General features: G+C 62.8%; 48 protein-coding genes and 2 pseudogenes. 14 read left to right on the top strand and 36 right to left on the bottom strand.

What is annotated here, in order from left to right; translation table 11 throughout:
* Nucleotides 1-275: 275 nt before the first annotated feature.
* From AB1462_RS29245 to gabT, 3 genes are read right to left on the bottom strand one after another with little or no spacing between them, the layout of a single operon-like run.
* Nucleotides 276-764, bottom strand: a complete 489-nt coding sequence (locus AB1462_RS29245; RefSeq protein ID WP_010449292.1) for an Lrp/AsnC family transcriptional regulator — start codon at nt 762-764, stop codon at nt 276-278.
* Between the two features lie 45 nt (nt 765-809).
* Nucleotides 810-1454, bottom strand: coding sequence for a 2-haloalkanoic acid dehalogenase (locus AB1462_RS29240; RefSeq protein ID WP_367248697.1), 645 nt, complete (start codon nt 1452-1454; stop codon nt 810-812).
* 48 nt (nt 1455-1502) lie between these two features.
* Nucleotides 1503-2795, bottom strand: coding sequence for a 4-aminobutyrate--2-oxoglutarate transaminase (gene gabT, locus AB1462_RS29235; RefSeq protein WP_090406208.1), 1293 nt, complete (start codon nt 2793-2795; stop codon nt 1503-1505).
* Nucleotides 2796-2988: 193 nt separating this feature from the next.
* Between gabT and AB1462_RS29230 the strand changes: the two genes are divergently transcribed.
* On the top strand, nt 2989-3915 hold the full coding sequence (locus tag AB1462_RS29230) for a glyoxylate/hydroxypyruvate reductase A (protein ID WP_090410066.1): 927 nt from the start codon (nt 2989-2991) through the stop codon (nt 3913-3915).
* A gap of 403 nt (nt 3916-4318) precedes the next feature.
* On the opposite strand, the gene AB1462_RS29225 is transcribed toward AB1462_RS29230, so the two are convergent.
* The 12 genes from AB1462_RS29225 to AB1462_RS29170 form a co-directional block, all read right to left on the bottom strand.
* Entirely contained in the window at nt 4319-5410 is a 1092-nt protein-coding gene (locus tag AB1462_RS29225; RefSeq protein ID WP_259194963.1) for a tartrate dehydrogenase, read from the bottom strand.
* A gap of 20 nt (nt 5411-5430) precedes the next feature.
* The gene (locus AB1462_RS29220) at nt 5431-6891 is read right to left on the bottom strand and encodes an NAD-dependent succinate-semialdehyde dehydrogenase (RefSeq protein WP_367248694.1); all 1461 of its coding nucleotides are present in this window, start codon (nt 6889-6891) and stop codon (nt 5431-5433) included.
* Between the two features lie 117 nt (nt 6892-7008).
* On the bottom strand, nt 7009-8166 hold the full coding sequence (gene argE / locus AB1462_RS29215; protein WP_090406216.1) for an acetylornithine deacetylase: 1158 nt from the start codon (nt 8164-8166) through the stop codon (nt 7009-7011).
* Nucleotides 8163-9317, bottom strand: a complete 1155-nt coding sequence (locus AB1462_RS29210; RefSeq protein WP_053138833.1) for an FAD-binding oxidoreductase — start codon at nt 9315-9317, stop codon at nt 8163-8165. Before AB1462_RS29210 ends, argE begins: the two co-directional genes overlap by 4 nt.
* Entirely contained in the window at nt 9314-10693 is a 1380-nt protein-coding gene (locus AB1462_RS29205; protein ID WP_367248692.1) for an FAD-dependent oxidoreductase, read from the bottom strand. Before AB1462_RS29205 ends, AB1462_RS29210 begins: the two co-directional genes overlap by 4 nt.
* Nucleotides 10675-10983: a (2Fe-2S)-binding protein gene (locus AB1462_RS29200; RefSeq protein ID WP_259194959.1), complete on the bottom strand. Its 309-nt coding sequence runs from the start codon at nt 10981-10983 to the stop codon at nt 10675-10677. Before AB1462_RS29200 ends, AB1462_RS29205 begins: the two co-directional genes overlap by 19 nt.
* Nucleotides 10980-12821, bottom strand: a complete 1842-nt coding sequence (locus AB1462_RS29195) for an ABC transporter ATP-binding protein (RefSeq protein WP_259194958.1) — start codon at nt 12819-12821, stop codon at nt 10980-10982. Before AB1462_RS29195 ends, AB1462_RS29200 begins: the two co-directional genes overlap by 4 nt.
* Before the next feature lies 1 nt (nt 12822).
* On the bottom strand, nt 12823-13698 hold the full coding sequence (locus tag AB1462_RS29190; protein ID WP_090406232.1) for an ABC transporter permease: 876 nt from the start codon (nt 13696-13698) through the stop codon (nt 12823-12825).
* Nucleotides 13695-14651, bottom strand: coding sequence for an ABC transporter permease (locus tag AB1462_RS29185; RefSeq protein ID WP_090406235.1), 957 nt, complete (start codon nt 14649-14651; stop codon nt 13695-13697). The genes AB1462_RS29190 and AB1462_RS29185 overlap by 4 nt, the downstream gene beginning before the upstream one ends.
* A 13-nt stretch (nt 14652-14664) precedes the next feature.
* Nucleotides 14665-16302, bottom strand: coding sequence for an ABC transporter substrate-binding protein (locus tag AB1462_RS29180; protein ID WP_259194957.1), 1638 nt, complete (start codon nt 16300-16302; stop codon nt 14665-14667).
* A gap of 95 nt (nt 16303-16397) precedes the next feature.
* Nucleotides 16398-17672, bottom strand: coding sequence for an FAD-binding oxidoreductase (locus AB1462_RS29175; protein ID WP_259194956.1), 1275 nt, complete (start codon nt 17670-17672; stop codon nt 16398-16400).
* Nucleotides 17673-17695: 23 nt separating this feature from the next.
* Entirely contained in the window at nt 17696-18364 is a 669-nt protein-coding gene (locus AB1462_RS29170; protein WP_090406246.1) for a haloacid dehalogenase type II, read from the bottom strand.
* A 1484-nt stretch (nt 18365-19848) separates the two neighbouring features.
* Here AB1462_RS29170 and AB1462_RS29165 point away from each other — a divergent pair.
* Complete coding sequence (locus AB1462_RS29165; protein WP_367248689.1) at nt 19849-20700, top strand: GNAT family N-acetyltransferase; 852 nt, start codon at nt 19849-19851, stop codon at nt 20698-20700.
* A gap of 22 nt (nt 20701-20722) precedes the next feature.
* A complete protein-coding gene (locus tag AB1462_RS29160; protein WP_367248688.1) occupies nt 20723-21436 on the top strand; it encodes a cupin domain-containing protein in 714 nt (237 codons plus the stop codon).
* 1 nt (nt 21437) lies between these two features.
* Here AB1462_RS29160 and AB1462_RS29155 read toward each other — a convergent pair whose 3' ends face one another.
* A complete protein-coding gene (locus AB1462_RS29155; protein WP_090406255.1) occupies nt 21438-22322 on the bottom strand; it encodes a LysR family transcriptional regulator in 885 nt (294 codons plus the stop codon).
* A 95-nt stretch (nt 22323-22417) separates the two neighbouring features.
* On the opposite strand from AB1462_RS29155, the gene AB1462_RS29150 reads away from it, so the two are divergent.
* The 4 genes from AB1462_RS29150 to AB1462_RS29135 all read left to right on the top strand — a co-directional run bounded on the left by AB1462_RS29150 (nt 22418) and on the right by AB1462_RS29135 (nt 26727).
* The gene (locus AB1462_RS29150; RefSeq protein ID WP_259191807.1) at nt 22418-23554 is read left to right on the top strand and encodes a DSD1 family PLP-dependent enzyme; all 1137 of its coding nucleotides are present in this window, start codon (nt 22418-22420) and stop codon (nt 23552-23554) included.
* Complete coding sequence (locus AB1462_RS29145; protein WP_259191808.1) at nt 23544-23951, top strand: RidA family protein; 408 nt, start codon at nt 23544-23546, stop codon at nt 23949-23951. Before AB1462_RS29150 ends, AB1462_RS29145 begins: the two co-directional genes overlap by 11 nt.
* On the top strand, nt 23948-25120 hold the full coding sequence (locus AB1462_RS29140; protein WP_367248687.1) for an NAD(P)/FAD-dependent oxidoreductase: 1173 nt from the start codon (nt 23948-23950) through the stop codon (nt 25118-25120). The genes AB1462_RS29145 and AB1462_RS29140 overlap by 4 nt, the downstream gene beginning before the upstream one ends.
* A 143-nt stretch (nt 25121-25263) precedes the next feature.
* Nucleotides 25264-26727, top strand: a complete 1464-nt coding sequence (locus AB1462_RS29135) for an aldehyde dehydrogenase family protein (RefSeq protein WP_259191812.1) — start codon at nt 25264-25266, stop codon at nt 26725-26727.
* Nucleotides 26728-26941: 214 nt separating this feature from the next.
* Here AB1462_RS29135 and AB1462_RS29130 read toward each other — a convergent pair whose 3' ends face one another.
* On the bottom strand, nt 26942-27430 hold the full coding sequence (locus AB1462_RS29130; protein ID WP_065948050.1) for a type VI secretion system tube protein Hcp: 489 nt from the start codon (nt 27428-27430) through the stop codon (nt 26942-26944).
* Between the two features lie 186 nt (nt 27431-27616).
* Here AB1462_RS29130 and AB1462_RS29125 point away from each other — a divergent pair, with 186 nt between their 5' ends.
* Together AB1462_RS29125 and AB1462_RS29120 are read left to right on the top strand one after the other, a co-directional pair.
* Nucleotides 27617-28531 carry an NAD synthetase gene (locus tag AB1462_RS29125; RefSeq protein WP_367248685.1) on the top strand — a complete coding sequence of 305 codons (915 nt, stop codon included), beginning with the start codon at nt 27617-27619 and terminating at the stop codon, nt 28529-28531.
* Nucleotides 28528-29088 (top strand): hypothetical protein, encoded by a 561-nt coding sequence (locus AB1462_RS29120; protein WP_146371542.1) that lies wholly within the window; start codon nt 28528-28530, stop codon nt 29086-29088. Before AB1462_RS29125 ends, AB1462_RS29120 begins: the two co-directional genes overlap by 4 nt.
* Nucleotides 29089-29099: 11 nt before the next feature.
* Here the strand turns inward: AB1462_RS29120 and AB1462_RS29115 are convergent, their stop codons facing one another.
* A complete protein-coding gene (locus AB1462_RS29115; protein WP_261384976.1) occupies nt 29100-29225 on the bottom strand; it encodes a hypothetical protein in 126 nt (41 codons plus the stop codon).
* Nucleotides 29226-29409: 184 nt separating this feature from the next.
* Here AB1462_RS29115 and AB1462_RS29110 point away from each other — a divergent pair, with 184 nt between their 5' ends.
* Entirely contained in the window at nt 29410-30324 is a 915-nt protein-coding gene (locus AB1462_RS29110; RefSeq protein WP_367248684.1) for an NAD synthetase, read from the top strand.
* On the top strand, nt 30321-30827 hold the full coding sequence (locus AB1462_RS29105) for a hypothetical protein (protein WP_259191817.1): 507 nt from the start codon (nt 30321-30323) through the stop codon (nt 30825-30827). Before AB1462_RS29110 ends, AB1462_RS29105 begins: the two co-directional genes overlap by 4 nt.
* A 3-nt stretch (nt 30828-30830) precedes the next feature.
* Here AB1462_RS29105 and AB1462_RS29100 read toward each other — a convergent pair.
* A pseudogene (locus AB1462_RS29100) lies at nt 30831-30968 on the bottom strand (LLM class flavin-dependent oxidoreductase); the annotation flags it as partial.
* Nucleotides 30969-31090: 122 nt separating this feature from the next.
* Here AB1462_RS29100 and AB1462_RS29095 point away from each other — a divergent pair.
* Nucleotides 31091-31819, top strand: a complete 729-nt coding sequence (locus AB1462_RS29095; protein WP_259191820.1) for a trans-aconitate 2-methyltransferase — start codon at nt 31091-31093, stop codon at nt 31817-31819.
* Nucleotides 31820-31854: 35 nt separating this feature from the next.
* Here the strand turns inward: AB1462_RS29095 and ribD are convergent, their stop codons facing one another.
* From ribD to AB1462_RS29060, 7 genes are all read right to left on the bottom strand, one after another.
* Nucleotides 31855-32958, bottom strand: coding sequence for a bifunctional diaminohydroxyphosphoribosylaminopyrimidine deaminase/5-amino-6-(5-phosphoribosylamino)uracil reductase RibD (ribD, locus tag AB1462_RS29090; protein ID WP_367248682.1), 1104 nt, complete (start codon nt 32956-32958; stop codon nt 31855-31857).
* Entirely contained in the window at nt 32955-33611 is a 657-nt protein-coding gene (locus AB1462_RS29085) for a class I SAM-dependent methyltransferase (RefSeq protein ID WP_315339078.1), read from the bottom strand. Before AB1462_RS29085 ends, ribD begins: the two co-directional genes overlap by 4 nt.
* 17 nt (nt 33612-33628) lie before the next feature.
* Nucleotides 33629-35317, bottom strand: a complete 1689-nt coding sequence (locus AB1462_RS29080; protein WP_367248680.1) for a WD40 repeat domain-containing protein — start codon at nt 35315-35317, stop codon at nt 33629-33631.
* 28 nt (nt 35318-35345) lie between these two features.
* A complete protein-coding gene (gene ribA / locus AB1462_RS29075) occupies nt 35346-35942 on the bottom strand; it encodes a GTP cyclohydrolase II RibA (RefSeq protein ID WP_259191828.1) in 597 nt (198 codons plus the stop codon).
* A 10-nt stretch (nt 35943-35952) separates the two neighbouring features.
* A complete protein-coding gene (locus AB1462_RS29070) occupies nt 35953-36984 on the bottom strand; it encodes a formylglycine-generating enzyme family protein (RefSeq protein WP_367248678.1) in 1032 nt (343 codons plus the stop codon).
* A gap of 76 nt (nt 36985-37060) precedes the next feature.
* A complete protein-coding gene (locus AB1462_RS29065) occupies nt 37061-37954 on the bottom strand; it encodes a VOC family protein (protein WP_259191831.1) in 894 nt (297 codons plus the stop codon).
* Nucleotides 37954-39009 carry a class I SAM-dependent methyltransferase gene (locus AB1462_RS29060; protein ID WP_315339073.1) on the bottom strand — a complete coding sequence of 352 codons (1056 nt, stop codon included), beginning with the start codon at nt 39007-39009 and terminating at the stop codon, nt 37954-37956. The genes AB1462_RS29065 and AB1462_RS29060 overlap by 1 nt, the downstream gene beginning before the upstream one ends.
* A gap of 342 nt (nt 39010-39351) precedes the next feature.
* Between AB1462_RS29060 and AB1462_RS29055 the strand changes: the two genes are divergently transcribed.
* Both AB1462_RS29055 and AB1462_RS29050 read left to right on the top strand, forming a co-directional pair.
* Nucleotides 39352-40005 (top strand): metalloregulator ArsR/SmtB family transcription factor, encoded by a 654-nt coding sequence (locus AB1462_RS29055; protein WP_259191836.1) that lies wholly within the window; start codon nt 39352-39354, stop codon nt 40003-40005.
* 40 nt (nt 40006-40045) lie between these two features.
* Nucleotides 40046-40783: a nitroreductase family protein gene (locus AB1462_RS29050; protein ID WP_367248676.1), complete on the top strand. Its 738-nt coding sequence runs from the start codon at nt 40046-40048 to the stop codon at nt 40781-40783.
* On the opposite strand, the gene AB1462_RS29045 is transcribed toward AB1462_RS29050, so the two are convergent.
* From AB1462_RS29045 to AB1462_RS29000, 10 genes and pseudogenes are all read right to left on the bottom strand, one after another.
* Complete coding sequence (locus AB1462_RS29045; RefSeq protein ID WP_367248674.1) at nt 40750-42192, bottom strand: efflux transporter outer membrane subunit; 1443 nt, start codon at nt 42190-42192, stop codon at nt 40750-40752. The two genes, AB1462_RS29050 and AB1462_RS29045, sit on opposite strands and share 34 nt — an antisense overlap.
* Complete coding sequence (locus AB1462_RS29040; RefSeq protein WP_259191839.1) at nt 42189-45272, bottom strand: MexW/MexI family multidrug efflux RND transporter permease subunit; 3084 nt, start codon at nt 45270-45272, stop codon at nt 42189-42191. The genes AB1462_RS29045 and AB1462_RS29040 overlap by 4 nt, the downstream gene beginning before the upstream one ends.
* A 21-nt stretch (nt 45273-45293) precedes the next feature.
* Nucleotides 45294-46400: an efflux RND transporter periplasmic adaptor subunit gene (locus AB1462_RS29035; RefSeq protein ID WP_259191840.1), complete on the bottom strand. Its 1107-nt coding sequence runs from the start codon at nt 46398-46400 to the stop codon at nt 45294-45296.
* 36 nt (nt 46401-46436) lie between these two features.
* Nucleotides 46437-46937 (bottom strand): DUF2165 domain-containing protein, encoded by a 501-nt coding sequence (locus AB1462_RS29030; protein WP_259191841.1) that lies wholly within the window; start codon nt 46935-46937, stop codon nt 46437-46439.
* Between the two features lie 233 nt (nt 46938-47170).
* On the bottom strand, nt 47171-47593 hold the full coding sequence (locus AB1462_RS29025; RefSeq protein ID WP_367248671.1) for a RidA family protein: 423 nt from the start codon (nt 47591-47593) through the stop codon (nt 47171-47173).
* 11 nt (nt 47594-47604) lie between these two features.
* A pseudogene (locus tag AB1462_RS29020) lies at nt 47605-49187 on the bottom strand (flavin monoamine oxidase family protein).
* Between the two features lie 12 nt (nt 49188-49199).
* Nucleotides 49200-50123, bottom strand: a complete 924-nt coding sequence (locus tag AB1462_RS29015; RefSeq protein WP_090406289.1) for an ABC transporter substrate-binding protein — start codon at nt 50121-50123, stop codon at nt 49200-49202.
* Nucleotides 50124-50141: 18 nt separating this feature from the next.
* The gene (locus AB1462_RS29010) at nt 50142-50915 is read right to left on the bottom strand and encodes an amino acid ABC transporter ATP-binding protein (RefSeq protein WP_090406292.1); all 774 of its coding nucleotides are present in this window, start codon (nt 50913-50915) and stop codon (nt 50142-50144) included.
* Entirely contained in the window at nt 50908-51873 is a 966-nt protein-coding gene (locus AB1462_RS29005; protein ID WP_315339062.1) for an amino acid ABC transporter permease, read from the bottom strand. The genes AB1462_RS29010 and AB1462_RS29005 overlap by 8 nt, the downstream gene beginning before the upstream one ends.
* Before the next feature lie 15 nt (nt 51874-51888).
* Nucleotides 51889-54282 carry a TonB-dependent receptor plug domain-containing protein gene (locus AB1462_RS29000; protein WP_367248668.1) on the bottom strand — a complete coding sequence of 798 codons (2394 nt, stop codon included), beginning with the start codon at nt 54280-54282 and terminating at the stop codon, nt 51889-51891.
* Between the last annotated feature and the right edge of the window lie 656 nt (nt 54283-54938).

The raw sequence follows: 54938 nt of genomic DNA, 5'->3' as shown, positions 1-54938 counted from the left end.
AACTCTTCTTTCAGGCTCATGGCATCTCTCGTGGTCCAGGGCATGATGGCTTTCCGGCGAAATTGGCTCGCTGGAAAGTGTCCACCATGTCCCCGCACACCCGTCAACCATGTGTCCGGTCCGTACACGCTGTTCAAAAGTGAGCCGCCGTAAGGGCGGAACCCATAGCGGCCGTTACCGCAGCAACGGATATGTACCCGGTCCAATCCAAAAAATAGTCGGCCCAGAGGCCGCCATCGGGAGCAAGCCCCCTCCCACAGGAAAGCGAGCGTGGGTCAGTGCCGCAGCAGTTTGCGCAACGGCACGCCATCCTTGAGCACCGGCGACTTGATCACGATGTAGCTGAAGTACTTGGAGATACCGATATTCTTGTCCAGCAGGCTCTCGACCACTTCCTGATAGTGCTGGATGCTGCGGGTCATGAAACGCACCAGGTAGTCGTAGCCACCACTGATCAGGTGACACTCAAGCACTTCGTCCACCAGGCGGATATTCGATTCGAATTTGGCGAAGTCTTCACGCTTGTGGTCGCTGAGGGTGATCTCGGTAAACACCGTGACCGAGTCGGTGATCTTGGCCAGGTTCAAGTGCGCCTTGTAGCTGGAAATATACCCGGCCGACTCCAGCCGCTTGACCCGTTGCAGGCACGGGCTGGCGGACAGGCCCACGGCGTCGGCGAGGCTGACATTGGTCATCCGGCCGTCTTTTTGCAATTCAACCAGAATACTGATGTCGATCCGGTCCAGCTTGACTTGCCCTTCCATTGCGTACCTCTTGACTGCCGTTTGTAAGACAATCTTCTAGCAAAATCAGCGCCGTAAAGACAGCTGATGCTGCGCCACCAGATCCGCCATGCTGTTGATGCAGTAGTCCGCCGCGCAAGGCGAAGGCTGCCGCGCCCGGTGGCGGCCGATCAAACAGCGGTCCAGCGCCGCGTGTGCACCGACCGACGGTCGCGTGACATGCAGCACCGGTTGCAGTTGCTCGCCCTGGTCCGTGAGCCATTGCGGGTCTTCGGCCAGGGAAATGAAATCTTCCGGTGCAATCCCCAATCGCTCGCACAACACCCCGCGATCCTCGGCATCGCGGTCGCCACGCACCAGCAGCCGGTAGAACTTGCGCAGGTACAGCATCGCCCCCGGTGCATCCTCGAACAACGACCAATTGCCCGCCGAACGGGCAAAGCTCATGCCCTCCTCCCAACTGGCGTGCAGCCCCCAGCTCTCGGCCAACTGGCGATGGGCAAAACACAACACGCCACTGAAGCCCAACTCGGCGAAGCGCGGGTAGAGCTGGGCGACCTGCGCGTTGAATTCGGCCAGCACCTGATCCTTGACCGGCTGCCCGCCACGGCTGTCGAGCAGCGGCTGCAACGCCGCCCACACCCCGGAATCGCGATCCACCAGCACTTCATCGCAATCGATCAGCAACGCTCGATAATCTGTCAGTCCCATGTGGGGTCAAGCCTCCAATGATGCAGTTCGCCCGTAGCGGGCACAGCCTCAGTTCAAGACCCGTGCCAAGGCACCGTCGAGGATTTTCAGCGCTTCGTCGACCTGGGCTTCGGTGGTCACCAACGGCGCGAGGAAACGCAGCACATTGCGATGTACCCCGCATTTGATCACCAGCAAACCACCGGCCCGGGCTTCATCGATCAGCCGTTGATTGAGGTCGGCATCCGGGGTGCGGGCCGGGTCATCCTTGATCAATTCCATCGCCAACATAAAGCCGGTGCCGCGCACATCACCGATGCGCGAGTAGCGCGCCTGCAGGCCGAGCAACCCCTGGCGCAGGCGCTCGCCCAGTACTTGGCTGCGCGCCAGCAACTGCTCCTGCTCGAACGCATCGATCACCGCCAGCGCCGCCGCACAGGCCAGCGCATTACCGCCGTAGGTGCCGCCGAGCCCGCCGGGCAGTGGTGCATCCATGATGTGCGCCTTGCCGACTACGCCGGACAACGGCAAGCCGCCGGCCAGGCTCTTGGCCACGGTGACCAGGTCGGGCTGGATACCCGCGTGCTGGAAACCGAACCAGGTGCCGGTGCGACCGAAGCCGGTCTGGATTTCGTCGAGGATCAGCACGATGCCATGCTTGTCGGCCAACGCCCGCAGCGCCTGGAGAAACTCAGCGGGTGCGGTGAGGAAACCGCCGTCGCCCTGCACCGGCTCGATGATGATCGCGGCCACCCGCTCCGGCGCTACCTGGGTCGCCAGCAACTCATCCAGGGCCTTGAGCGCGATGTCGCTGGTCACGCCGCGATAAGCATTTGGGTACGGGGTGTGGAACACCTCCGGCGCAAACGGCCCGAAGTTCTGCTTGTAGGGTTGGCTCATGCCGGTGAGCGTGGTGCCCAGCAACGTGCGCCCGTGGAAACCACCACGGAAGGCGATGACCGCCGAGCGATTGGTATGGGCACGGGCGATCTTCACCGCATTTTCCACCGCCTCGGCGCCGGAGGTGAAGAACGCCGCTTTATACGCGTCCTGGCCGCCGATCATTTCACACAGGCGCTGGGCCAGGTCGAGGTAAGGCTGGTAGGCCACCACCTGGAAGCAGGCATGGGAGACCTTCTGCAACTGGGCCTGCACGGCGGCGACCACCTTGGGGTGGTTATGGCCGATGTTGAGCACGCCGATACCGCCGACGAAGTCCAGGTAACGCTTGCCATCCACGTCCCACAATTCGGCGCCCTGGGCGCGGTCGATCACCAGCGGGTGCGCGGTCACCAGGCCACGGGGCACGAACTGCTCGCGCTGACGGAGCAAATGAGGGGTTTCGTCGACTTTGCTATTCATGGCATTTCCCATCGTGAGTCCGGCAACCGGAAGGTGGTTGCGATGCAGTCCAGAGTACGGCCTGCGGGCAACCAACTACGCCGAACTTGCCCCGTGAGAAATTCGGATCAACTGTTTTCGCCCCGCGTTTCAACAGATCCTGCGCCGGGCTTGGGGGATGATGATCGCTACCTTCATCCAGCAGGAAATGCCCATGGCCTTGCTCTACAAAGCTGACCCGGTGCGCGGCCGACACTGGCAGGCACTGTTCGCCAAACACGCACCGGATATCGAATGGCGCACCTGGCCCGACATCGGCAACCCCGCCGAGGTCGACTACCTGGCCGCCTGGCAGGCACCGGAAGATCTGGCCCGCGTGCTGCCCAACCTGAAGGTGTTGTTTGCGTTGTCGGCCGGTGTCGATCAACTGGACCTGGACCGTTTGCCTGCGGGCCTGCCGGTGGTGCGCCTGCTGGATCCGGGCATCACCCGCGGCATGTGCGAGTACGCCAGTTGGGCGGTGCTCAGCCTGCACCGCGACATGCTGCGCTACCGCCAGCAGCAGGTGGCGCGCTGTTGGCAGGCGCACCTGCTGCAGCCGGCCGCGAACCGGCGTGTCGGGGTGATGGGCTTGGGTGCCCAGGCGCAGCAGATTCTGGCGACCTTGGCGCCGCTGGGCTTTGCGTTGTCGGGGTGGGCGCGCAGTGCTCACCGCGTGCCGGGGGTGGAGTGTTATGCGGGGGAAGCGCAACTGCCGGCGTTTCTTAGCCAGTGCGATATTTTGCTGTGTGTGCTGCCGTTGACGGAGCAGACCCAGGGGATTCTGGATCGGCGCTTGTTTGCGCAACTGCCACCGGGGGCGGGGTTGGTGAATATGGGCCGTGGGGGGCACCTGGTTGAAGAGGATTTGCTCGAGGCGCTGGAGAGTGGGCAGTTGAGTGGTGCGGTGCTGGATGTGCTTCGGGAGGAGCCGGCGGCGCCGGAGCATCCGTTTTGGGAGCATCCGCAGGTGTTGTTGACGCCGCATATTGCGGCGATGACGCAGCCGGAGAGTGCGTTTGGGGTGTTGTTGGAGAATATTCGGCGGTTTGAGCGGGGGGATGAGATGGTGGGGGAAGTGGATCGGTTGCGGGGGTACTGAGTACATATGCGTTTCTGGGGTAACGACTTGCCCCCGATGAGCATAGGTATCTACACAATTTCCAGAGACTGGCGAGTTCCCCTGTGGCGAGCGGGCTTGTCCCGCGTTGTGCCGCGTAGCGGCCCCAAAACAGCCGCTATGGAGTTTCTGATACACCGCATTCTGCTTTACTGGGGGCTGCTACGCAGCCCAACGCGGGACAAGCCCGCTCGCCACAGGGAGATTTGTCAGAGGCTGAAAAGTTGTGTAGTTACCCATGCCCGATGAAGGCGTGTCAGTTGATGCATCTTTGGCTGACCCACTGCCATCGGGGGCAAGTCGAATCGTCGCACCGCCCCTCCCACAGTTTTAACCCAGTACACCAGGCACAACGCCGGTCGGCTATAAGGCCGCCGCGTTTTGATCAATTCGCCTCAGCCAACCGCGTCGCAATTGCCAATCCCACATCCTGAGTCGATCCCTGCCCGCCCAAATCCGGCGTGACCACCCCCTCCGCAATCACCGCCTCAATCGCCCGCAATATCCCATCATGCGCCGCCTGATACCGCCCATCCCCATTGCCCAAAAAGTCCAACATCAACGCCCCCGACCAGATCATCGCAATCGGATTCGCAATGTTCTGCCCATAAATATCCGGCGCCGACCCATGCACAGGCTCGAACAACGACGGAAACCGCCGCTCCGGATCCAGATTCGCCGACGGCGCAATCCCGATGGTTCCCGCACACGCCGGCCCCAGGTCCGACAGAATGTCGCCAAACAGATTCGACGCCACCACCACATCAAACCGGTCCGGCTGCAGCACAAACCGCGCACACAAAATATCGATGTGCTGCTTGTCCCACGTTACCTCGGGATAGTTCGCCGCCATCAATGCCGTGCGCTCATCCCAGTAAGGCATGCTGATGGAAATCCCATTGGACTTGGTCGCCGCCGTCAGCTTCTTACGCGGACGCGTCTGGGCCAGGTCGAAGGCAAACTTGAGGATGCGGTCGACGCCGCGTCGGGTGAACACCGACTCCTGCAGCACGAATTCATGCTCGGTGCCTTCGAACATCTTGCCGCCCACCGAAGAATATTCGCCCTCGGTGTTTTCGCGAATCACCACAAAGTCGATGTCCCCCGGCTCGCGCCCGGCCAGGGGACATGGCACGCCGGGGAACAACCGCACCGGGCGGATGTTCACGTACTGGTCGAAGTCGCGGCGAAACTTGAGCAGCGAGCCCCACAGGGAAATATGGTCCGGGACTTTGTCCGGCCAGCCCACGGCGCCGAAGTAGATCGCGTCAAAGCCCTTGAGCTGCTCGAACCAGTCCTCGGGCATCATCTGCCCGTGTTCCAGGTAGTAATCGCAGTGGGCCCAGTCGAGCACTTCGATGCTCAGGTTCAGGCCCCAGATCCTGGCGGCCTGTTCCAGTACCCGCAGCCCTTCGGGCAGCACTTCCTTGCCGATGCCATCGCCGGCAATCGCGGCGATTCTAAATGCCTTGCTCATGGTGCATGCCTCGCAAAAATTCAGTTCAAGCCGCCGATATGGAAGGCTTTGACTTCAAGGTATTCGTCCAGGCCGTACTTGCTGCCCTCGCGTCCCAGGCCCGATTGCTTGATACCGCCGAACGGCGCGACTTCCATCGAGATAATCCCGGTGTTGAGCCCGACCATGCCGAACTCCAGGGCCTCGCCAAAGCGCCACGAACGCTGCAGGTCCTGGGTGAAATAATAGGCGCCCAGGCCGTACGGGGTGGCGTTGGCCAGGGCGAGGGCCTGGGCTTCGTCGGTAAAGCGCATCAGCGGTGCCACCGGGCCGAAGGTTTCTTCATTGGCCAGCAACATCCCGGCGTGGGTATCGCCGAGTACCGTGGGCTGCACGAACTGGCTGTCACCGCTGGGGACGGCGCCGCACAGCAACTGGGCGCCCTGGCTCAGGGCGTCGTCGATATGCCGCGCGACTTTGTTCACCGCCGCGGGGTTGATCAGCGGGCCGATGGTCACGCCGTCTTCCAGGCCGTTGCCGACCTTGAGCTTGCCCACCTCTTCCACCAGCCGCGCCGCGAAACGCGCATAGATACCGTCCTGCACCAGGATGCGGTTGGCGCACACGCAGGTTTGCCCGGCGTTGCGAAATTTGCTGAGCATCACCCCGGCCACCGCCTGTTCGAGGTCGGCGTCATCGAACACGATAAACGGCGCATTGCCACCCAGTTCCAAACTCAAGCGCTTGATGTGCTCGGCGCTCTGGCGCATCAACAGGCGGCCGACGGCAGTGGAGCCGGTAAAGGAAATCTTGCGCACCGCCGGGTTGCCGGTCAGCTCTTCGCCGATGCCGGCGGGCAAACCGGTGATCACATTGAACACCCCGGCCGGAATACCGACGCGCTCGGCCAGCACCGCCAGGGCCAGGGCCGACAGCGGCGTGAGGTCCGAGGGTTTGACGATGATCGGGCAACCGGCGGCCAGGGCCGGTGCGCATTTGCGCGTGATCATCGCGTTAGGGAAATTCCACGGGGTGATGGCGGCGCATACGCCCACCGGTTGCTTGAGGGTCAGCAAGCGGCGATCACCACTGGGTGCGGGCATGGTTTCGCCGTAGACCCGGCGCGCTTCCTCGGCGAACCATTTGACGAAACCGGCACCGTAGCGCACTTCGCCACGGGCTTCGTTCAGCGGTTTACCCTGCTCGCAGGTCATGATCAGCGCCAGGTCATCGAGGTTGTCGATCATCGCCTGGTACCAACGCTCCAACAGCGCCGCACGTTCGGCAGCCGGGCGTGCGCGCCAGGCGGGCCAGGCACGCTCGGCGGCGTCGATGGCGCGGCGGGTGTCCACCGCGTCCATGGCCGGCACCTGGGCAATCAAGTGGCCGGTGGCCGGGTCGCGGATGTCCAGGGTGGCGCCGCTGTCGGCAGCGATCCACTGGCCATCTACGTAGGCGAGTTCAGCCAGCAGGCTGGGGTCTTGCAAGCGATTTTTGAGCATGGTCGAGTCCTGATCCGAGACACGCTCCAGTCTAGGGAGGTACCGCAAACGAGGATGCCGAAAGCACGGTTAAAGCAGCGTGCCGTGCTGAAATTCACCCCAGGACGGCAGGCTCTGCTAGGCCGTCAGTGAACCGAGCAAGCCTTGCAAAAAGCGCTCGCCGGCGTCCATCTGGCTGATCTCGATAAACTCGTCGGGCTTGTGCGCCTGCTCGATGGAACCCGGCCCGCACACCACCACCGGCACGTCCAGGCGCTGCTTGAACAGGCCACCTTCGGTGCCGAACGAGACTTTGGACGTGCCAGTACCCGGCGCGGCGAATTGCTTGAGAAAACGCACCGCCTCGACGCTGGGGTGGGTGTCGAGGCCGGGATAGACGTTGATCGTTTCGATCTCGATGGCCGCCACGCTGGACAGCTTCTGCGCCTCGCGCACGATCACCTCGGCGCGCTCGCGCATCTGCTCCAGGAACGCGTCCAGGTCGTCCGCCGGCAGGTTGCGCACTTCGAAGTCCAGGGTGCACAGGTTGGGCACGATATTCAGCGCCTTGCCGCCGACAATCTGGCCGACATGCACGGTGCTGTAGGGCACGTCATAGTCATTGTCCTGGGCGCCATGGCGTTGCAACTGCTGCTGGCTGTCACGCAGGGCGGCGATAAAGTCGCAGGCCACGTGGATGGCGTTGACCGAGCGCGGCGCCAGGGATGAATGCGCCTCCTGGCCTCGGCAGTACGTGCGGTAGGACCCCTTGCCCTTATGGCCGAGTACAAACTGCATGTTGGTCGGCTCACCGATCACACACAGAAACGGCCGCACCGGCGCCAGGTGCAGCACGTCGAGCAAGCGCCGCACGCCGACGCAGCCGATCTCTTCGTCATGGGACAGGGCCAGTTGCAGTGGGCGTTTTAACGTGTGGTCGGCGGCATCCAGCATGGCGTCGATGGCCAGGGCGATAAAGCCCTTCATGTCGCAGCTGCCGCGCCCGTAGATGCGCCCGTCCTGCACGGTGGCGGCGAAGGCGGGAAAGGTCCAGGCCTGCCCCGCCGCCGGCACCACGTCGGTGTGCCCGGACAGCAACACGCCGGGCTGTTCCTTGGGCCCGGTGCTGGCGAACAGGTTGGCTTTCTTGCCGCTTGGGTCCTTGACGATCAGCGACTCGATGCCCTTGCTCAGCAGCAGGTCGCGCACATACTCAATCAAGGCCATGTTCGACTCCGATGACACGGTGTCGAAGGCCATCAGCTGTTTCAGAATCTCCAATACGCGGGGTTTCATGAGGCCTGGCTCCGTTGCTCGGCAGGTGGGGCGAACCGGGTGATGGAGAACGGCTCGATCGGGGTACTGGTGCTGCCGGTGGCGAGCAGCTCGGCCATCACATCGCCGACGCCCGGGCCAAGCTGGAAACCGTGGCCGCAAAACCCGAAGGCATAGAACAGCCCGTCGACAGTGCCGCTGGGGCCCATCACCGGCAGCGAGTCCGGCAGGTAGCCTTCGATGCCACTCCACACGCGGATGATGTTCAGGTTGCCGACACCCGGCAGCAGGCGGCGCATCTGGCTGACCTGGTTGAGGATGCTGCGCGGTTCCACGTAGGCGCGGCGGTTGAGCATATCCGGCTTGCTGCGGTAGCCGCCGCCGATGACGATATTGCCCCGGGGAATCTGGCGAAAGTAGATCACCTCTTCGGGCACCTTGGTGTACACGCCGATCACGGTGGGCAAGGCATAAGGCACCGGCTCGGTCACGGCCATTTGCGGGCCGTGGGTGTCCAGCGGCACCGGTTCGCCAAACTGCGCCGAGAGCTTCTGGCCCCAGGCGCCGGCGGTGATCAACAGTTGCGCGGCGTGGAACTGGCGGCCATCGGTGGTGGTGACCTGGAAGTCGGCGCCGACCTTCTGCACCTCGGCCACTTCGGTGCGTTCTTCGATCTGCGCGCCCAGGCGCCGGGCGGCGCGGGCAAACGCAGGCGCGGCCAGGCGCGGGTTGGCATGACCATCGTGGGGCGCATAGGAGCCGCCCTTGACGTCCGGGCCGAGGAAGCCGAAGCGTTGATGCAGTTCGGCGCCGCGATAAATCTTCAGGTCCAGTTGTTGCGCTTCCGGTGCGGCGGCGTAGGCCTCCAGCTCGGCAATTTCATCTTCGCGGTAACACACGCGCATATGTCCGCTGGGGATGAATTCCAGGTCGTCGTCGATCAGTTCCGGCAGGCGTTTCCACAGCGCCCACGAGCGGTTGGCCAGGGCCAGCTGGCCGAGGAAACGCCCTTGCCGGCGCACATTGCCGAAGTTCACACCACTGGCGTACTGGCCGATCTGGTCGCGCTCCAGCAGGATCACCGACTGCCCGCGACGACGCAGAAAAAACGCGGTCGCCGAGCCCATCACACCTCCGCCGACAATCACCACATCGGCTTTTTGCACGCTCATGACGACACCTCCTCGGTGATCAACATCGACAACGGTTTGACCGGCGCCTGGCCGCGCTGGCGCCCGACCTCCTGCACCGGCACGCCGGCAGCGGCGGCGATCACTTCGGCCCCGGCCTGGGAGCAATAACGCCCCTGGCAACGGCCCATGCCCACACGGCTGAATGCCTTGGCGCGGTTGACTTCACAGGCGCCCTTCTCTTTCACCGTGCGGCGCAGCTCGCCAGCGCTGATCATCTCGCAGCGGCACACGATGGCGCTGTCCGGCAACGCCTTGGCCTGTTCGCTCGGCCACGGGAACGCCTGGGCCAGGCCCAGGCGGAATTGATCCATCACCGCCAGGGCCTGTTGTTGTTCATCGCGCAGGCCGGCGTCGACCGGCTGTTGCAGGTCTTCCAGCAGCGCCAGCGCCACCAGGCGCCCGGCGTGCTCGGCGGCATCGGCGCCGCGAATTTTTGCACCGTCACCGGCCGCGTACACGCCCTTCACCGAGGTGCGCCCGGCGTCATCCGTGGCCAGCCACCATTGGCTCGATGCAGCATCGAACGCCATGCGACAACCGGCCAGGTCACCCAGCTGGGTTTCCGGGCGCAGGTGATAACCCACCGCAACGGCATCGGCCTGCACCGTGACGGTATGCCCGTTGCCCGTGGCGAAGCGCACACCGCTCACGCCATTGGCCGCGTCGCCCAAGACTTGCAGCGGCTTGACCCCCAGGTGCACCGCCACCTTGGCGCGGTACAGTTGCGCCAGCAGCTTGACCCCGGTGAACAGCACGCCGGGCCGCGCCAGCAGTTTGGGCAGGGCTTTCAGGCGCAGGCTCAAGGCTGAGGTGTCGAGCACCGCCGCCACTTCGGCGCCGGCATTCACGTATTGGCTGGCGACCAGGTACAGCAACGGCCCGCTGCCCATGAACACCACGCGATGGCCGATGGACACGGCCTGGTTTTTCAAGGCGATCTGCGCCCCGCCCAGGCTGTAGGTGCCCGCCAGTTGCCAGCCCTCGATGGGCATCAGACGGTCGGTGGCGCCGGTGCAGAGGATCAGTGCGTCGTAATCCACCGTGGTGTGGCGGCCCTGGCTCACGCAGCACAGCTGCCCCGGCGTGAGGTTCCACACCAGAGTGTCGGGGCGGTAGTCGATGGCGTCGCGCAGGCGGTCGAAACTCTGGTGCAGGGCCTGGGCCTTGGCGGCTTCGCTGCCGTACAGGGTCGCGTAGTTGCGAGTGAAGCCTTCTGGCTGACGCCGGTAGATCTGGCCGCCGTCGCGGCGGTTTTCATCGATCAGGATCGGTTTGATCCCGGCCGCCAGCAGGGTTTCGGCGCAACGCACGCCGGCCGGTCCAGCGCCCACAATAACTACCCGTGCAGTGGCCATGTCGCCTCCGGTTGTGTGGTAACGATGTCCAGCCCGTCACGGACTTCATTGGAACACGCGCGCAGGCGTTCGCCGCTGCGGGTCCACACCCAGCAATCCTGGCACGCGCCCATCAGGCAGAAACCGGCGCGGCGGCCGCTGTCGAATTCCGACTGGCGCAGCGCGTTGCCGTGGGTCAGCAGCGCGACCATCAAGGTGTCGCCCTGCAGGGCTTCGACGGCGGCGCCATCCACGGTCAGGCTGACCGTCGGCCGGCCCTGTTCGGCCAACCTCACAAAACGCCCGTTCATGCATAGGCTCCCAAGGTCATGGTGGTCACGCCCTGCTGGGTATTCAGCAAGTGGGCGCTGTCGTGGTGGCACAGGATTTCACCACCGTTGTCCAGCCTGCGACGGCTCGGCGCGGTGCGGTTGCACAGGCCGTCGACGCGCACCGGGCAGCGATTGAGGAAGGTGCACAGTTCCGGTACGTTGGCGCGCTCGCCAATCGCTGGCAGCACCTCGGACGTGGTGCCGCAGGTTTCCAGCCAGCCCTGGCGCAACTCGGGCACCGAGTGAATCAACAGGTCGGTGTAGGGGTGGAACGGTGGCTCGGCAAACGACTGGCGGCTGCCGGCCTGGACCTTGTGGCCGCTGTACATCACCACAATGTCATCGCACAGAGCACGCACGGTGGAGATGTCGTGGCTGATAAACAGGTACGACACCCCCAGTTGCTGGCGCAGGTCGCGCAGCAGTTCGAGGATCGCCGCGCCCACCACGGTGTCGAGGGCCGAGGTCACTTCATCACAGAGGATCAGGTCGGGTTTGGCCGCCAGCGCGCGGGCCAGGTTGACCCGCTGCTTTTGCCCGCCAGACAACTCATTCGGGCGCCGTTCGGCAAGGTCGCGGGGCAGGCGCACCAGGTCGAGCAGTTCGCCGATGCGGGTTTGCAGCGCCGCGCCTTTGAGGCCGAAATACATTTTCAACGGCCGACCGATGATGGCCGCCACGCTGTGCATGGGGTTGAGCGCGGTATCGGCGTTCTGGAACACCATCTGGATCCGGCGGAATTGTTCCGGGGTGCGCTCGGCGAGGCTACCGCCCAAGGGTTGCCCGTCGAAGGCCAGGCTGCCGAGGGCCGGGGTCAACAACCCCGCCACCACCCGGGCCAGGGTGGATTTACCCGAGCCCGACTCGCCGATCACGCCAATGGCCTGGCCACGGCGCACGGTGAGGTCGATGTCTTCCAGCACCCGAATCGACGGCATGCCGTGCAGGTTCTTGTTGCCGTAGCCGGCGGTGAGGCCGGTGATGGTCAGCAGCGGCACCTCCCCGGCGACGCCGCAAGGCGGGCGAATGGTGGTGTCGGGCCGTGCGGCGGCCAGCAGGCTGCGGGTGTAGGCGTGGCTCGGGGCGTTGAGCAGCGGTGCGGTGGCGCTTTGCTCGAGGATCTGGCCACCGTTGAGCACCACGATCTGGTCAGCCATTTGCGCCACCACCGCCAGGTCGTGGGACACGTACACCGCCGTGGCCCCGCGCTCACGCACCACGCGTTTGAAGGCGCGCAGCACGTCGATCTGGGTGGTCACGTCCAGTGCGGTGGTCGGCTCGTCGAGCACCACCAGCAGCGGGTCGCTGATCAGCGCCATCGCCGCCATCACCCGTTGCAGTTGCCCGCCGGAGACCTGGTGCGGGTAGCGTTGGCCGATGCGTTCCGGGCCCGGCAGCGCCAGGTCGCGGAACAGCCCGATGGCCTTGGCGTGCAGCTCGGCCCGAGTGCCCAGGCCATGGATCAGTGCGCCCTCTATCACCTGGTCGATGAGCCGTTTGGCCGGGTTGAACGCAGCAGCGGCGCTTTGCGCGATATAGGACACACGGTTGCCGCGCAGGCCTTGCAGCTGATGTTCGCTCAGGGCGAGCATGTCGTGCTCGCCGACCTGCACCACCCCGCCGGACAAACGACAGCCACGCCGTGCATACCCCAGCAAGGCCAGGGCGATGGTGGTCTTGCCCGAGCCGGACTCACCGATCAACGCCAGCACTTCACCTTTTTTCAGCGCAAAGCTCACGCCCTTGACGATTTCCACCTCGCCGCGCTCGCCACAGGCGACCACGCGCAGGTCTTCGACGCGAATCAATTCAGTCATTTCAATGGCCTCCCGTGCGTCGACTACGTCGCGACGACAGATAGTCGATCAGCAGATTCACGCCGATGGTCAGCGTGCCGATGGCCAGCGCCGGAATGATGATGGCCAGCGCGCCCTGGTTAAGGCCGCCGATGTTTTCCCGCACCAGCGAGCCGAGGTCGGCATCCGGCGGTTGCACGCCCAGGCCGAGAAAACTCATGCCGCTGAGCAACAGCACGATGTAGCCGAAACGCAGGCCCAGGTCGGTCAGGACCGGGTTGAGCATGTTCGGCAGGATTTCCATGCACGCCACGTACAGCCGGCCCTCGCCACGGGTACGCGCAACCTGCACGTACTCCAGCGCTTCGATATTGACCGCCATGCTGCGGGCGACGCGGAACGAGCCGGGGATATAACTGATCACGGCCGTACAGATCAGCAACGTCACCGATGAGCCAAAGGCCGAGACCATGATCAGCGCGAGCATTTTGCTCGGGATCGAAATAAAGGCGTCCATGATGCGGCTGATGATTTCGTCCAGCCACTTGGGCGAGACCACCGACAACAGCGCACAGCCGGTGCCGAAGATGCTGGCCAGTAACGCCGCCACCAGTGCCAGACCGACGGTGAACCGCGCGCCCACCAGCACCCGGCTGAGCATGTCGCGGCCGAGGTAATCGGTGCCGAACGGATGCGCGAGGCTGAAGCCTTCGAAAATGTTATCGGACACCACCTCCCCCACCGGGTGAGGCGCCAGCCACGGGCCGAGCAGCGCAACCAGCAGCCAGGCGACGCACACCACGCCACCCAACAGCCCCAGCCACGACGGGCCGCTGGACACCTTGGCGAGTGCCAGGGCGGAGGAAACAGGCTTGGATTTCGCAATGAGGTTGTTCATTGGTTTCTCAGCCTCGGATTGGACAGGATCGCGCACAGGTCGGCGAGCAGCACCAGGCCCAGGTAAGCCGCGCAAAACAACATGGTGCACGCCTGCACCAGCGCCATGTCGCGGTTGGTCACCGCATCGACCATCAAGCTGGCAATGCCGGGGTAGTTGAAGATGGTTTCGACGATCACCACGCCGCCCAACAGGTACGACAGGCTCAGGGCGATGGCGTTGGCAATCGGCCCGATCGCATTGGGCAAGGCATGGCGCAGCACGATGCGGATCGGGCTGACGCCTTTGAGGCGAGCCATTTCCACGTAGGGGCTGTCGAGCTGGTCGATCACGGCGGCGCGGGTCATGCGCGCCATTTGCGCGACAATCACGCAACACAGCGTCATCACCGGCAAGGCATAGGTGCGCAGAAATTGCAGCGGTGAGCTGATGTCACTGGCGTACGAGAGTGCCGACAACCAACCGAGGTTGACCGCAAAGATCAGCACCGCCAGGGTCGCCACCAGGAATTCCGGCACCGCGACCATCGCCAGGGTGACGAAGCTCAGGCAGCTGTCGATGCGCCCGCCCCGGCCCATCGCCGAGCCGATACCGAGGACCAGTGCCACCGGCACCGAGACCAGCGCCGTGGCGCCCGCCAGCATCAGGGTGTTGGGCACCCGGCCCGCCATCAGTTCACCCACTGGCATGGCGTTGGAGACCGACACGCCCATGTCGCCGGTGAGCAGGCTCATCAACCAGTGCAGGTAACGCAACACACCGGGCTGGTCCAACCCCAGTTTCAGGCGCAGGGCCGCCACCTGTTCAGGGGTCGCGAACTGGCCCAGGGATTGTTGCGCCGCGTCCCCCGGCAGTACCGCCGTGATCGCGAACACGACCATGGACACGATCAACAAGGTCAAGGCCCCGGCGCCGAAGCGCCGGCCGATCAACCACAGTGTATTGCTATTCATCCCACGACCCTCCTCAAGCGTCCAACCACACCTGCTCGGCAAACATGTAGCCCATGAAACCGCCCAGTGGGTTGCTGTCGTAGCCTTTGATGCGCTGGTCGACGCCATCGATATTGCTGATGAACACCGGCACGCCGATGCCGCAGTGGTCGTGCACCAGGGTCTGCATGTCGCCATACATCTTGGCGCGCTTGGCGTCGTCGGTTTCGCCACGGGCCAGCATCAGCAACTGGTCGAACTGATCGTTCTGCCAGCCGGACTCGTTCCACGGCGCCTTGGACTGGAAGAACTGCGAGAACATCACGTCGGCATTCGGCCGTGGGTTGATGTTGCCGAAGCTCAACGGGTGCTTCATCCAGTGGTTGGACCAGTAGCCGTCGCTCGGCAGGCGGTTCACGTCGAGCTTGAGCCCGGCCTGTTTGGCCGATTGCTGCAACAGCACGGCGATGTCCACCGAACCGGTGGCGGCAGGCGAGGCCATCACGGGCATGGTGATGCTTTCCATGCCGGCTTTCTTCAGCAGGAACTTGGCTTTTTCCGGGTCGTAGACCGTCTGCGGCAAGTCGGTGTTGAAGTAGCGCGAACCCGGCGCGATCGGGTGGTCGTTGCCCACCACCGCAAAGCCACGGAATACTGCGGACTTGACCTGTTCACGGTCGAGCAGCAGCTTCATGGCCTGGGTGAATTCCGGGCTTTTGCCGGGCAGTTGGTCCTGGCGAATGATCAAGTCAGTGTAGTTGCCCGACGGCGCGTCGACGACGCGATGCTTGGCGCTGGCCTTGATGCGCGTGGTGGAGCGCGGGTTGACCTCGTTGATCATGTGCACATCGCCCGACAGCAGCGCATTGACCCGCGATGGCTCGTCGGCAATCGCGATGAACTCGATCTCGTCGAGGTACGGCAGGCCCGGTTTCCAGTAGTTCTTGTTGCGCACCGCAATCGAACGCACGCCAGGCTTGAACTCGCCCACGGTGAACGGCCCGGTGCCGATGCCTTTGCTGAAGTCGCTGGTGCCCTCGGGGACGATCAACAGGTGCGACACCGCGAGGATCGACGGCAACTCGGCGTTGGCCGCGCTGAGGCGGATCTGCACTTCGCTCGGCCCGCTGGCCTTGATCTCGGCGAACTGCTCCATCAACGGCATGACCTTGGAACCGGTCAGCGGGTCTTTGTGGCGGTTCAGGGAGAACACCACGTCGGCGGCCGTCAGGGCCTTGCCATTGTGGAAGGTCACGTCCTTGCGCAGGGTGATGGTCCAGACGGTGGCGTCGGTGTTGTCGATACGCTCGGCCAGCTCCAGTTGCGGCACCAGGTGCTTATCGAAGCGGGTCAGACCGTTGTAGAACATGTAGTGACGCACATAGTCGGTGGACAGTGCGCCCTTGGCCGGATCGAGGGTATCGGCGGTGGAGCTGGACATGCCGGCCACGCGGATCTTGCCGCCTGGCTTGCCTTTGCCGGCCACGGCGGCCTCGTCGGCGAACAGCTTGCCGGCGGCGCCGAACAGGCTGCCGGCACCGGCGGCGGCGACACCGGCCACGCCCAGCATTTGCAGGGCGTGGCGGCGCGACATGCCACGGTTGAGACTTTCGAACACCCGCAGGCTGTCCTGGCCGGAGATGAGTTCGGGGGTGTTTTTGTTGTCAGTCATAGCAAGGCTACCTGTCGATAATCGGAAGAATCGAGTGCTCACGGATGTCCGGAGCGTCCTGGAAACACAAACGACGGTGACGCAACAACGGCAACTCAGTGCAAATAGTCCTGGAAGCGGTAGTAAGCCCCCACGAACGGCAGGAACCACGGCTTGCCGAAATGCCCGGGGATCGCCGGCCATTCCAGTTCGCGCCAGGGGTTGGCCGCGGTATTGCCGGCCATGACCTCGGCCATCACCTGGCCCATGTGCACCGACATCTGCACGCCATGGCCGCTGTAGCCCATGGAGTGGAACACCCCGCCATGCTGGCCGGCGCGGGGCAGGCGGTCGGACGTCATGTCCACCAGGCCGCCCCAGCAGTAGTCGATCTTCACGTGCGCCAACTGCGGGAACATGTTCAGCATCGCCGCTTGCAGTACCTTGCCGCTCTTGGCGTCGGAGACGCTGTCGGACATGGCAAACCGCGCACGTCCACCAAACAGCAGGCGGTTGTCCGGGGTCAGGCGAAAGTAGTTGCCGATCATGCGGCTGGTCACATAGGCCCGATGTTGCGGCAGCAACTGGTCGATCAGCGTCTGAGGCAAGACTTCGGTGGCGATGACAAAACTGCCCACCGGCACAATGCGCCGGCGGTACCAGCCGAGGTCGCCATGCTGGCAGGCACCGGTGGCCAGCAGGACTTGCCCGGCATGCAGTGAACCCTTGGCGGTGTTGACCTGGTAGCCGCCGGCCTGGGCCTTCCAATCCTTGACCTGGGTGTGCTCGTAAATCATCGCGCCACGCCGCGCCGCCGCTTCGGCCAAGCCGACACCGAAGCGGCCGACATGCATCTGCACGCCGTTGCGTTGCAGCAGGCCGCCATGAAACTGCGCCGAATTGACTTCCGCGTGGGTCTGCTCGGCGCTGAGCAACTCGACATCGGCATCCACCTCCTGGCGGATCAGCTCGCAGGTGCGGGCCAGGCCTTCGTAGTGCATCGGCTTGGCCGCCAGCTTGAGCTTGCCGTTGCGCACCAGGTCGCAGGCGATCCCTTCCTGCTCAACCAGTGACACCACCGTCTGCACCGCACTTTCATAGGCCTGGTAATAGGCGCGCGCCTTGGCGGCACCGAGGCTGGCGTGCAACCCGGCGTAATCCTGGGCGACCCCGGTGTTGCACTGCCCACCGTTGCGCCCCGAGGCCTCACCGATCACCCGCCCGGCGTCGAGCACCACCACGCTGGCGCCCTTGAGCGCCAACGCCCGTGCTGCCGCCAGGCCGGTGAACCCAGCGCCGACCACAGCCACATCGACCTGCTTGGGCAAGCCGCCCAGCTGGGCACCGGTAAACGCCGGTGCGGTGTCGAGCCAATAGGATTCACTGCCCATGTCTTACCCTCAGAGGTGTGCGGTTACAGACCGACCAGCGCCGGCAGCCCACCGATATCGGTGATCTGCTGGTAACCGTAGAACGCGTTGGCCGGCACTTCGTGGCCACGGGCAACGAAGGCCTTGTTTTTGATCTTCATGTCATGGGCCGGCATCAGGTCGTAACGGAAGCTGGAAGACACATGCAAGATGTCTTCCGGGCCGCAACCGAGGTTGTCGAGCATGAACTCGAACGCGGCCAGGCGCGGCTTGTAGGCCTGGGCCTGCTCAGCGGTGAACACCTTGTGGAACGGCGCGCCGAGCTTGTCGACGTTGGACATGATCTGGCTGTCGCTGGCATTGGAGAAGATCACCAGGGGAATCTTGTCGGCAATCTTCGACAGACCCGCCGGCACGTCTGCATGAGGGCCCCAGGTCGGCACGGCGTCGTAATACAGCTGGCCTTCCTCGCGATAGTCGATACCCCAGCGTTTGCAGGTACGGGCCAGGGCGGTCTTGAGGATTTCATCGTACGGGCGCCAGTCGCCCATGACCTGGTCGAGGCGGTAGGCCGAGAAGTCTTTGACGAACTGGTCCATTTGCTCAGGCTTGATGCGATCGGCGAACAGCTCGCGGGTCATGGTGCCCATATGGAAGTTGGTCAGCGTACCGTAGCAGTCGAACGTAATGAATTTGGGACGAAGAAAGCTCATTGAGTGCGGTCCTGGAGTTCGTTGAGTGTGACAAGCGTTCGCTGCCCTGGCGGCGCGTCGGCCTCGTTGCAGCACAGGTTCATTACACCACTGTGAAATCAGCATATGCCGTCTAAAACGACCTGCGCTCAATACAAACCACCGTTTTGGTGGCCGGGCTCAGCAGACTTTGCGGTACGCGCCAGGCTTGGGCAGGGCCAGTGTTTGTGCGCTTTTAGGGGGCCTTTTGGGGTGCAGAGGCTTAAGCACGGGGGTGGGGGCGGCAGAAAGTGTGGCTGATTGAATTGTGGCTGGGAGCTTGTTTCCGTGGCGGCCTTCGGGCCGACCATGTCGTTGGCTTTGACCGAGTACATATCCGTTGCTGCGGTAACGGCTGCTTAAGGTTCCGCCCTTACGGCGGGTCACTTTTGGAAAAGAGCCCCAAAAGTAACCAAAAGGGCTCTTGCCCCACCACTCGGTACCTCGCCTAGGCTCGGTATGCCCGAACGCAGGCTTGAATCCGTGGGCCGCCGTCATGGGCCATCCCTGGCCCAGGACGGCTAACCCGGCGTCCTGCCGGGTTACCCACGGATTCAAGCCTGCGTTCGGCCAGCGTGGTTAACGGGGCGCCTGAGATCAAAAGCCAGAGCCAGAGCCAGAGCCAGAGCCAGAGCCAGAGCCAGAGCCAGAGCCAGAGCCAGAGCCAGAGCCAGAGCCAGAGCCAGAGCCAGAGCCAGAGCCAGAGCCAGAGCAGATCAAAAGATTGCTGACTTCGTCAGCAGTCAAGGAAGTAGAAGCCACACCGCGTACGCTTCAATAATCAGGTCGGCTTTAAGGCCGCCTCGCTTTGTTTTTGATCTGGAATCGCCCCGTCAAACACGCTGGCCGAACGCAGGCTTTGGAGCGTGGGTAACCCGGCAGGACGCCGGGTTAGCCGCGCTGGGCCAAGGATGGCCCATCGCGGCGGCCCACGCTCCAAAGCCGGAGTGAGGGCACACCGAGCCTAAGCGAGGTGCCGAGTGTTGGGGCGAAGGCCTTTTGCTTACTTTTGGGCCTTTCCAAAAGTGAGCCGCCGTAAGGGCGGAACCCATAGTGGCCGTTACCGCAGCAACGGATATGTACTCACCCCCCAAAAAAAGCGGTCGGCCCGAAGGCCGCCACGGAAGCAAGCGCCCTCGCCACAGACCGCTGAAAAAAAATGTGTAGATACTTATGCCCCGATGGCAGTGGGTCATCTACAGATGTATCCACTGACACGGCCTCATCGGGAGCAAGCCCCCTCCCACATTTTTAACCGAGTACACCCGCCCTACTCCAGTCAGCTCCAACGCCAACCCCATGGCATTTGCTGCTGCCCCCCAACCCCAATTAAGTAGTAACTGTGGTCTCGCCCCGCACACCACGAGGAATCTACCGAATATTCCCGCCCCCCTTGCCAGCCCTCAACCCAGGTGGGATACAAGCACCCTGACGCGACACAACACAACGCTCTACGGAGACTCGCCATGTCCGCCCTGCCACACCCCGCTTACACCTACCGCCCAATGACCGTGGCCGACCTGCCGGCCGCCCACGCCTTGTCGGTGCAACTCAAATGGCCCCACCGCCTGGAAGACTGGGCGATGCTGCAACGGGTCAGCGACGGCTTCGTGGTCATGGATGGCGAGCGGCTGATCGGCAGCGCGTTCACCTGCCCCCAGGGCGACTACGCCACCATCGGCCTGGTGATCGTCAGCAATGACTACCAGGGCCAAGGCATCGGCCGGCGCTTGATGGAAAAGGCCCTCGCCGCTTGCGGCACGCGCACGCCGGTGCTCAATGCCACCCTCGCCGGCGCGCCGCTGTATGCAAGCCAGGGGTTCGTTGAGTTCGGGCGCGTGCAGCAACATCAGGGCCAGGCGTCGGTGCCCGCCCTGCCGGCGCTGGCCGACGGCGAAACCTGCCGTGCGCTTAACGCCGGTGACCACGCCAGCCTGCTCGCGCTGGCTAAAGCCGCCAGCGGCCTGGACCGCCGCGAGGTGCTGCGCGATCTGCAGGTGGAGCACGCCGTGGGTATCGAGCGTGACGGCCGGCTACGCGGCTTCGCCCTGCTGCGGCCGTTTGGTCGGGGGCGCTGCATCGGCCCGGTGGTGGCGGAAAATAGCGAGCAGGCCAAGCACCTGATCGCCACCTTGCTGGCCCAGGTGCCGGACACCTTCGTGCGCATCGACATTCCCGTCGTCTGTGGCCTCAGCGACTGGCTCGAACAGGCCGGCCTGAAGAACATCGACACCGTCGCGCAGATGGCCTTGGGCACCCCACCCCAGGCCAGCCAAGGCGTCCATCCCTTTGCCCTGATCACCCAGGCGATCGGCTGACTTTCCTCCCGGAGCACTCCCCATGTCATCTCCCCGTATCCTGCTGTTGGCACGCGCCGACGGCAGCCGCGTTGCCACGTCTTTCAACAGCGGCGCACTCAGCGCGCTGGACCCGTTCGGCGACAACCGCCAACTCGCCTGGATGGGTGACGATGGCGTGTCCGCAGGGCTTGTACCGTTCAGCGGCGAAAGCGTGATCGAAGACTTCCCCCACAGCGAAACCCTGGTGGTGCACGCCGGCCATGTGCTGCTCAGCAGCGCAGAACAGACACTGGAACTGGGTGTCGGCAGCAGCGCCGTGATCGGCCTGGGTACACGCCTAACAGTGCAGGCCAGTGCAGGCAGCGAATGGGCATTCTGCGCGGTCGACCAGACCGATGCGCCCGCCTGCCCAGGCCTGACCCTGCTCGCCCCGCACACCCTGCTCAACCCCTCCGCCGCGCCGGAGCCCCAGATCCTGATCGGCCCAACCCCGCAGTGCCGCGCGCTCAACCTGTTCGACGATGCGATCACCGAGCTGCGCGTCGGCATCTGGGACTCGACGCCCTACGCCCGTCACGGCCGCCCGCACAAACTGCATGAGTTGATGCACCTCCTCGAAGGCAGCGTCACCCTGCAGGACAACGAGGGTGGCGAGGTCACGGTGAACAGCGGGGACACAGTATTCGTGACCAAGGGCGCGCCGTGCGCCTGGACCAGCACGGTGTACGTGCGCAAGGTCTACGCGGTGAAATAACTCAGGCCTTCAACGCCTCTTCCAGAAACGCCACCAACGCCTGTACGCGCGGGCTGCGCAGTTTGCGCGACGGCACCAGCAGGAGGATCGGCGCGCTGTCAAAGCTCCAGTCCGCCAACACGCGCACCAGGCTGCCGCTGGCCACGGCGTCACTCACGTCCCACTGCGAACGCAGCACCAACCCCAAGCCTTGCTCGGCCCAGCGCCGAGCAACGCTACCATCGTTGCTCAACAACGCAGGCTCCACACGCAGCGTCTTGCGGCCCTGGCCTTTGCGCAGGTGCCACAGGGTGACGTCTTCATCATTTTCGCGAATGCAAATGCAACGATGGGACGCCAGTTCGTCCGGCGAAGACGGCACGCCGTGGGCATGCAGATAGGCCGGGCTGGCGCACAACCAGCGCTCGTTTGGCGTCAGTGGCCGCGCGGTCCACAGGCTGTCATTCAGATGCCCGATGTGAATCACCGCATCGCTGTCATGGCGATCGGGCCAGGGCGTCTCGCGCAAATCCAGGTGCAGGCGCAGCTGCGGGTGCAGTTTGGCAAACCGTGCCAGCAGCGGTGCGATGCGCTGGCGACCATAGCCAAACGGCGCCGCCAACCTCAAGGTGCCCACCAGGGTATCGTCCTGTTGCCGGAACGACTCCGGCAACGCTTCCAGCTGTTCCAGCAGCAGTGCGCTCTCCCGCGAGAACCGCTCGCCATCCGCCGTCAGGCTGAGGCGTCGCGCATCGCGATTGGCCAGGGTCAGCCCCAGCAGCGTCTCCAACTTGCGCAGGCGCATGGACAGCGCCGGCGGCGAGACATTCAGTGTCCGGGCGGCGGCGCTCAGCGATTCGGAGCGAGCCAGGGTCACCGCCAGCCGCAGGTCTTCGATGGAAATCATTCAATTTTACTTAATGATTGATGAACGCTGATTGAACCACACGTTAACAACGGCTGAGTAGAGTGCAGCCTGTACCCAGCCACGCGAGCTCCGCCATGTCCACGCCGATTGCTTCCCTCGACACGCCCGCCGCGCTCGTCGACATCCCGCAGATGCAGCGCAATATCCAGCGTATGCAACAACGCATGAGCAGCCTGGGCGTGCGTTTGCGCCCGCATATCAAAACCAGCAAGTGCCTGCCGGTGATCCAGGCCCAGATCGCCGCAGGGGCCAGCGGTGTGACGGTTTCCACCCTCAAGGAAGCCGAGCATTGTTTCGCCGCAGGTATCCGCGATGTGTTCTACGCCGTGGCCATCGCCCCGGGCAAACTGCCCCAGGCCCTGGCCCTGCGGCGCAAAGGCTGCAATCTCAGCCTGCTCACCGACAGCGTCTCAGGCGCCGAGGCCATGGTCGCTTTCGCACAGCAGCATGACGAACGCCTCGACGTGTGGATCGAAATCGACTGCGACGGCCATCGCTCCGGCCTCGCCGCGCAGGACCCGGTACTGATCGACGTCGCGCGCATCCTCAGCGACGGCGGCCTGCACCTGCGCGGCGTGATGACCCACGCCGGCTCGAGTTACGAGTTGGACAGCCTGGAACCCCTGCAAGCGCTGGCCGAACAGGAGCGCGCGCTCTGCGTACGCGCCGCAGACACCCTCCGCGCAGCCGGACTGGCGTGCCCCGAGGTCAGCATCGGCTCCACACCCACGGCGCTCTCGGCGCTGAACCTGGACGGCGTCACCGAAGTGCGCGCAGGTGTGTATGTGTTCTTCGACCTAGTCATGCGCAACATCGGCGTGTGCCAGGCCGATGAGTTGGCGCTGAGCGTACTGACCACCGTGATCGGTCATCAGCCGGACAAAGGCTGGATCATCACCGACGCCGGTTGGATGGCCATGAGTCGTGACCGTGGCACCCAGCGCCAGCGCCAGGACTTCGGTTATGGCCAAGTGTGCAGCGAAGCGGGCGACTGGATCGACGGCGCGCAGGTCACCGGCGCCAACCAGGAACACGGCATCGTCACCCTGGGCGCTGCCGACAGTGACGCGCTTGTCACGCGTTTCCCCATCGGCAGTCGGCTGCGCATCCTGCCCAACCATGCCTGTGCCACCGGCGCACAGTTCCCGGATTATCACGCGGTGGATGCCGATGGCAGCGTGCACACCTGGAGTCGCCTGCATGGCTGGTAATCGCATCCACTCGATTCATAGCACCCACGCGGCACCGCCGGGCGGGCACTATTCCCAGGCAGTGGCACACGGCGGCCTGCTGTATGTGTCGGGGCAACTGCCGGTACGCGCCAATGGCGAGCACAGCGCCGGGCAACCGTTCGCGGTGCAAGCCTCGATTGCCCTGGATAACCTGGTGGCGATCCTGGGTGAAGCGGGCCTGAGCCCCCGTGACCTGCTCAAAGTGACGGTGTACGTGGTCGGCATAGAACACTGGCCCGCCTTTGATCAAATTTATGCGCGCTACCTGGGTGAACATAAACCGGCCCGCGCCGTGGTGCCCGTGCCGGTGTTGCACCATGGCTACCTGATCGAAATCGACGCCGTGGCCCGTACCGCACAGGAGCAGCCTTCATGACCCCGCAAAAAAGCGCTGTGCTGATCATCGGCGGCGGCATCATGGGCGCCTCGTCGGCGTTTTTCCTGCGCCGCCGCGGTTGTTCGGTCACGCTGCTGGAACGCGACCAGATCGGTCAGTACGCCAGCGGTGTGAACTTCGGCAATGTGCGCCGCCAGGGCCGCTACCTGGGGCAACTGGAGTTGGCCAATCGTTCGTGGGCGCTGTGGAAACGCCTGCCGGAGTTGATCGACGACGACCTGGAATTTATCCCCAGCGGCCACATGCGCGTGTGCTATCGCGAAGATGAAATCGCTGAACTGGAGGCCTACGCCGCTGCGCCGGAAGCCGCGCAACTGGACCTGAAAATCTATCGCGGCGCCGAGTTGCACCAGCGTTTCGGTTTCCTCGGCCCCGAGGTGAAAGGCGGCTCCTACGCGCCCCACGACGGCCACGCCAACCCCCGCCTGGCCGCACCGGCCTTTGCCCGCGCCGCCCGGCGCCTCGGTGCGCGAATCGAAGAAAGCACCGAAGTCGCCGACGTGGAAAAGATCAATGGCCGGTTCCACGTCACCACCCTCGATGGGCAGTTGTTCATCGCCGAGCAACTGTTGATTACCGCCGGCGCCTGGGCCGCGCGCCTGTCCGAGCGCTTCGGCGAGCCGGTGCCACTGGAGCCCAACGGCCCGCAGATGTCGGTCACCGAACCGGTGCCCTACACCTTGCCCACCGTGATCGGTGTGTTCACCAAGATCAAGGAAGAGGTGATCTACTTCCGCCAGATCCCGCGCGGCAACATCATCATCGGTGGCGGCGCCCGCTGCACGCCGGACATGCTCAACCGCCGCGCGTTTTTCAAGCCCGAGAGCCTGCTCAACCAGATGCGCCAGATGAAACGGCTATTACCGGGCGCCGAGAAACTGAACATCATCCGCGTGTGGAGCGGCATCGAAAGCTATACACCCGACTCCCTGCCGGTGATGGGCCCCAGCGGCAGCGTGGACGGGCTGTTTTATGCCTTCGGCTTCTGCGGCCACGGCTTCCAGCTCGGCCCTGGCGTGGGGGATGTGATGGCCGAACTGATCAGCACCGGCAGTACCAGCACCTTGATCAGCCCTTTCGATATTCGGCGGTTCACCCAACCTTCGACGGTGCCTGCAAACGCCCCCACCACAGGAAAACTGATATGAGCCACGCCAGCCTGCCAGATTCAGCAGATTCTCCCTTGCAGCGCTGAATAACGGCATCTTTGCACGGGAGCCTTTTGCTAGCGTATCCAGACACCGGGCCGTGCCGTTCGCAGCGCCTATTACCGCTCCAGGGAGCCAGTTGGATGACCACCCACTCTTCAAATAGCTACAGCGTTGATCCGCACACGGCTCACCAGTTTTATATCAACGGTCGTTGGACGTCCCCGGCGATCCCGGCAACGCTGCCGGTGGTCAACCCGGCCACTGAAGCCGTGGTTGCCCAGGTGGCGCGCGGGACTGCCGAGGATGTCGACCGGGCCGTCGCGGCAGCACGCGGGGCGCTTGCCGGTTGGTCTGCGACCCCGGCTGAAACGAGAGCGCAAGTGCTGGGGAAAATCCACGAACTGATCCTTGAGCGCAAAGAGCAACTGGCACAGGCGCTGTCCCTGGAAATGGGCGCGGCCATTGGCTTCGCGCGGGCGATGCAAGTGCCGCTGGCGGCCGAGCACGTCCGAGTCGCCCGTGACCTGCTGTCCAGCTACCGTTTCCAGACCGTGGAAGGCGGTACCGCCATCGAGCGCGAAGCCATCGGCGTGTGCGGGCTTATCACGCCATGGAACTGGCCGCTGTATCAAATCACCGCAAAAGTCGCCCCGGCCATCGCCGCCGGCTGCACCGTGGTGTTGAAACCCAGCGAACTGTCGCCCTTGAGTGCCCTGCTGTTTGCCCAACTGGTGCATGACGCCGGCCTGCCGCCTGGGGTGTTCAACCTGGTGAACGGCAGCGGTGCCGAAGTCGGCGCGGCCATGGCGGCCCATGCGGACATCGACATGATTTCCATCACCGGCTCCAACCGCGCAGGCGCGTTGGTGGCCCAGGCCGCCGCGCCGACGGTCAAGCGCGTGACCCAGGAGCTGGGCGGCAAGTCGCCGAATGTGCTGCTGCCCGACGCCGACTTCGCCAAGGCCGTGCCGCTGGGCGTGATGTCGGCGTTTCGCAACGTCGGCCAATCGTGCAGCGCGCCGACCCGCATGATCGTGCCAAGAAGCCGCCTGGCCGAAGTCGAAGCCCTGGCGGCGGCCACCGCGAATGCATTGATCGTGGGCGACCCGCAATCGGAAGAAACGCAGTTGGGCCCGATTGCCAACGAAGCCCAGTTCCATCGCGTCCAGGCCATGATCCAGGCCGGCCTCGACGAGGGCGCCAAACTGCTCTGCGGTGGGCCGGGACGGGCGGCGGGTTTTGACAAGGGCTTCTATACGCGGCCGACGGTTTTCTCCGACGTGGACAACGCCATGCGCATTGCCCAAGAGGAAATATTTGGGCCGGTGCTGTGCATCATTGCCTATGAGACGGTGGATGAAGCCGTCGCCATCGCCAACGATACGGTCTACGGGCTGGGTGCTCATGTTCAAGGGCAGGACCTGGATGTTGCGCGGGCGGTGGCTTCGCGTATACGGGCGGGCCAGGTGCACCTGAACCATCCGGCGTGGAATCCGATGGCGCCATTTGGGGGCTACAAGCGCTCAGGGAATGGCCGGGAGTATGGTGTGCAGGGGTTCGAGGAGTATCTGGAAACCAAGGCGATTATTGGGTTTGGTGAATGAGTGATGGGCCTGTGGCGAGCGGGCTTGTCGAATCGTCGCACCGCGAGCGTTGGGCTGCGTAGCAGCCCCAAAACCAGGCACAGAGGAGTGCCTGATACACCGCATTCGTCTTCATCAGGGGCGCTTCGCACCCCAACGCGGGACAAGCCCGCTCACCACAGGAGATGTGTCAGGGTTTGAAAAGTTGCATAGATACCTATGCCCTCTCAGCGCATCACACTTTGACGTTCTGCCGAATATTCCAGCCAAACTTCACCGGCCCACCGTCCTTGGCGCCGTCGGCTTTCTGCGGCTGATAGCTGACGTCGACGGTGGCGAAGTTCAAGGCGATGCTGTCGTACAACACATCATCGGCCGTTTCAGCGCGGGTGCTGTAGGACACCACCATGACCTCCTTCAAAGTGATTACCAGATATTCCACCGGGCTGGCTCCGCCGGCCTTGCGCACCACCAATTTGGCTTCGGGGTAATGCTTGCCGGTGGCACAGGCCATCATCAGGTTAGGGCTGGATTTATCCAGGGGTTTGGTCAGGTTCAGGTTGGCAAAGTCGGCCTTGCCCGAGCCGCCTCCCGTGCCGGAATGCATCGAGCCCGTTTGCGATAAACCCCAGCCCCAGTTGGTAATATCGATCTCGTCACGATGGGCCTGGTCCCGCGATTCACCCTTGATATCGCCCAGTTTCAAAAACATATCGACTGCCATGTTGGTTCCTTGTCCTGTTGTGCGTCGGGAGTGACGTGGGGCGCACTGTTCCCGAATCGAGACGGTGCTCACAAGATGGCAAAGCGGGATCGGGAAGTGCCTGCCTTGAAATGGCGAAACGTCCGACATTAATTTGCGCCACTACGTCTTTACCCTCTCGACTCCCAAAAACCCAGGAGCTAAGGAATGACGACCGCCTTGTTCAACGATGGATTCCCCTCGGCCCACCGCACCACCCGCCAACGCATTGAAAGCAGCATCGACCTGCGTCGGCTGTTCTTCGCCATCGACAGCGACCCGGTGCTGATTGGCGCGGGCGTGGTGTATATCGATGAGGACTTCAACGTGGTCACGCTGCGTGAGTTCCAGGCGATTTGCAGTGTGCGGCCGATCAAGGTGGTGTTGCGTGAGGCACCCAGGTCTGTGGGGGCGGTGGAGTTCAAGCGGATGCTGGAGCATGAGCCTCGGGAGTCGAAATTGGTGGCTGAGGCGCTTGGCACGGCGGTGACGTGTGGGGGGGCGGTATTGAGTTGGATAGTAGTTACGAGTGGAGTGATGTTGATGCCGTTTACGGCGGGGACGAGTGTGGTGATTACGTTTATCGGTCAGGCGGCCCTGGCTGCCAGCATCACCCAATGCATCGTTGGATTAGGTCGAACCAGCGTAGAGGCGTTTGCTCCGCAATACCTTGATCAATTGGATAACGAAGCCTGGTATCAGGCCGTTGACGCAACGCTGGATGCCATTGCATCACTTGGCGTCGCCACCTCGGCTTGGACCACAATCAAAACAGTAAATACAGCAACGAAAGTCACCGGCAAGCCACTCAGACAGGTACTGAAAGGCTTGAACCGACAAGAGCGAGCAAAACTGAATGACGAGCTGCTCAGGCTTCAGGACCCTCGATTAACGCTAAAACTGCTCAAGGTGAAACAAGCCAATAGAGTATTGCCAAAACGAATCAGCGCCACGGAAATGCAACTTGCTACCGTCAACCATATAAGAGACGCCTTGGCTGCAACCCTGGGTTTCGCTAGCAGCTCAATGCCAGGAAACATCAAAACATTGGCTATTGGCATCTACGAAGAAGCCAGCCAATGAGCAAGCGTAAAACGGCAAAAGACCTCGGGGAACTTGGCATGGATGAAAAATGGAAGGATTGGAAAACACTAACGTCTGAGGAGCGCGCTTACGCATATTTCCACTTTGAAAATCCACGAAAATTCAGGAGACGCTATGCACTAGTGATTGGAGCCGATCTACTTGCCGGCTGCTTCACGATCGCGATGACTGCCGTCTTACTGTTGGTGACCTTTCTCTCAAGATTCCCGGAAGGCCTGGCAATCAAAATCTTTTTTTTCGGCAGCGTCACAATGGGCGTTGTCCTCTTTTTTTCCAAGATTCAGGTGACCCATGGCCGAATTCACTTGGTATGGATTAGTGTCGGTATTTACATTATTTGCTTACTTATTTCCCTGCCCGCGATAGCGTACCGTCCACCGCTTTTTCTCTACGTCATGTCCCTGCTCAGCCCGCTGATAGGTCTGCTAATCCTCAACAGCAACCGCTGCCGCGAACTGCGCCACAAGATGGTAGAAATCCGCCGCAAGCGCGAAGACATCATCGCGCCCCTGAAAAAACAAGGCCGCTGGAAATAGTGGTACCCCCCCTACCCCACCGCCTGATCGTTCCCATCATTGGGTTTGGTGAGTGAATAATGGGTTTGTGGCGAGGGAGCTTGCTCCCGCGATTCACCCTTGATATCGCCCAGTTTCAAAAACATATCGACTGCCACGTTGGCTCCTTGTCCTGTGGTCCGTCGGAAGTGACGTGGGGCGCACTTTTCCTCAATCGGGAGCGGGCTTACAAGACGTCAAAGTCGCTTCAGGAAGTGCCCGACTGCAAATGGCGAAGCTTCCGACATTCATCCCAGCCGCGGCGTCTTTACTCTCTCAACTCCCAAAAAAAGGAGTTCAGGAATGACCGTCGCCCTGTTCAAGGATGGATTCCCATCAGCCCACCGCACTACACGCCAACGCATTGAAAGCAGCCTCGACCTGCGGCGGTTGTTCTTCGCCATAGACGCCGACCCGGTGTTGATCGGTGCGGGGGTGGTGTATATCGATGGGGATTTCAACGTGGTGGTACTGCGTGAGTTCCAGGCGATTTGCAGTGTGCGGCCGATTAAGGTGGTGTTGCGTGAGGCACCCAGGTCTGTGGGGGCAGTGGAGTTCAAGCGGATGTTGGAGCATGAGCCGCGGGAATCGCGGTTGGTGAGTGAAGCGTTGAATACGGCGGTGACGTGTGCGGGGGCGATACTGAGCTGGGTGGTGATTTCAAGTGGTTTTGCACTGATGCCTTTTACAGCAGGGACGAGCGCGGTGATTTCCTTGATTGGTCAGGCCGCAGCGGTGGCGGGTACGGTGCAGTGTATCGCTGGCGTCCTCCGAACGGGATCAGAAGCGGCTTTCCCGGAATTCAATGATTATTTAGATAGCGAATTCTGGTATCAAGACGCAACGGTAGTGCTGGACGGAGTGGCATTGCTGGGAGTTTCAACTTCGATGTTAGTCACAGTGAAAGCCATTATTACAACCACAAGAGTATCCGGAAAATCCGTCCGCCAAGCACTCAAAGGACTGACTCGCCAGGAGCGGGCTAAACTCAATGATGAGTTGCTGAGAATTCGAGACCCGAGGTTCACGCCCAAATTGCTCAAGTTGGAAAAAGCTAAGGGCAGATTCCCCAAGCGTATCAGCGCCGCAAAGATGCAGCATGCAACCGCTACCCACATAATTGACGTACTTACTGCGACGCTTAGCTTCACCAGTAGTGCAACCAACGGAAATGTCAGGACGCTCGCAATAGGCATCTACGAGGAACTCAGCCAGTGAGCAAACAGAGTGGAATAAAAAACGAATATTACTCAGCCGTCTTTATTGAAAACCCTTGGAAATTAATCAAGCGGTACATGCCGGTAATCGGAGCAGACTTGCTTGTCGCATGCGCCTCAATAGGATTGACAGCGATTCTGACAATGCTCACTTATCTCTCGACGTCCCCCATAGACTTTTCCACCAATACATCTTTTTTCGGCGCTATGGGGCTTGGCACAGTATTCGCCCTCGCCAAATACGAAGTGCTATATGGCCGCATTCACTGGGTCTGGATAAACGTAGGGATCTACCTCATCTGCCTACTGGTAGCACTTCCCTCCATCGCCTACCGCCCCAACGCCTACCTTTACTCCATGTCCCTTCTCTGCCCCTTGATCGGCCTGTTGATCCTCAACAGCAACCGCTGCCGCGAACTGCGGCAAAAGTCGGTGGAGTTACGCCACAAACGCCTAGCCATTATCGCGACCCTGAAACAACAGGGCCGCTGGAAATGGTGGTGACCCTCAGGCCGCCTCGCTCCTTGCAGCCGTATGCCGATTCACCGGCACCGGCAAGCCCAGATGCCCACGCAACGTGCTGTGGCTGTACTCACTGCGAAACAACCCGCGCTCGCGCAACAATGGCAGCCCCTGGTCGGTAAACCGCGCACTAAGCCATTTGTTAAATCGAGGCGTTGCGCCTAATATCGCAAGCAATACCTTGCATAAAAACCACCAAGGCTTGCTCATCACCCAGCCCGCATATTCGAAGGAGTGGCATGCAGATGAAAGAATCCAAAGAAGTGTACGAACGCATCAGTGAACAGTTCGAGGATTTCACCGCCAGGGCCTCTCAACGCAAGGTCGAGGTCGACACCTTCCGTAGCATGGTCGGCAATGTCGAGGGCCTGCGTATCCTGGACCTGGCCTGTGGGCATGGCTTCTTCAGTCGCCAGTTGAAGGACTGGGGGGCGGCCAAGGTGCATGGCGTGGATATTTCCGAAAACATGATCTACCAGGCACGGCAAGCCAACGACGGTATCGCCTACGAAGTACGGGACGTGGCGAAGATGGGCCGTATCGGCGCCTACGACATGGTGACGGCGGCCTGGCTGTTCAACTATGCCAGCAGTGTCGACGAACTGAGCAAGATGTTTCAGTCGGCGGCGGACAATCTGAAGCCCGGCGGGCAATTGGTGGCCTACACCGCCAACCCGTCGTTCGAACTGCAAAAAGGCAATTTCACCCGCTATGGGATTGAGGTGTTCGATGAAACCCCGGTCGCCGGCGGATTTCGCTGCAATGCACAGTTCATGTCATCGCCCCCCGCACCGTTTACCTACTATCGCTGGGAGCAAGGCGTGTACGAAGAAGCCGCACGGGTAGCCGGTTTTAACCAGCTCACCTGGGTTGCCCCGCTGATCAGCGAACACAGCCGCACCACCATGGGTGCGGGGTACTGGCAACTGTTCGAGCGCAACAGCCTGCAGATCGGTTTGACCTGCCGCAAATAATCGCGCCGTGATCGTTTCCACGCGCGTGGGAACGATCACGCCAGGGCGCTGGCCGGCCGCAATCGCACCCGGATGTCTGCACCCACCAGGCATTGCTCGATGATCGACAACGGTTGCGCCTGCCCCAGGTCGGTCAAGCCATCCAGCGCCAGCAACGGCCGCGCATCACTGCCCAGGAACACCGGGGCGATGTAGACCAACCATTCATCCACCAGGCCTGCCGCCGCAAAGGCGCCACACAATACCGGGCCGGCTTCGACCTGGACCTCGTTGCAGCCCTCTTCACCCAGGACCGTCATGACCTGCCGCAGATCGAGCCCTTCGCCGTCGAGCCCGACCTGCCGGAAACGCACCCCCGCAGGTGGCGGGTCCAGCGGCTGTGCGCCGGGTCCGTGAAACACCAGGGTCGGTGCCGCGCCATCCAGCACATGGGCATTGGCATCGCCCTTGAGGTGCTGGTCGAGCACCACCCGCAGCGGCGTGGAAAACACCGTGTGCGGGTCGGGCAGGCGCACCGTCAGGCGCGGGTTGTCCGCCAGCAGCGTGCCACTGCCGGTGAGCACGGCGCAGGCCCGGGCGCGCCACACCTGCACATCGTCCCGGGCCTCGGTCGAGGTGATCCATTTGGATTGCCCGTTACCCAGGGCGGTGCGCCCGTCCAGGCTCATGGCCAGTTTGATCCGCAGCCACGGCCGCTTGCGTTCGGTACGCGAGAAAAACCCCTGGTTCAACTCACGCGCCTCCGGACACGGCAAGTGTTCGACCAGCACCCCCGCCGCCTCAAGCCGCTCAATGCCGTGATGCCCATGCTGGGAGCGGTCGACACTGGCGATCACCACCCGCGCCACCCCGGCCTTGATCAACGCATCGGCACAGGGCGGCGTGCGCCCATGACCGCCGCACGGCTCCAGGGTGACATAGGCGGTGGCGCCCCGCGCATCGACGCCCGCCTCGCGCAGGGCATTGACTTCGGCGTGTGCCTGCCCCGCCCACTCGTGCCAGCCCTGGCCAAGCAGCAAGTCGCCCTTGACGATCACGCAACCGACCCGGGGGTTGGGTGCCGTGGTAAAGGCCCCCCGGTCGGCCAGTTTCAGGGCGAGCCGCATGAAGTGCATGTCGCGCGCCAGCGTCAGGCTCATGTGCGAACCAGCGCCAACAGGTACACCGCCTCACCGTGCTGACGCTCGATCACCACCAGGTCCTGCCAGGTGAAACCAAACGCTTCCAGGGTGTCGCGCACACCCTGTTCGGTGAAGAAATAACCTTGACGCTGGTTATCCATCTCGCGCCAGCCCGGCTCCGGGTTGCTCGCGTCGACGCCGAAGACGTTGAGCCCGAGCAGCGCGCCAGGGCGCGCGTACTGGCGGATATTGGCCAGGTAACGGCTCCACTCATCCGGATGCTGGTGATGGAAGCAGCCATTGTCGAGTACGCCGTCAAACACCTCCCCCGCCGGTGGCTGCCAATCCTGCAGGGCGCTGCACACCAGGCTGAGACGCTCGCCCCAGCGCTTGCGCAGCAGCGGCCAGCTGGAATTCTCGACGATGTCCAGGCCGGTCACCCGGTGCCCCGCCAGGATAAACTCCGAGGCATCTCGTGCACGGCCGACGCCCACGTCGAGGATGTGCTGGTCCGGCGTCGGCCCCAGCGCCTCGAGGAAGACCCGGGCAGCCTTGGCCATGCCGATGTCCCAGGACCACTCATCCTCACCATGGCTGTAGCGGTGGACAAATGAGGTGTCGAGCGCCCGGCGGTACGTCGATACGTCCATGAATTGCGCTTGCTTGCTCATATCAGGCGGTCCTTGGGTCAAGAGGCACGACGGGTGGCAATCCCGTAGATCTGGCCGTCGTAGGAACTGGCCAGGAAATCATCGCTGGCCGTGCTGTGGGTGATGCAGGAGATACCACTGGCGGTGGGACGCTGTACTTGCTGCCAGGAACGGCTGGGCAAGTCGAACAGCGCGATGGTGCCGCTGTAGTTCGCGGTGGCAATCACTTCCCCGTCGGCGGAGGCACAAATGCACTTGATGGAATTGCGGTGCGGCGTGTCATACACCTCGTCACCGGACTCCAGCCACAGGCGCAGCTTCAGGTCGCGACCAATGCTGGCGAAACCGCCGTCGACCCGGCAGCAACCGTTGGAGATACGCGTGTGGGCATTTTCGATATGCCGCGCACAACTGAAGTCGCTGATGGTGTGCAGGGCGGCGGCGGCCGAGGCGCATACGCTGAACAGGTGATGCTCGTTGGCCGCCACGCCTTTGATCGCGTTGTCGTGCATCGGGATCGACGCCACCAGTTCCAGGCTGTTATCGCCGGCGATGACAAACACCAGGCCTTCGCCGGTGTAGGTTCCGATCAATGCATGAAGTTGGCCATTGCGCTGGAACGTCGTGCCGCAATTGAGCGGCGAGCGATGTTGATACAACAGGCGCCCGCTGAGGGCATCGAACACCTGGCCCATCTGCCCGCCGGTCAGCAGCAGCGGGCCGAACGGCAGCAGGAAGTTGCACAGGCTGCCGACACCGCTCACGGGCTGGTTATCGCGAAACAGCAAGCCCGCGTCACCGATGCTGTATTGCCCGCCGTCGGTGGTCACCACGGCGTTGATGCTCACCGCTGGCTGAATGCCGTCCACGGCCCACTGATCGTTTTCATAATCCCAGGTGGCGTAGCGCGAACCGAAGGTGGCGAACACCAAGGCATCGCTGCCGACGAACGCACAGCTGCGCGGCCAGACGATGCTCGGCAAGTTGGTGCTGCGCAGGCGTTCCAGCTGCCTGCCATCGAAGCGCCAGAGGATCGCCAGGCGGTCATAACTCAAGGTCACCAGCAGCTGTTTTTCGTCGTTCCAGACAATGCGCTTGATCCCGGCATCGTGGGCAGGAATGGCGCGGATCTCGCCCCCATGGATGATCGAGATGCGTCCTTCGTCGTCACCGGCAAACACCACGCCGGCACGGGTAATGGCGACGGTATCGGTCTCGACGCCGCCGATGTCGACTTCATCGCATTGCTCGAAGGTGGTGGTGTCCCACTGGCGCACGGTGCCGTCGTCACTGCTGGAAATCAGGCGCTTGCCATCCGGCGACCAGACCACGGAAATCACGTCGGCCTGATGCCCGCGGCAGGTGCCCTTGAGGTTGCCGTCGAGGTCGAAGAGGCGCAGTTGATGATCGCGCGAGCAGGTCGCGATCGACGCGCCGTCCGGTGAGAACACCGCCATTTCCACGTCGTCATCATGCCCCGACAGCACGGCCTTGAGGCGCATGCTCGGCACTTCCCAAACGCGGGCGGTGTAGTCGCTGCTGGCACTCACCAGGTACTTGCCATCGGCGCTGAACGCGCACTGGTTGGCCAGGTGGTCATGGCTGACCCGGTGGATCGAATGCCCAGTATGGGCGTTCCACAAAATGACTTGGTTGTCGTAACCGGCGGTGGCGATGAACTCACCAGCATGGGCGGCGACACCGCTGATAGGGCCTATGTGTCTCATCGAAAAGTCCTTTTCCTGGGGAATGAAATCAAAGCTTGATGGTGTGGCTCGACTTGCTGACTTTTGAGCGCAGGTAGTTGTGGTTCTGCTTGGTCAGGAACACCCCGGTCGGCACTGAGCTGACCACGTCGATCCCACCGTCGCGCAGCTGCTTGACCTTGTCCGGGTTGTTGGTCAGGAGCCGGCAGCGATGCACATCCAGGGCACGCAGCATGGCGACCGCCGGGGCAAAACTGCGCGAGTCCTCCGGGTGGTTGAGTTCCAGGTTGGCCTCGTAGGTGTCCATGCCGGCGTCTTGCAGCAGGTAGGTTTCGAACTTCGAATACAGGCCGATACCGCGACCTTCCTGGCGCAGGTAGATCAGGTAGCCGCCCTCGGCATCGAGCGCCTTCAGGGCTTCCTGCAACTGCGGGCCGCAATCGCAGCGCTGGGAACCGAACACATCACCGGTGATGCACTCGGAATGCACACGTACCAGGGGCACCTCGGCATCGGGCTCACCGGCTTTGACGGCAAAGTGTTCATTGTTCTTGTCAAAGCCCTTGAACCCGTAGAAGTGGGCGTTGACCTCACCGCCAAGAATGGAGATGGGAACTTGCGTATGAAGCGTTACTGGAGTGTCCATGACGTAGCCTCTATGGAAGTGTCGCGTTCTGGCCAGAGTGGTTTTCTACCAAACGGAATCCCATGACATAGATGGGTCGTGGATAACGTCCATGTCGGCGCCGGTTGCGCGCAAGATCCCTGAAGCGGGTGAAACTGCCTCCACGGGCTACCCGGTGCCGACCGACATCCAGCACCAGGTCATCGTTGATCTCAGGCCCGCCCGGATAGGCCCGATAATCGTCGGCAACGTACTCTTCCACGTTGCCGGCCATGTCCAGCGCGCCAAACATCGAAGCGCCCTCGAGGAACACCCCGACGGGTGTCGACGTGAGCAACCCCAACTCGATGGTGTTGGCGTACTCGACATTGAAGGTTTCGCCCCAGGGAAACTGGGAGCGCTGCGGCCCTGCCGCGGCGTATTCCCACTGTGCTTCGCTGGGCAACGCAAACGCGCGACCGGTGCGCCGGCTCAGCCATTGGGCATAGGCGTCGGCATCCACATCACTGACGCTGTACACCGGATGGTTGGCCTGGTGCTGGGGAAAGCGGCCAAAGGCCCAGCCGGTAGGCAAGAACGGATAACCGGTATCCAGCAGGAAGGCGCGGTATTCGCTATTGGTCACCGGGTAGCGACCGATGCGAAAGCTCGCCAGGCTGACCCGATGGTTGGGGGTTTCCTTCTCGATCCAACTGCGGTCCAGACCCAGCCCGGCGTAGGCGGTCATGACCGCGTCGACGCGCTGCGGCTCCAGGCCGATCTCGACCTGGGCAGCGGGAACGTCACACATGGCTGGGTTGAACACGTCGATACGCGGGTCGCCCTTGCAACCCAGCACTTCACCGGCGGCGATCCGTCGGACCAGAGGCTCGGCCACCGACTCAACCACCCGCAGCAGTTGCTCGATAGGCGCGCTCATCAACTGTCCGGTAGCATCGGCGATTTGCCGGGTCAGTTCATATTCGACGTAAGCCTGCGGGTAGCCCATCAATACCCGATCAGACACGTTCTTTGGCAAAGGGCTCGGTAGCGTCGGCCAATGCCAACCGTATTGATTCGTCATAGGTACACCTTTTTTCCGAGCGAACACATCCACCACCGAGCACGAAACCGCTCGGCGTGTGTGGATCAGTCAGGTATCAGAGTCGGTCGAGCAGCAACCTTCGATTGGTCTCGATCATCTCGATTTCAGTGGAATACACCTCAACCACCAAGCCATCGGGATCTTCGAAATACACCGCAGTACGGACATTGTCCGGGCCGTGGTGATAACCCGGCGCGGGGCCATTGCCCTTGACCAGGGTGATGTTGTCGTCGGCAGCCACTTTTTCGGCGATGCGCTTGACGTCCTCCGGCAGCGCACGAATGCCGATGTGGTAGCCCGGCGGGTAGACAAAGTCAGGATTGTGCTCGATGAAGAAATCGAACCCGTTCAACTCCATCACCACCTTGCGCGGCCCCAGGTTGTAGCAATAGTGGGCGCCGAAGATGTCACGGTAGAACGCCTGGGAGGCTTCCAGGTTACGGGTGAGGATGTTGATATGGGTCAGTTGCGGGCGCTGGGATTCCAGCGCGGCAGCCTCGATGGATACGCCTTCCAGGGAGCGCCACATTTTGATCGCGGCGGCGAATTTGGAAAAACCCGCCAGCCAGGTTTTCACCGTCTCCGAGGACACGCCCGCGTCAGTGACCGCCAGGCCATGGGGGTAAATGAAACAGGCCGCGTGGTGCAGCAATGTCGCATTCAGCGGGTCACCGGCAGGTTGCCCGGCGCGGCCTTCGATAAGGCGCACGACGCTGACGGCCTTGTTGTGATAACCATCCGCCAATTGCGCGAGCCGAGTAGTGAGGGTGTCGAGGCTGTCTGCCGCCGACACCAGCAGGATAAACCCGTCGGCCTGGGGTAATTGCGCGCCCTCCACGGCCGCGCACAGTTCAAAACCGGCCGCTGTCGCGCAGGCGTTCAACGGTTCGAGAAACCCGTTCAAGCGGGCCGCCGTGTCGGGGCTGTACAAGGTAATAAAGCGCAGCATCAGGCAACCCTCCCCTCGGTACGGCGACCTATCAACAGGCTGTAGCGGCCGATAGGTTCCTGCACCACCTCAAAGCCCTGGGCAACCATCTGTTCGGCAATCCAGCGGGTGGGATGCAGCTCGCCGTGCACCGTGTTGACCATCATGTGCAGGGAGAAATCCGCCGACAGCGCCGGGTGAATTTCATCGTCTTCCAGGGTCATGCTCAGTACCAGCAGCGAGCCGCCGTCGTTGACCAACTGTGCAGCCGAGCGGATCAGCGTGCTGGTTTCTTCGCGGGTGAAATAGTGCAGGCAGTCATTGACCATGATCACGTCGGCGCTTTCACCTTCGTAACGGGCCAGGTCCAGCAGGTTACGTTCCTTGAACGTCAGTCGCCCCGCCAGCTGGTACTTCTCGAGGGTGCTTTCGGCGGACTGGCGCGTGGCGGCCAGGTCCCAGATTTCGCCCTGGACCTGGGGATGCCGCCGAGCGATTTCAGCGATGTAGGTGCCGTGTCCACCGGCCAGGTCGATGACCTTGCTGGCGGTATCGAACACCGGCAACTCCTTGAGCACATCGACCATCGGTTGACTGAAGCGCACCATCGCATCGTTGAAGGCATCACGTGCGGCAATGTCGTGCTTGAAGCGGTTCTCTTGCTGGAAATCCATGGACTCGGCGCTGCTCAGGATTTCCCCTAGGCGTGGCCAGTTCTGCCACTGCAAGCGCTGGTGGGCAATGATAGGGCCGATGAACTCGGCGCTGCGGCTGACCAGGAAACGCTCGGCCAGGGGCTGGTTGGTATAGGTGTCGGCGGACTTTTTCAACAGACCCAGGGCAACCAGGCCATTGAGAAAGATCTTGGCCTTGTTGGGCACCCAGCCCAATTGCTGGCTGATTGCGTCGGCGCTGGCCGGGCGGGTGGTTTGATCGAAGAGGTGCTGCGCTACAGCGAAGTGAAGGATGGCGGATTGTCGATACTGGTCGGAGAGTTTTACCAGGTCGACCACGCTGGACAGAGCAGTTACTTCATCAGCGTGCTCATAGATGGTCGTCGGCTTTTGCGCATTCATACAGATTCTCTTCCTTGGATGTTTTTGTCTTCACCGGCGTCGGCAAGCGATCAGTGCTTGAGACGTAGCGTGTTTTCTAACGGTCCGGAGTCGTGTGCAAATGTATGTTTAGAAGCAGCTTCCAAAAAGCTAGCTACGATCCTAGTCCTAAGTCCTACAAAAGCAAGGCAAACCTTTTATAATTATTTGCTCTTTATAATTGCTTATTAATTCCTTTTATTTATTATTTTCCTGAGCAGCAAAAATGACTATGCTCATGTCCAATACCCCTTACGCAATGGATGGCGCCAAAGGTCGACGAACTCCAGTGATGCCCTCACTCCCCATGGTTACACGCGATTTATGACCTCCAAACCTGCCGACGATACCCAGTCATCCACCGCTGAACGCATCCTGTTTTTGCTCAAGACCCGTGGCCCGTTGAAAACCACCGAGCTGGCTTCCCTGCTGGAACTCACGTTTGAGGCAACCCGGCAACAAATCCAGAAGTTGCAGGCATCGGAGTTGATCGTCGGCGTTTCCGCGCCCACCTCCGGGGCCGGCCGCCCTTCGTTGAAGTGGGCCCTGACGGACACCGCGCAGAACAAATTCCCGGATTCCCACAGCGTGCTGACCCTGCACCTGATCGAATCCATCGAGGGGGTTTTCGGCAGTGACGGCATCGAGAAAATCATCACCAGCATGGAAGCGACCAATCGCCAGGAGTACGTCCAGGCGTGTTCGCAAGCCTCGTCCCTGGAAGAAAAAGTCGCCATCCTGGTGCGCATCCGCGAACTCGCCGGCTATATGGCGCATATGGAACCCGCGGGTGAAGGTTGGCTGCTGATCGAAAACCATTGCCCGATCTGTGCCGCCGCGCGCAAATGCCAGGGTTTCTGCCGCTCGGAGTTGCAGATATTTCGTGCGGCCATGGGCGACGACACGCTTGTTGAACGTTGTGAACACCTGATCTCCGGCGACCGGCGTTGCGTCTATAACATCCAACCGCGCGCCTGACCGCGCCGCCCCACTCCAGCCGCCCTAAAGGAATAAGGCCATGACCCCGACCATCGATTTGCTCGCCAGCCACCGCAGCGACCGCAGCTTCCATTCCACGCCCGTCAGCGACGAACATCTGGATGCCATCTTGCGGGCCGGTCACCTGGCACCGACGTCATTCAATGCCCAGCATATTTCCGTGGTGGTCGTGCGCGATGCAAACACCCGCCAGCGCATTGCGGCGGTCGCGGGCGGCCAACCCTGGATCGTGTCGGCGCCGGTATTTATCACGCTGGTGGTGGACTTCCACAAGACCTCCGTCGGTGCCGCGCTCAATGGCCAGCAACAGCAGATCCAGCGGCACTTGGAAGGGCTGATCGCCGCCAGCACCGACGGCGGCATTATCCTCAGCACCCTGATGATCGCCGCACGCTCATTGGGGTTGGGCGTGGTGCCGGTGGGCGGCATTCGTGCCAACGCCGAGGCGATGATCGAGCTGCTCGGGCTGCCCGAGCAGACCTTCGCCCTGTGCGGACTGGCCCTGGGTCATGTGCACGAGCCGGCGGCGCAGAAACCGCGCATGGGCATCGAGGCATTCCGGCACTACGAGCGCTACAACCGTGCCGCGCTGGCACCGGCGATCAGTGCCTATGACCAGCACCTGATGCGCCATTGGCAGATCATTGGCCGTGCGGACGGCCAGTCCTGGTCAAGCACCGTGGGCCGCACGTATGCACGCAACTACCGGCCCGACCTCAAGGCTCAGTTGCTGGCCAATGGCTTGTCCGCTGATTGAGCCTGATCCGCACCGCCACTGCCCCAGCCCAGCGCCTTGTATAGCGCGATGGCGTTGAGGTAGGACGCCGTCTCGGCATCGGCCACGTCCTTCTTGATCAGGAAAAATGCACGCTGGTTTTCCAGCACCGCCATGTAGGTGCCCGAACCGCTGCGGTAGCGTTTGCTGGCGATGTCGATCGCCTGCTCGGCATGGGTGGCGGACGCCAGCAACGCGCCCAGGCGGGTCTGGTCCTGCGCCAGGCGCATCAGCGCATTTTCCACATCTTCCTGGGCCTTGAGCAGCGACTGTTGATAGCGCGCCAGGGCACCTTCGGCCTGGGCCTGGGAACCGCGCAGGCGTGCGCGCACGTTGCCCAGGCGAAACGCCGGCCAGTCCACCGACGGCGCCAGCTCATACGCGCGGGACGCGCTGCCCAGGTCGCCGCCGCGCAGGGCGAAGAAGCCAATGAAACCGCCCAGGTTCAGGCGTGGGTACAGGTCGGCCGTCGCGGCGCCGACGTCTTCGGTGCTGGCGGCCAGCAGGCGTTCGGCGCTGACCACATCCGGACGATTGCGGATCAGCTGGTCGACATCGCCCAAGGGCAGTTGCCGGGCCAGGGGCGCGAGGAAATGCGCCTTGGCCAGCGCCTGCTGTTGACGCGGCGGTTGGCCGGTCAATACGTCCAGGCGATAACCGGTTTCCTGGATCCGTGTCAGCAACGGTGGAATCGCCGCCTCACTGAGCAGCAGGTTGGCATGGGCGTTTTGCTGATCCTCGAATTGGCCGCTGCCGGCGCGCACCTGAGCGCTGGTCAGCGCGAGCGTTTCGCGCCAGGCACTGACCTGGGCCTGGGCCACCTCCAGGCTGCGGCTCAAGCCTTGCTGCTCGTAGTAATAACGCGCCACGTCGGCAGCGATGCTCAACTGCATCAGCGCCAGGTCCGCCTGGGCCGCCTGCGAGCGCGCCATGGCCGAGGCCGTCAGGCGTTGCAAACGCCCGAACACGTCGATCTCCCACTGCACATCAAAGCCTGCGCGGTAGGTCTGCGACAGCATCCGCTCGGGCGGCCCACCGTCGAACGGCAACTGCTGCTCCAGGCTGCGGCCATAGGCGGTACGGGCGGTAACGCCGGGATACTGGTCGAGCCGACGGTCATCAAATACCGCACGGGAAGCCAACAGGTTGGCCTGTGCCTGGCGGATGTCATGGTTATGTGCCAGCGCCGTGTCGATCAGGCGATCGAGCTCGGCGTCGTCAAAAAACGACCACCACTGGGCCTGCACCGGCGTCTGTTGGGCAAACAAGGCCTTTTGTGCAGTGACCAGGCTGATCGGCGGGCTCACGGGCTTTTCGTAATGCGGCCCGACCATGCAGCCGTTGAGCAGCGTCAGCGCCAGCACGGTCGTGACAGTTTTGCCGGGCTTCATGGTTCACTCCTCAGGGTTTGCGCCAGGGACTGGGCCCGTGGGGTCGCGGCCGCCACTGAATGCTTGCGGGCCAGCAGGGTGTAGACCGTCGGCAGCACGAACAGGGTGAAGCAGGTACCGATCAGCATGCCCGATACAATTACCACCCCCAGGCCATAGCGGCTGTTGGCACCGGCCCCCGAGGCGAACAGCAGCGGCACCAGGCCGACCACCATGGCCGCCGTCGTCATCAGGATCGGGCGCAAACGAATCTGCGCGGCCTTGCGTATCGCCTCGGAGCGGTCGAGGTGTTCCTGGACCTGCAGGGCGTTGGCGAACTCGACCATCAGGATGCCGTGCTTGCTGATCAACCCGATCAGGGTCACCAGGCCAATCTGCGTGTAGATGTTGATCGTGGCGTAGCCCAGCGCCAGGGGAATCAGCGCGCCGCTGATGGACAGCGGCACGGTGATCAGGATGATCAGCGGGTCCATCAGGCTTTCATACTGCGCCGCGAGTACCAGGTAGATCACGATCACCGCCGCCAGGAACGCCAGCAGCAGCGCATTGCCTTCCTGGGTGTATTGCCGCGCATCGGATTGCCAGTCGTAGCTGAACCCCACGGGCAACTCGGCGGTGACGCCTTCCAGGAACGCCACGGCGTCGCCCAGGGTGACACCGGCCGCCGGCACGCCCTGGAAGGTCGCGGCGTTCTGCTGGTTGAACTGGGTCAGCTTGTTGGGTTCGACGTGCTCGGACACCTGGATCACCGTCGACAGCGGAATCAGTGTGCCGTCTTCCGTGCGCACATACTGGCGGGTCAGGGCTTCGGGCGTCAGTCGCTCACTGCCCGGGCTCTGGGCAATCACATCATAGGAACGGCCCTCCAGGCCAAAGCGATTCAGGTAGTTTTCCCCCACCAGCACCGCCAGCGATTCTCCGATGTCCTGCATGCGGATCCCCAGGCTGTTGGCCTTGGCCCGGTCCACCCGCACCTGTACCACCGGATTGTTGTAGTCCAGGTCACTGTCGACCACGGCGAACAACCCACTGTCGCGGGCCTTCTGCTTGATCTGCTCCATGGTTTCGTACAGCACGCGGTAATCCTGGGAGCTGCGCAGCACCAGTTGCACCGGCAGGCCACCGGTGGACCCCGGCAAGGCCGGCAGCTGGAAGGCAAAGATGCTGGTGCCTTCCACATCGTTGGTGGCGGCTTGCAGGTCGACCTGGATCTGCGCGGCGGTGCGCTCGCGCTCGCCCCACAGCGTCAGGTTGATGCCGCCAATGCTCGAGGCGATGCCGTCGCTGCCATTGATGATCCAGGTACTGACGGTTTCCGGCAGCCGCCCGTAGACCTCATTCAGCTTGGCGGAAAAACGCTCGACGTATTCCAGGTTGGCATGTTGCGGCGCCTTGATCGCAGTGAGCAACCCGGCCTGGTCCTCTGTGGGCGCCAGTTCCCGCTGCGGCAACTGGTACAACCACGGCAGGCTGATCATCACCAGCAAGGCAAACAGCCCGCTGAGCCAGCGATGCCGCAGCGACAGGTCCAGCACCTTGGCATAGCGCAGCGCCAGGCCGTCGAAGACGCGGTTGGCCACGTGTGCCATGCGCCCTTCCGATTGCTTGGACTGCAGCAGGAACGAACTCATGACCGGCGACAACGTCAGCGCCACCACGCCGGACACGATCACCGCGCCGGCCAGGGTCAGGGCAAACTCACGAAACAACGCGCCCGTGAGGCCGCCCATCATGCCGATAGGCGCATACACCGCCGCCAAGGTAATGGTCATGGCGATCACCGGGCCCGCCACTTCTCGCGCGCCGACCAGGGCGGCCGCCACCGGGGTCTTGCCCTCCTCGATATGCCGGTGCACGTTCTCCACCACCACAATCGCATCGTCCACCACCAGCCCCACGGCCAGCACCATCGCCAGCAGCGTCAACAGGTTGAGACTGAAACCGAACGCCAGCATCAGCGCCGCGGCCCCCAGCATCGACAAGGGGATGGTCACCACCGGAATCAGTACCGTGCGCAACGACCCCAGGCACAGGTAGATGACGATCACCACGATCAGCAAGGCTTCGAGCAAAGTCTTCATCACTTCGTCGATGGAGGTCTGGATAAAGCGCGCGGTTTCAAACGCCAGCTCGGCCTTGACGTCCGGCGGCAGGGTCTTGCGCACGTCCGGCAAGAGTTTCTTGATCCCGTCGACGATCACCAGCGGATTGCCGCCGGGGGTCGGGAACAATCCCAGGTGCACGGCCGAAACGCCGTCCATGGTGGCGCTGGTTTCGCTGGACGCCGCGCCCAGCTCCACGGTGCCGACATCCTTCAAGCGCACCAGACCGTTGCCATCGTTGCGCAGCACCAAATCGCGAAATTCATTGACGTTGGTCAGGTCGGTATTGACCCGCAGGTTGGCCACCACGAACAGGCCTTTGACCTTGCCCGGCGCCGCCTGGTAGTTGTTGCGGCGCACCGCGTCGGCCACATCGGCGGCGGTCAGGCCACGAGCGGCGAGCCGTGCGGGGTCGATCCACAGGCGCATCGCCAGGGTTTGCCCGCCGAACACCTGGACCTTGGCCACGCCCTCGATGGTGCTCATCACCGGCTCCACCACCCGCGCGAGGTAATCGGTCAAGGCCGGGGTCGACAGGGTCGGGCTGGAAAATCCGATATAGGCCACCGCCGTCGACTCACCTGAAGAGCGCTCGATCACCGGGTCATAGGCCTGCTCCGGCAGCCGGAAACGCACCTGGTTGACCTTGGCCATGACTTCCGTAAGTGCCTGGGTCGAGTCGCGGTTGAGCTCCATGCGCACCGTGACCACGCTGCGCCCCTGCACCGACGAACTCGACAAGTAATCCACGCCTTCCACCGACGACACCGCCTGGGCAATCGGTTGCGTGACGAAGCCCTGCATCAGGTCTGACGAAGCACCGGGGTATTCGGTGGTCACTGTGATGGTGGAGCTTTCCAGCATCGGGTACTGGCGGATCGGCAATTGCAGCAGGGACATGGCCCCCAGCAGCAGGATCAGAATACTGACGACGAGCGCAAGCACTGGCCGCCGAACGAAAATATCGGTGAAAGTCATGAGCGTTCTCTGGGCGAAGAATCAGATGCCCGTCACAGGCGGTTTGGACGCAGGCAGGGCCAGGGTGTCATCAGTCGCCTGCACCGCCATGCCGTCACTAAGCTTGAGCTGCCCGGAGGTCACCACCTGGTCACCCTCGTGCAAGCCTTCCTGGATCTGGACCCAACCGTCCTGGCGCTGGCCGATTTTCACCGCCACCCGCTTGACCACCAGGGCGGCGCCCTTATCCGGGCGGGCGAGAAAAACGGTATCGCCGTAGGCGGTGTAGGCCACCGCCGTTTCCGGCACGGTCAGCACATCGGCCACTTCGGTATCGGCCACTTTGACGCTGGCGTACATGCCCGGCTTGAGGGGGGCCTCCGACCTGTCCAGCGTGGCCTGCACCTGCACCGTACGCGAGCGGCCGATCATCGGGTCGACGGCACTGATCCGCGCCTTGAACACCCGGTCAGGGTAGGCGTCGATCAGCACGCCCACGGCTTGCCCGACGGCCAGGCGGCGGCTGAGCTGCTCATCCAGGGAAAAATTGACATAGAGGACCTCGGTGTTGACCAGGCTGACGATACGGTCGCCGACATTGAGGTACTGCCCTTCGTTGACCTGGCGTATGCCGAGCACTCCGGCGAAGGGTGCGCGGATAGTCTTCTGGGCAATCAGCGCCTGGACTTTTTTCAACTCACCCTGGGCCATGTCATGGGCGGCCCGGGCGTTGTCGAGCTGCTCCTGGGTCGCGGCGTTTTCCCTGACCAACCCGGTCACGCGCTTGCGGATGATCTCGGCATTGCGCACCTGGGCCTGCAGCCGTAACTGCTCGGCCTGTTCCGGGGCATCGTTGAGTTTGACCAGCACCTCGCCAGCCTTGACCTGGCGGCCCGACTCGAAGTTGATCAAGGTGACCCGCCCGCCGACCTCGGCGGAAACCTGCACCTGGGAGGCCGCTTCCAGCTCACCGACGCCGGCGAAATACACATTGGCCGGGCGCAATTGCACCGCCCCCAGGGCCACCTTGGTCAACGCGCCGGCCGGGGCATCGGCGGATTGGGCCTGGGACGGCGCGCGCGACATCATCACCACCGCGATGACCGCCACCGGAATCAACACCAGGCTGGTTATCTTCTTCTTGTTCATGGACGTCCTTATCACGATGAGTGTGTTACGCGCGGTTCACAGCCAGCTGTGGTTGAACAGGAAGAAGGCCAGTACCGCCCAGATCGACAGCACCAGGTGAGTCAGTTGCAACCCCTCCTGACGAATCCAGTAGCCGAACCACAAGCCCCCCAGCAGCATGGCGAAGACAAACGCCGAAAACGCGCTCAGGGCGAGGTTGAGCCAGGGCCGTGCCGACAGCAGGCCGTCGCCGATGATCAAGTGATAACTGCCGGTCCAGGCCGCGAGCGCGGCGACCAATTGCAGGGCCAGCACCACCAGCAGGGCCAGTTGGTGCAAACGGGGTGAACGCACGGCCCGCACCAGCAAGGGAATCTCGATGGCGGGGCTCTGGCGCAGCGGCTCCATGGCCATGGTCGCGCCTACCGCGCCTACCGAGCTGCGAAACGCTTGCCAGTTGTTAAGCACCGCGATGCTCAGCCACAGGCTCAAGCCGACAGCCTGTACGCCCAGGAACACCGACATCGAGTGACCCAGTAACCATGCCTCCACAGTCATTCAAACCTCCGTATTTGCCGAAAGGGAAATCCAGCCTCAGGTATATACACAAGACATTGCTTGGATAATACGGCGCAGGCGTTTAAATACAAGATTTATCTTTTTGCGCGAGGGGGTTCAGGAAGGCTGGAAACGCGGTGTGGCAAGCGCCCGCCGGGGCGTTCGGCGCAGTCACGCCGAAGCCCGGAAGCGGTTGTGAGGGGGCTGGAGGGGGGGTTACTTGCGAGGGATTGTCAGGCCGTCCTGGCGGCGATGGCTTCGATTTCCACCAGTGCACCGGGCAAGGGCAAGGCCACGACTTGCAACGCGGTGCGTGCCGGCTTGTTCGGCTGCTCGGGGGTGCCGAAGAACTGCGTATACCCACGCTGCAACCCGGCGAAATCCAGCTTGCCGCCCGTTTCCTCGGCGCCGACCAGGAACACGCGCAACTGCACGATATCGCCCAGGTCCAGGTCTTGTTGCCGCAGGACAGTACGCAGTTTGTTGAACACCGAAACCGTCTGCACCTCGGTGTTGCCGTAGACCCCTGGAACATCTGAATCAGCCAGGTCCGGCAAGGTCCCGCTGACAAAGATCAGGCTGGCGGACGCCGGTACGGTGACGGTCTGCGAGATCGGGAAATCGCCGACGCTGGTGCGTTGAATGCTGTCGCTCATGGTGTGTCTCCTTAAGAGGCGGCGAGTGCCGCGACCTGTCGTTGTTGGGTCACGCGGTCAGCCAGTTGCGCGACCACATGCCGCGCCGAGTTGGCCGCCGATTCCTGCCAGATGCCCACGCCGCTTTGCACCAGGCCGTCGCCGGCGAAGTACACACGGCCGTGGCCCTGTTCGAGCAAGGCGCTGGCATCGGCCGGGAAGTGTTCACGTTGCAACCACGGGCCTTCGCTGAAGGGGATCTGTTCCCAGGACACCGCCAGCGGGTGGCGCAGGTGTTTGGAATAGCCCGGATGCAGCAACTCCACGGCCTCCTTGGAGGTGGTGTACTGCTGGTCGAACGGTCGCGCGCCAAACACATCGGCGCCCTCCCCGGTCACGTAGCCTGCGACCAACAAGCCCTCGCGGGTGTTGAGGTCGTTGCTCGGGTACCAGAGCAGGCGCGCCGGGTGTTCGATCCACGACAAGCCGCCGTAGGTGCGGTAGTCGGTTTCCCAGAAGCGTGGGGATTGCCACGCCACCTTGGTCGCCTGGTCGCTGCGGGTGCTGAGCAAGGCGGCCTTGATCGGGTCGCTGAAGTCGGTATCGAGCTTGGCCAGCAGCGGCAGCGGCAAGGTCGAGACCAGATAGTCGGCGCGTACCACCTGCTCGCGACCGCTGCGTTGGTCGTGATAGGTCACGGCCACGCCGTCTTCCAGCTGGCGGATCCGGCGCACCTGGGCGCCCAGTTGCACGTGATCGCTGACGCGCCGGTAGAAGGCGTCGGTGATGCGGTCCATGCCGCCCACCGGCTGGAACATGGTCGCCGAGAATTCCGGGAACTCGGTGTGCAGCAAGGCGCCCCACAGCTCGGGGTGCAGCAGTTGGTCCAGTGCCAACGGGCTGCGGCTGGCGGGCAAGGCGCCGGGATGTGCCGGGGATTCGAGGTGCCCCGAACGGATCGTGCCCTCAAAGGCCAGCTCTTGGGACAGGTCGCCATACACGTGCAAAAACCCCAGCAAGCGCGTGCGTTCCTCGGCGCTCAGCACATCGTCGAGGGCATCACGCTGCACCGCTTTGGCCAGCAACCCGGACAAGTGCCCGCGCGCATCATTGATCGCCTGGCCGACGGTGAAAGCCGGCTGGTTCACATCCGGCCGCACCTGGGCGCCATGGCTGCTGTTGACCAGTACTTCCAGCGGCACCCCCAGCTCACTGCAATAATCGAGGATCGTGCGGTGCTGGCTGGGATCCGTGCCGGCCCGGCGTTGAAGTAATGCCCCGGCTCGAACGCGGCGGTCTGCGTACGGCCATCCTTGTAGTCCACGCGGTCGCCATGGCGGATTGTCCAGGTACGACCGCCGACCCGCTGACGGGCTTCCAGCACCTGCACGCTGAACCCGGCGCGGGTCAGTTCGAGGGCGGTGACCAGCCCGGCAATCCCGGCGCCCAGCACCAGCACACGGGTGCCCTGCCCCAGGCCGTCCTTGAGCTTCAACGGTTGCGGCCGCCGATGCGATGACGGCCCCAGGCCGAGTACCGCGAGTGCATCCTTGACGGCTTTTTCGCCACCTACCGCAGCGATGCTCGACAACGCTTCACGTCGTGTCAGTCCCATGTCGATTGCTCCTTAATCCGGCAGGCCCGGTGGGTTGATCAGCGATTTGTCGACGCGCTCAACATCCAGGCCCCAGCGTTGCAGCACCTGCGCGTATTGGCCGCCGGCAATCGCGCCTTCCAGGGCGGTGTGGATCGGTTTGACCAGGCCGTTGTCCTTGCGCGTGGTCACGGCAATGTCCGCCTGCAATGGCCAGCCGCCGTTCACCGTGCCGACGCGCTTGATGCCCCCGGTAATCGCCGCCGAATAGGCGTACACCGAGTTAGGCCCGAACAGCGCATCGCTGCGCCCCGACTGCACCGCCAGCTGCCCGGCGGCCTGGTCGTCGAAGTACTGCAACAGCGCAGGCTTGAGGCCGGCCTTTTCGTTGGCCTCGTTCCAGGCCAGCAGGACTTTTTCCTGGTTGGTGCCGGAACCGACGATGATCTTCAGCCCGGCAATATCGGCTGCCTGCTTGATCTCGCTGATCTTGCTGGTGCTCTTGACGTAAAAGCCGAGCACATCCTGGCGATAGGTGGCGAAGTCAAAGCGTTTCTTGCGCGCCTCGGTCACGGTGACGTTGCTGATCACCGCGTCGTACTTGCCCGAGCTGACGCCCAACGGCCAATCCTCCCAACTGGTCTGCACCACATTGAGTTGCAGGCCGAGGCTGTCGGCCACCAGTTGCGCGGTGTCGGCTTCGCTGCCGATGGTGGTCTTGTCGTCGCTGGCCAGCAGCGCCAGGGGCGGCCCGGCCACGCCGGACACGGCCACGGTGAACGTGCCCGGCTGGGCGAACTTGAAGCCCGGCGGGATCTGCGCAATGGCCGCTTCGTTACGCGGCACATGGATGCGCGGACGGTCGGGGCTGAGGTCGACCTGTTGCACGGCGAATGCGCTTTGCGCGGCACTGACGGCCAGCGCCAGCAGGGCCACGCGGGTGGTGTTGATGAACATGGGCAGTCACTCCTTGAACTAAAGCACCTTGCCGAGAAAGGCTTTGGCGCGGGGATGTCGGGGTTGGCGGAAAATCTGTTCGGGCGGACCCTCTTCGATCAACTCGCCGTCACAGAGGAACACCACGTGGTCGGCCACTTCACGGGCAAAACCGATTTCATGGGTGACGATCACCAGGGTCACGCCCAGTTGGGTCAGGCCCTTGATCACGTCGAGCACTTCGCCCACCAGTTCCGGGTCGAGGGCCGAAGTGGGTTCATCGAACAGCAGCACCTTGGGGTCCAGCGCCAGTGCGCGGGCAATCGCCACGCGTTGTTGCTGGCCGCCGGAAAGCTGGCGTGGGTAGGCATCGACCTTGTCCGCCAGGCCGACCTTGGCCAGCAGTGCCGTAGCCTTGGCCTGGGCGTCGGCCTTGCTCCAGCGTTTGTGCGCCAGCGGCGCCTCGGCGACGTTTTCCCAGGCGGTGAGGTGCGGGAACAGGTTGAAGTTCTGGAACACAAAACCGACGTCGATACGGCGCTTGAGAATCTCGCGTTCCTTGAGCTCGTAAAGCAGGTCGCCCTTGCGTCGATAACCCACGTATTCACCGTCGATGGTGATGTGCCCGCTGTCGATCTTTTCCAGGTGGTTGATGGTGCGCAGCAAGGTCGATTTACCCGAGCCGGACGGGCCGAGAATCACCGTGACCTTGCCTGGATCGATGGTCAGGTCGATGTCTTTCAACACCTGTTGATTGCCAAAGCGCTTGCCCACGCCCTGGATCTGGATACGGCCGGCACGGGCTTCACTCATGGCTTTTCTCCTTCAACCAGCGGCGCACACGTTGCAACGGCGTGGGCGGCAGTACCCTGGCCGTACCCCGTGCGAAATGACGCTCGACGTAGTACTGGGCGCTGGTGAGCACGGTGGTGATGATCAGGTACCAGACGGTGGCGACGATCAGCAGCGGGATCACCGCCTGGGTGCGGTTGTAGATGACCTGCACGGTGTAGAACAGCTCCGGCAGGGCCAACACGTAGACGATGGAGGTGCCCTTGACCAGGCCAATGATTTCGTTGAACCCCGACGGCAGGATCGAGCGCAGCGCCTGGGGCAGGATGATCCGGAAGATGCGCCGCGAGGCCGGCAGGCCCAGGGCCGCCGCCGCCTCATGCTGGCCGGCATCCACACCGATCAGGCCGCCGCGAATGATCTCCGCCGCATACGCCGCCTGCATCAGGCTCAAACCCAGCACGGCCACGGTGAATTGGCTGAGCACGTCCACCGTCGACCACTCGGCGAACACCACGCTGGTGAACGGCACACCGAGGACGATGTGGTCGTACAGGTAGGCGAAGTTGTAGAGGATGATCAGCACCAGCAGCGCCGGCATCGAGCGGAAAAACCAGATGTAACCCCAGGCCAGGGCCGCCAGCAGCGGCGAGCCCGACAGCCGCGCCAACGCCAGCGCAGTGCCGAGGATGGCGCTGAACACCGTGCTCAGCAGCGTCAGCAACAGCGTCTGGCCGAGGCCACGCAGCACCGACGGCGAGAAGAACCACTGGCCGAACACGCCCCACTCCCAGCGCGGGTTGGTGGCCAGGGAATGCACGATGGCGAGCAGCACCAGCGCGGCAAAGATCGACCCGGCCCAGCGCCAGGGATGCCGCGCGGGCACCACCTGCAGGGCTTTGATCGGTGTGGACACACGGGCCTGGCGCACCGCGCCGGGCGAGTCAATCAGGTCATAGGATTTGGCAACGATGGGCATGGTGTATTCCTCGGCCTAGAAGGCATAGGTCAAGCGGGTGTAGTAGTACCCGCCGGTAAAACCGTAGGGCGAATAGGTGCCGTAGCTGCTGACCATGGTGCTGCTCGGTACCCCTTGTTTTTTCGGGTAGACGTCGAACAGGTTCTTGGCGCCGATGGCCACGTTGAGGTCTTTGGTGAGGTTGTAGCCAAGGTCGAGGTCGGTGATCCACTTGGCGCTGTAGACCCGGTCGAGGCTGCGGTCATCGGAGACGTTGACCTCTTTGTAAGAGCCGTAGCGGGTCAGGGCCAGGTTGAGGTTGAAGCGCTCGATGCTCCAGTCGCCACCGAGGATCAGCTTGGTGCTGGGCTGCACGCCGGTGATCAGGTTGCGGGCCTGGCGGTCCATCAGGTCATAGGCCGTGCCCAGGATCGTGGTGGATTCCTTGTAGCTGAGGATTTTGGTCTGGTTCCAGTTGAACGCGGCGGTCCATTTCAGCGCGCCATAGTGGCCCAGGTCCTGGCTGTAGTTGCCGACCAGGTCCAGGCCTTTGGTGCGGGTGTCGGCGCCGTTGATGAAGTACTGGCCGCCGGAGGTGGAGGTGATGCCATTGCCTTGCAGCACCTGGGTGATTTCCGGGCCGAGCAAGGTGCCGGTGAGGGTGATGCGGTCGCGCAGGTTGATCACGTAGGCATCGGCGGTGAAGCTCAGGCGATCGGTTGGGGTCAGCGTGAAACCCAGGCTGAAGTTGGTGGAACGCTCGGGTTTCAGTGCCTGCGCACCCAAGGCTTGGGCAGCGGCCGAACCTACCGGCAGCACGCCGTAGTTGATCGATTGGTAGACGCCATCGACCACGCCATAGGTGGTGGACCGCGCACTGAACAGGCTGTTGGCCAGGGATGGTGCACGGAAGCCATTGCTCACGGTGGCGCGCACCGCGAACTGCGGGGTGAAGTCGTAGCGGGTGGTCAGCTTGCCGCTGCGGGTAGCGCCCACGCCCTGGTTGTAATGCTCATAGCGAAACGCGGTGCCCACGTACCACTCCGGCACCGGGTTGAAGCCCACGTCGACGTAGCTGGCGAGGCTGTTGCGCGAGGCGCTGCTTTCTTCATCCGGCGAGATGCCGTTAGTGACCTGGGCCCCGGACGACGCACAGTTACCCGGTGCCACGCAGTAGCCGCCGTTGGCATAGGACTCATAGTCACCGGCCTGCACCTCGTAGGTGTCGCGGCGATGTTCGAAACCGTAGCTCAGGTCCAGCGGCTTTTGCAGGCCGATGTCGAAGCCGCGCTTGAAGTCGAGGTTGGTGGTCAGCTCGGTGGAAATCCAGGTGCCGGAGGTGAAGCTGTTCGGCGTGGCCTCGCCCAGGGACGGGTTCTGGTTATGGGTGGTGCCCTGCTCCGCCGCGTTGCGCCCGTAGGTGGTGGACAAGTCCCAGTCCCACGCGCCGAGCGTACCTTTACCGCCGAATGCGGCCTGGAAGTCGTCCTCGTCGATATACCAGGTCGGCGTGTAGCCGCCGGGGTAACCGTTAGGCCCCGTGGTAATGGTGTTGGTGATGGTCGGCAGGCGGAAGTTCTGGCCCTGCTCGGCCTTGCGCCGCGAATAGGTGGTGAAGGAATACAGGCTGAAACTGTCATCGACCGGCAATTCGGCGTTGTAGCCCAAGGTCAGCAGGTTGGTCTTCGGTGTGCCATAGCCGCCGTAGGTGGCGCGACCCGCCTGCTCAAAGGCTTGGGCGTAGGTGTAGCCATTGGCGCTGGCCTTGTTGTCATCGTTCTGGCTGCGCGCGTCCAGCGCCAACTGCACGATGCCGCCGTTGCCGATCTCGAAGCCCTTGTTGAGGCTTTGCTGCACGGTCTGTTTCTTGCCGTCGTAACCCTGGCCGACGTTGGTCACCGACGTGCCGCTGGTGTCGGCCTTGAGGATCACATTGATGACCCCGGCGATGGCATCGGAGCCGTACTGGGCGGCGGCCCCATCGCGCAGGACTTCGACGTGGTCGATGGCGCTGATGGGGATCAGGTCCAAATCGGCCGGCGCGGCACCGGTGTTGATGCCGTTGATGTTCAGGGTCGCTGCGGTGTGGCGGCGCTTGCCGTTGACCAGCACCAGCACTTCGGCGGCGCTCATGCCGCGCAGGTTCGGCGCACGGGCAATACCGCTGGCGTCCCAACCGGTTTTTTCCGGTAGGGTCAGCGACGGGATCACCGCGCTCAATGCCTCCATCAAACCGGGCTTGCCGGTGCTTTGCAGTTGCTTGGCGCTGACCACATCGATCGGCACCGGGCTGCTGGTAACGGTGCGTTGTTCGGCGCCACGGTTACCGGTGACCACCACGGTGGACAGGGTGCTGTCGTCCTGGGCCTGGGCAGTGTTGGTCAGGATCGCCAGCGCCAGGATGGCGGTCGGTTGTAAGGCTTGCTTCATAGCCACTCCAGACATTCCAAATCGCGAAGTCGGGCAGTCACGCGGGCGGGCGCGGTGCTCGGTTTTTTCAGGGGTGTTGCGGCGATTGGGGGACTAGGTGTGGGGCAGTCGAGGGGTTTGAGTCGGCAACATACGTTGAGCTCCCTTCCAACGATTCTGCCGCGGGGATGATCACCCGGTTATGGCGCGCAGAATCTGAATCACGCTGGGTACCATCCGAGGTCAGGGGTAGGCTGTTGCGATCAAACATAACGGAATGGGTTTTGAAAATATAATGCTGTTTTGGTATAAGCTAATATTCTCTAATTTTATTATTTTTTAGTTTTTTTATTCATATAAATAATGTCTTTTGAGATTGGCCTTTAGCTCAGGCCGAGGTCTACCTGATGTAGGGAGATCAAACTGTGGGAGGGGGGCGACGATTCGACTTGCCCCCGATATAGCCAGTGGGTCAGCTACAGATGCATCAACTCACACTCCCCCATCGGGGGCATGGGTATCTACACAACTTTTCAGCCTCTGACAAATCTCCCTGTGGCGAGCGGGCTTGTCCCGCGTTGGGCTGCGTAGCAGCCCCAGTAAAGCAGAATGCGGTGTATCAGAAACTCCATAGCGGCTGTTTTGGGGCCGCTACGCGGCCCAACGCGGGACAAGCC

The organism is Pseudomonas sp. SB113 (assembly GCF_040754745.1).
In the GTDB taxonomy this organism is placed as follows: Bacteria; Pseudomonadota; Gammaproteobacteria; order Pseudomonadales; family Pseudomonadaceae; genus Aquipseudomonas; species Aquipseudomonas grimontii.
This window is presented reverse-complemented; position numbering and strand designations above follow the sequence as displayed.

Bases quoted from the DNA above. Each gene is read 5' to 3' on its own strand.
- AB1462_RS29095 (WP_259191820.1), top strand. From the start codon at position 31,091: ATGAAAGAATCCAAAGAAGTGTACGAACGCATCAGTGAACAGTTCGAG.
- gabT (WP_090406208.1), bottom strand. From the start codon at position 2,795: ATGAATAGCAAAGTCGACGAAACCCCTCATTTGCTCCGTCAGCGCGAG.
- AB1462_RS29190 (WP_090406232.1), bottom strand. From the start codon at position 13,698: ATGAACAACCTCATTGCGAAATCCAAGCCTGTTTCCTCCGCCCTGGCA.
- AB1462_RS29015 (WP_090406289.1), bottom strand. From the start codon at position 50,123: ATGTTCATCAACACCACCCGCGTGGCCCTGCTGGCGCTGGCCGTCAGT.
- AB1462_RS29220 (WP_367248694.1), bottom strand. From the start codon at position 6,891: ATGCTCAAAAATCGCTTGCAAGACCCCAGCCTGCTGGCTGAACTCGCC.
- AB1462_RS29130 (WP_065948050.1), bottom strand. From the start codon at position 27,430: ATGGCAGTCGATATGTTTTTGAAACTGGGCGATATCAAGGGTGAATCG.
- AB1462_RS29080 (WP_367248680.1), bottom strand. From the start codon at position 35,317: ATGAGACACATAGGCCCTATCAGCGGTGTCGCCGCCCATGCTGGTGAG.
- AB1462_RS29070 (WP_367248678.1), bottom strand. From the start codon at position 36,984: ATGACGAATCAATACGGTTGGCATTGGCCGACGCTACCGAGCCCTTTG.
- AB1462_RS29110 (WP_367248684.1), top strand. From the start codon at position 29,410: ATGACCGTCGCCCTGTTCAAGGATGGATTCCCATCAGCCCACCGCACT.
- AB1462_RS29200 (WP_259194959.1), bottom strand. From the start codon at position 10,983: ATGAACGGGCGTTTTGTGAGGTTGGCCGAACAGGGCCGGCCGACGGTC.
- AB1462_RS29120 (WP_146371542.1), top strand. From the start codon at position 28,528: ATGAGCAAGCGTAAAACGGCAAAAGACCTCGGGGAACTTGGCATGGAT.
- AB1462_RS29125 (WP_367248685.1), top strand. From the start codon at position 27,617: ATGACGACCGCCTTGTTCAACGATGGATTCCCCTCGGCCCACCGCACC.
- AB1462_RS29085 (WP_315339078.1), bottom strand. From the start codon at position 33,611: ATGAGCAAGCAAGCGCAATTCATGGACGTATCGACGTACCGCCGGGCG.
- AB1462_RS29005 (WP_315339062.1), bottom strand. From the start codon at position 51,873: ATGCCCATCGTTGCCAAATCCTATGACCTGATTGACTCGCCCGGCGCG.
- argE (WP_090406216.1), bottom strand. From the start codon at position 8,166: ATGAAACCCCGCGTATTGGAGATTCTGAAACAGCTGATGGCCTTCGAC.
- AB1462_RS29160 (WP_367248688.1), top strand. From the start codon at position 20,723: ATGTCATCTCCCCGTATCCTGCTGTTGGCACGCGCCGACGGCAGCCGC.
- AB1462_RS29180 (WP_259194957.1), bottom strand. From the start codon at position 16,302: ATGACTGACAACAAAAACACCCCCGAACTCATCTCCGGCCAGGACAGC.
- AB1462_RS29205 (WP_367248692.1), bottom strand. From the start codon at position 10,693: ATGGCCACTGCACGGGTAGTTATTGTGGGCGCTGGACCGGCCGGCGTG.
- AB1462_RS29140 (WP_367248687.1), top strand. From the start codon at position 23,948: ATGACCCCGCAAAAAAGCGCTGTGCTGATCATCGGCGGCGGCATCATG.
- AB1462_RS29055 (WP_259191836.1), top strand. From the start codon at position 39,352: ATGACCTCCAAACCTGCCGACGATACCCAGTCATCCACCGCTGAACGC.
- AB1462_RS29145 (WP_259191808.1), top strand. From the start codon at position 23,544: ATGGCTGGTAATCGCATCCACTCGATTCATAGCACCCACGCGGCACCG.
- ribA (WP_259191828.1), bottom strand. From the start codon at position 35,942: ATGGACACTCCAGTAACGCTTCATACGCAAGTTCCCATCTCCATTCTT.
- AB1462_RS29030 (WP_259191841.1), bottom strand. From the start codon at position 46,937: ATGACTGTGGAGGCATGGTTACTGGGTCACTCGATGTCGGTGTTCCTG.
- AB1462_RS29050 (WP_367248676.1), top strand. From the start codon at position 40,046: ATGACCCCGACCATCGATTTGCTCGCCAGCCACCGCAGCGACCGCAGC.
- AB1462_RS29230 (WP_090410066.1), top strand. From the start codon at position 2,989: ATGGCCTTGCTCTACAAAGCTGACCCGGTGCGCGGCCGACACTGGCAG.
- AB1462_RS29225 (WP_259194963.1), bottom strand. From the start codon at position 5,410: ATGAGCAAGGCATTTAGAATCGCCGCGATTGCCGGCGATGGCATCGGC.
- AB1462_RS29010 (WP_090406292.1), bottom strand. From the start codon at position 50,915: ATGAGTGAAGCCCGTGCCGGCCGTATCCAGATCCAGGGCGTGGGCAAG.
- AB1462_RS29025 (WP_367248671.1), bottom strand. From the start codon at position 47,593: ATGAGCGACAGCATTCAACGCACCAGCGTCGGCGATTTCCCGATCTCG.
- AB1462_RS29065 (WP_259191831.1), bottom strand. From the start codon at position 37,954: ATGCTGCGCTTTATTACCTTGTACAGCCCCGACACGGCGGCCCGCTTG.
- AB1462_RS29195 (WP_259194958.1), bottom strand. From the start codon at position 12,821: ATGACTGAATTGATTCGCGTCGAAGACCTGCGCGTGGTCGCCTGTGGC.
- AB1462_RS29170 (WP_090406246.1), bottom strand. From the start codon at position 18,364: ATGAGCTTTCTTCGTCCCAAATTCATTACGTTCGACTGCTACGGTACG.
- AB1462_RS29060 (WP_315339073.1), bottom strand. From the start codon at position 39,009: ATGAATGCGCAAAAGCCGACGACCATCTATGAGCACGCTGATGAAGTA.
- AB1462_RS29240 (WP_367248697.1), bottom strand. From the start codon at position 1,454: ATGGGACTGACAGATTATCGAGCGTTGCTGATCGATTGCGATGAAGTG.
- AB1462_RS29245 (WP_010449292.1), bottom strand. From the start codon at position 764: ATGGAAGGGCAAGTCAAGCTGGACCGGATCGACATCAGTATTCTGGTT.
- AB1462_RS29155 (WP_090406255.1), bottom strand. From the start codon at position 22,322: ATGATTTCCATCGAAGACCTGCGGCTGGCGGTGACCCTGGCTCGCTCC.
- AB1462_RS29035 (WP_259191840.1), bottom strand. From the start codon at position 46,400: ATGAACAAGAAGAAGATAACCAGCCTGGTGTTGATTCCGGTGGCGGTC.
- AB1462_RS29135 (WP_259191812.1), top strand. From the start codon at position 25,264: ATGACCACCCACTCTTCAAATAGCTACAGCGTTGATCCGCACACGGCT.
- AB1462_RS29165 (WP_367248689.1), top strand. From the start codon at position 19,849: ATGTCCGCCCTGCCACACCCCGCTTACACCTACCGCCCAATGACCGTG.
- AB1462_RS29210 (WP_053138833.1), bottom strand. From the start codon at position 9,317: ATGAGCGTGCAAAAAGCCGATGTGGTGATTGTCGGCGGAGGTGTGATG.
- AB1462_RS29175 (WP_259194956.1), bottom strand. From the start codon at position 17,672: ATGGGCAGTGAATCCTATTGGCTCGACACCGCACCGGCGTTTACCGGT.
- AB1462_RS29150 (WP_259191807.1), top strand. From the start codon at position 22,418: ATGTCCACGCCGATTGCTTCCCTCGACACGCCCGCCGCGCTCGTCGAC.
- ribD (WP_367248682.1), bottom strand. From the start codon at position 32,958: ATGAGCCTGACGCTGGCGCGCGACATGCACTTCATGCGGCTCGCCCTG.
- AB1462_RS29040 (WP_259191839.1), bottom strand. From the start codon at position 45,272: ATGACTTTCACCGATATTTTCGTTCGGCGGCCAGTGCTTGCGCTCGTC.
- AB1462_RS29185 (WP_090406235.1), bottom strand. From the start codon at position 14,651: ATGAATAGCAATACACTGTGGTTGATCGGCCGGCGCTTCGGCGCCGGG.
- AB1462_RS29045 (WP_367248674.1), bottom strand. From the start codon at position 42,192: ATGAAGCCCGGCAAAACTGTCACGACCGTGCTGGCGCTGACGCTGCTC.
- AB1462_RS29000 (WP_367248668.1), bottom strand. From the start codon at position 54,282: ATGAAGCAAGCCTTACAACCGACCGCCATCCTGGCGCTGGCGATCCTG.